This window comes from Anaeromyxobacter oryzisoli (assembly GCF_022690765.1).
In the GTDB taxonomy this organism is placed as follows: domain Bacteria; phylum Myxococcota; class Myxococcia; order Myxococcales; family Anaeromyxobacteraceae; genus Anaeromyxobacter; species Anaeromyxobacter oryzisoli.
Genome location: NZ_JALCZA010000002.1, coordinates 1 through 56,995, shown reverse-complemented (window position 1 = coordinate 56,995; position 56,995 = coordinate 1). Strand labels below are relative to the sequence as shown.

Genomic DNA, 56,995 nt, shown 5'->3' with positions numbered 1-56,995 from the left:
CTAGGGCTGGGGTCGGAGCTGCTCGGGTGGTTGTGAACGAACACCACGCCATGCGCCGAGGCGCGGAGCACCTCGCTGAATACGTCGCGCGGGGAAACCGGGCACTGTGTCAGCGAGCCCTCGGAGATCCTTGCGGTCTTGATGAGGGAGCCGCGGACGTCGAGCAGGACGACGTGGAACTCCTCGCGCGGCGCGTGGGCGACGTGGCGCATCAGCTCCCAGACGCGATCGGGGCTGAGGCAGCGTTCTCCGCGCTTCGGAGCGGCCCAGGCGCCGCGCCGTCCGAGCTCGAACGCGACGGCGATCGCGGCGGCCCGCGTGGGCCCGATTCCAGGCGTGGCCTGGAACTCCTGCGGTGTGCTCCAGGCGAGCTGAGCGAGGGAAGAGTTTGAAAGGAGGCGGTGGGCGGCGTCGCGGGTGCTGTTGGCACCAGCGGCAGGGCCGAGGAGCAAGGTGATGAGCTCCTGATCCGACAACGCGCGGACGCCGACGGTCTCGAGACGGTCGTAGGCGGAGAGGACGGCAGGATGGGTCACGTGTGGCTCCTTCCAGCGAAGTGACGACGCGCTGGCCCGAAGGCCGCAGCGCGTCGTCGCGACGCATGGAGATGAGCGGTGATGCGAGCCGGATGCCGCGCCGAACGTTCAGGAAGATGCGAGCCATGGAGCGTGCACCTCCGGCTGCGGAGCGCCCGGGCGTCCGAGGCACGGACTTTCTTCCGCGTCGGGGCTGCGACGATTTCGCAATGTCCGATTTCTTGAGCGGTACACCGTGAGTGTCACGCTTCACGGCCATGACCACCGCCGGCAGGTACTTCTCCCGTCGCGACGGCATGAGGGACTACATCGAGGAGGGACCGCTCCTCCCTGCGCTCGACGAGTTCGCGAACGAGCTGGACCGCGCGGGCTACAGCCCCCACACGACCGCAGGCTATCTGCGCGGTGCCCGGCACCTGACCTGGTGCATCGAGCACCGCCGGTTCCGCCGCTCCGACCTCACGCTCGAGAACCTGCGAGCCTTCGCGCGCGCACCCCACGCCCGCTGCGACTGCGCGTTTCCGGAGAAGCCGACGCACAGCGCGTTCAGCGCCATGAAGCCCTTCCTGCGCATCCTTCAGCGGCGAGGGATCGCGCCGGCGCCAAAGCCGCCGCCCTTCGCGAGCGAGCTCGCCAGATTCGGCGCCTACCTGGAGGAGGTGCGAGGCGTCGCCGACGAGACGCGGCTGACCCGGCTGAGAACGCTCGCGGGCGGCCTCGGCGTGCTCATGCCCGCCGGTCGCTTCGACGTGCGGAAGCTGACGGTGCCCGCGATCAACGCGCTCGTCGCGAGCTTCGCCGAGAAGCAGCAGATCCAGAAGGCGAGGTGGATGGCGGACACGCTCCGCGCGTTCTGCCGGTACCTCGACACGACGGGCGAGGGTCCCCGGATCGACGGGAAGTCGATCCGCGGCCCGAAGGCGCGGAAGTGCCAGCCGCTGGCGAAGGCGCTCACGCTCGAGCAGCTCAGGCTTCTGCTCCGGCCGCTCCGCGAGGACACGCCCCTCGCGGCGAGGGACTTAGCGGTCCTGCTGGTGCTCGCTCGCACGGGCCTTCGGCGCAGCGACGTCGCTCGGCTGGCCCTGAAGGACTTCGACGGACGGGCAGCCACCCTGAGCGTGCGCAGGAACAAGTCGCGCCGGGCGCACGAGGTCCCACTCCCGTCGGAGGCGCGGGATGCCCTCCTGACCTACGTCTGCAAGTACCGGCCGCGTCGAACCGGGGATGCCCTGTTCCACGCGGAGAACTACCCGTACGACAAGGGGCTCACCGCGAGCGCGGTCTCGGCGATCGTGGCGCGCGCCTTTCGCAGGTCGGGAATCGAGCACGTCTCGATGGGCGCGCACACGCTGCGCCATTCGCTCGCGACGCATCTCGTGGCGAGGAGAATGCCGCTCAAGAGCATCGCGGACGTCCTCATCCACAAGTCGATCGAGACGACCGCGCTCTACGCCCGGCTCGATCGCCAGCGCCTGGCCGCGATCGCGCGTCCATGGCCGATCCCAGCGAGAAGTCCCAACCCGAGGAGCCCCACGCCATGACGCGATACGTGTCCCTCGTCCAGCAGGCGGAGGATTACTTCGCCTGGAAGCGCAAGCTCGGCTTCCGCCCGCGGACCGAGCGCGAGGTGGTCCTGCACTTCGCTCGACGCGTCGACGCGACGAGGCCCCGCGAGATCAACGTCGACACGGTCGTGACGTGGGCGCGCGACTCGAGACAAGGCTCCGCGCGGTACATCGCGCAGCGGTACGAGGCGGTCCGGCGGTTCCTGGCTCGCATCGCCCAGTCGAGGCCCGGCGTGATCGTGCCGCCGCCGGGCTATCTCGGGGGCAGGTTCGTCCGGACGCAGGTGCACATCTACTCGGAGGCCGAGATCCGCGCGCTGATGGAGGTCGCCCTCACGTTACCTCCGGTCACGAAGCTCAGGCCTCACACATGGCACACGTTCTTCGGGCTGCTCGACGCGACCGGCATGCGCGTCGGGGAAGCCATCCAGCTCGACACCACGGCCGTGGACCTGCGGGAGGGAACCCTCCTCGTGCGCCGGGACAAGAGCGGCAACTCGAGGCTGCTGCCGCTCGCGCCGACCACCGTCGACGCGCTCGTGGCGTATTCCGAGCGCCGCGAGCACCGGCACAAGGACCCAAAGTCGCCGGCCTTCTTCGTGACCGAGACGCGCGGGACGCGGCTCCAGTACCAGTACGTGAACCGGGCGTTCTGCTTTCTCCGAAGGACGCTGGGATGGCGCGCGCGGCCTCTACCTCGGGTTCATGATCTCCGGCACACCTTCGCAGTTCGAACGCTCCTCGACTGGATCCGGGCGGGCAAGGACGTCGACGTGGAGATGCCGGCGCTCACCGCCTACCTCGGGCACGCGAAGCCGGAGAGCACGTACTGGTACCTATCGGCGGTGCCGGAGCTGAGCCACCTCATCACCGGCAACATGGAACGCCTTGCGGGCCTGCGAGCAGGGAGCACGGTGCTATGAGGCGGCACGAGCCCACGCTGGCGCTCCTCGTCGAGCGCTTCCTCGTCGAGCACCTTCCCATCGAGCGCGGCGCGAGCACGCGCACCGTCGAGAGCTACGCGACGACGCTGCGGCTCCTCGTCAACTACTGCGCCGGCGAGCGTGGGATGAACATCGGGGCGCTTCGCCTGGAGGACTGGAACGCGGCGACCATTCTCGAGTTCCTGAAGCACCTGGAGCAGCGAAGGGGGAACGAGCCCAGGACACGAAACCAGCGGCTCGCCGCGCTGAAGTCGTTCTTCAAGTACATCGGCGCGCGGCAGCCCTCGAGCCTCCAGGTCGTCGAGCAGGTGCTCAAGATCCCGCACAAGCGCCACGACGAGCCGCTCGTTGGGTTCCTCACGCGAGAGGAGCTGGAGGCGGTCCTCGAAGCCGCGAACACGCCCGAATGGTACGGCCAGCGGGACCACGCGATGCTGCTCACCGCGTACTTCTCGGCCGCGCGCGTCTCGGAGTTCACCGGGATGGACCGGAGGGATGCCGACCTCGCCGGCAGGGAGGGGCGCATCAGGATCCGCGGGAAGGGCCGCAAGGAGCGCACGGTGGTGCTGCCGGCGCGACCTACCGCGGTCCTGCGCGCGTGGGAAGCGCAGCTCGCGCCGGACGTCGTCCCGCTCTTCCCAGGGCGGGCGGGCGAGCGGCTCACCCGGTCCGGCGCCGCCGACCGGCTCCGGCGCGCCGTGCTGCGAGCGAGCGTGGACTGCCGGTCACTCCACGGGAGGCGCGTGTCTCCTCACGTCCTGCGGCATTCGATGGCCATGCACCTCCTCGAGAATGGGGTGAGCCTACCGGCGATCGCCCTGTTCCTCGGGCATGAGAGCATCGAGACGACGAACAAGTATCTCGTGGCGAGCTCGAGGCTGAAGCGACAGACGCTGGAGTCACTGCCGCCCCTCGGCCCTTGGCGCCGCCGGCCGTCCCGACAGGAAGAGGATCGGCTGATCCAGCTCCTGGAGTCGCTGCAGCGCTCGGGGGGCGCGCCGGCGAGGGTCCTGCAAGCGTCCTCGGCGCATCCGGTGCCGTCGGGTTCGGCCTCGCCTGGTGCTACGTGGCCATCCGATCGAGTCCGTCGTGACGTCGGCGGATCCGGCAGAGAGATGTCCCGGCTGCCTACGGGTCGCCAGCCACTTCACGAATGCCCGCCGCGTTGATGCGGCCACCACTTCAGGCTCCACCTGCCGCGGACCGGGATCACGGTCCGCGAAAGACCTGGACCTCGTCTCCGTACAGGTGGTTCCCGTAGTACTCACCCTGGCGCTGCTCGGGGTGACGCTCAAAGTCGATGTACGGAGCGCCACAGCCTGGACAGCGGAAGGGGTTCGCATAGCGGAAGCTCTTCCCGCACTGCTGGCACGGTGGGAGGCGGGCCTCAAGCCGCGCCACCGCCACGGGGTCCGCCGGGGCCAGCAGCGGCGGCGCGTCCTCGACGGTGTTCCTGGCAACCAGCGTGTGCGTACCGGTCTCACAGTAGAAGTAGACGAGGTTGGCAAAGCCCGCGTGGAATGATTGGAACCGGAAGCTGCGCCTGCACTGGTCGCAGATCGCGACGTGCGAGACGTTGCCCGGAGTCACACTCCCGGGAAAGTGGAACCCACGGAAGAACAGTCCTCGGCCGATCAGTTCGGCGGGAGCGGTCTCGCACTCCGGGAGGTAAAGCGGCTGGAACCGGATACCCTTCGCCTTCCCTTCGGCGAAGGCTTGCCTGAAGTCGCCAGGCCGTTCCACCACGACGCAGTCGGCCTGGACTGCGAACGTGGGGTGGACGCGAACGGAGAAGTAGACCATCCGTCCACCCTCATCGCGCGCCGACGCGATGTCGTAGCTCCATTCCTGCCCCCCGCTGCCGACCAGGACGAGGGTGCAGGCCTCCTGGTCAGGAACCCCGGCCTCGGGCGTGACCTCCACTGGGACCTGCTCCTTGGTTATCCGTGCGAGCTCTCGCCCTCCCCACATGGCGCGCAGGATCGGCTTCCCCTTGCGGTGGAACCAGGACATGGCGGGAGAGCCTAGCAGGCTCGTCGCCGGAGGGGGGAACTCGCCTAATTATGTTCTCCCAGAGTGGCACGAAAGACTCTCGAGACGTGCACTCCGCCGACTAACTGCGCGTAACAGAGACCTGCGCATAACCGAGCTTGGGTGATTATGGACGAACACGATGCCATGCGCCGCCTCGCGCACTGCCGTCCGGAAGACGTCGCGCGGGTTCACTGGGCACTGCGTGAGCGACCCCTGCGCGATGCGCTCCGTCCGCAGAAGCCGGCCCCGCACGTCGAGCAGGACCACGTGAAACTCCTCCACCGGCGCGTGCGCGAGCGGGCGCATCAGTTCGTAGACGCGACCCGGATCGAGCACCCGCTCCCCCCGCTTCGGCGGGCTCCAGGCCCCACGCCGCCCCAGCTCGAAGGCCGCCGCCAGCATCGCCGCGCGCTGCTTCGTGAGAGCAAGCCGCATCGCCAACTCGCCCGCCGACGACCAGGCCAGCTCGGCGATCTCCATCGAGGAGACCGCGGCGAGCGTGCTGCTCCCCAGTTCGCATCCCGTGACTGCGCGGAGGAGTTCTTCGTCGCTCATCGCCCGCGCGCCGCTCGTGAACATCCGCTCGTGCACCGCCAACATGTCGGCCTCCCCGGTTCGGGTTTAGGCTGCTGAAGCAGCAGCCCTCGCCCTCCCCCAGGCCAGCGGAGCGAGTGACGACCGCGGCGAGGACGCGAATGCGGACTGTCACGTGGGACTGCGGACACCGAAGAGCGTGGAAGGACGAGATCGGCCGGCGCGAGCTACGCATCAGAACATCCGGCGCGCCGACGGCCGGCGCGCCACCGCGCTTGCTGCGGCGATAGCCGCGATTCGGCTACGACCGCCGGCGCCGCGAAGCGGCGACACCACCGGCGGTCGGTATGAGCTCATGCCAGCCTGCGCGGCTTGGTCTCACCCCGCAGAGCCAAGGCTGACGCCCACGTGGGGCGGATGCACTCGTTGGAAGGCCCGCGGAGCGGGATCCTCTGATCCCCCCAACGGCGCTCTTCAGGCATGCTGGGGCTGCGGGCGCGCCCCTGGCGCTGCTCACGCGCTGGCAGCGACCAACGCGCGCTTCCGGACGATCGGCGCGCGGGCGGCGATCCCCAGCCGAGGCAGCGGGAGGCCGAGCGATGGCGGAACAGGCACCGGGGCTCCCTTCGGCCACCACCAGAGTCCCGCCGCAGGATCCCAGCGCCATCCGGCGTCCTTCAGGTCCCTGAGGATGTTCGCCGGCGGCTTGCGGTCGAAGCGGAGGGCGGGCTGGCGGCCGCGGTGGCGCGTCTTCTCGACGTGCAGCTCCGGCGCGCTCCGAGCTCGCTCGGCGTCACCGACGAGCCGCAGCTCGAGGAGCGAGACACCGCAGTACGTGCAGCACTCCTCCTGGACGGACGAATCGGCGGCGTAGAGCGGCAGGATCGGCCGGCCGTTGTAATCGACATCGGAAGGCGCGAGGCCGGTCGTCGCTCGCAGGCACCCGGGGCAGAAGACCTCGTCGTTCGCGCTGTACCCGAGGATGGTGAAGGGCTTCATCGTTGGCATCTCCCTGCTCATTGGGGGCGGCACCGCGCCGCCTCGCCCAGGCATGGGCGGGGCGGTGCCGGCCCTCGCGACGGCGGGCGGCGGCGTTGCCGAAGCGACGGGCCTGTCGGAGGACGTGACGGCGAGCGCGGCTGTTCGCGCTCGCTGGCGCGGCCGACGCACCCGGCGCCCGAGGCGCTTCTAGCCGCCGCCCGACGTCGTCCTGCAGGGAGAAGGCGACAGGCTGAAGCCACGGGCCCAGCAGACGCGCAGCTTCGTCAGCAGACCTTGCTGCCCGCCTGGCTCGCCTCCAAGGGAGGCTTTCGTGGCGAGAGCCAAGCGCTCGGGAATGGGGTCCCGGTGCTGAGCCTCTGATGCAGCTCGAGCGCGACGCTCGCGAGCCGCATCACGTCCTTCGCGAGGTCGTGACCGGGAGCCCGCTGTGGGCTCAGGATCCTGCGCGCGAGAACCAGCTGTTCCTCTAGCAACTTGCTTGCGATGCGTGCCACGGCCGTGGCCTCCTTGTGGTTGAAGCGACACCGCGCCGCTCGCCGACCGCGGCGCGTGTCGCGAATGAAGTCTGCCGGCTAAGCAGCGACATCCGCCAGGGGTGCTGGCGCTGCTTCCTCCTCGTTCGCGCCGCCGGGCTCCGCGGACTCCCCGCGCGCTCCACGACCCAGGAACGTCACCTGGTCGGCGACGATCTTCACGCGCGAGCGATTGTCGCCGCTCTGCTTGTCCTTCCAGAAGTCGGTCTTGATGCGGCCCTCGACGTACACGCGGCTCCCCTTCGCGAGGTGCTCGCCGCAGGCCTCGGCGCGCTTCCCCCAGACCTCCACGTCGTGCCACTCCGTCTCCGTCTTGCGCTGGCCCGAGTCCCGATCGGTCCAGCCGCGGGACGTGGCGAGGCGCAGCTTCACGACCGCCTGCCCACCCGGCGTGTACGAGACCTCCACATCGTTTCCGACGAATCCGACGAGGATCACCTTGTTCACCATGACGTTCTCCCATTCGCGTGGGCGGCACTGCGCCGCCTCGCCCGCTGGGCGGCGCGGCGCCGCCAAAGCGACAACGCGGTGACTCGCGAACGACGGAAGACCAGCGCTTTGGTGTTCCTTGGGGGCGCACTCGGAAGCGGGCTCACATGCTCACCGAGCCTGGAGGAGGGCGGGGCTCGGCCGGTCCCCCCCCGCAACCGGTCGCACCGCTCTCCACGGGCACTCCAATTTCGTCCGGGTGCCCAAGCCTCTCTGGCGCAGGCGCAGCAGAACAGGGCCGCGCACCGCGCGGCTCTCAAGCTCTGGGGTCGAGAGGCTCCAGCACTTGCAGCGCCGGCGCCCCCGCGACAGGGCCCCGGCCGCCGCGAACGGCCACCGCGGCGCAGGATCTCGGCGCGCTCAGGCCTCGGCGGGCTCCTCGTCGTCGTACGGCGTGAAGCGGGTCAGGTGCAAATCGGGCGGGTGATAATCGCCGCACAGCTCGCAGTGAACGATCTCGAGCTGCACGTGGCTGAACTCCTCTTCGACCTCGTGGTGGAGCATCGGCTGCGTCGGAACCAGGCTGGCCATCTTGCGACTCCCTGTGGTGGGCGGCACCGCGCCGCCTCGCCCGGCACGGGCGGCGCGGTGCCGGCCTCACAGCGCGCGAGGGTCCGCCGTTGCCGCCGCTCCGCCCTGCAGGCCCGTGCCACCGAGGCTGTTCGCGAGATGGCGCGGGCCTTGCCCCGGCGGAGCGGCGGCGCGCCGTTAGGCGGACCACTCGCGCGCGTCCAGGAGGCGCTGTGGCCAGCCGGCGGCGTCCCGGCTCCTACGCGGCGAAGAGCGCAGCGGCGCTCGAGTCGTCCACGGTCGACAGGTCGGCGACGGCGTGCACCTCGTCGCACCACGGCAGGAGCCACTCCCGTTCGACCCCGATCCCGAGCCCCAGGATGGTGACGCCGAGCGCCGCCGCATCTGTGCGGAGCGCCGGCGCCGAGCTCGGGTCCGAGCCTCCGTCGGTGACGAGCACGATGTCGGCCTTCCTGAGCGCACCGGGGTGGCCCCGGATGATCTCGAGCCCGCGCTTGAGCGCCACGCCAATTTCGGTCCCTCCCCCGCAGCTGACGAAGAGCCCCTCCTCCGGGATCGGCTCGCCCGGCCTGACGACCGCCTCGAACTTCACGCCGCCATCGAACCCCATCAGCGCGTACATCCGCCGCTCGCGCTGCGCGTGGTCGAGCAGCGCCAGCGCGAGCGCCGTCGCCCAGACGTCGCGCGGCCCGTCCATGGAGCCGCTCTTGTCGAGCAGCACGACGAGCGGGCCCTTGCCGAGCACTGCTGTGCCCGCGAGCTGGTACTGGAGCACCTGGCGCTCCAGCATGGCGCGCATGAAGTCGAGGCGGAGTAGGCGATGCGAGAGCTTCGAGAGCTCGGCCGGCAGCGCTCGCGCGAGGTCCGCCCCCTGTTCGACGTCCGTGATCTCGTCCGCGCCGTGCTTCACGCGGGAGCGGCGCTTGTTGGCGGCGATGCGCTTGAACCGTCCGGCGAGCGCCGCGATGCGGCGGAGCCGCTGATCATTCTTGAGCCTCGCCGCGAGGGGCCTCACCGCAGGGTTCTCGCCGGGAACGCCCTGCTCCGTCCCGACGCCAGGGGCGTGCCCGCCATTTAAGTCGACCTGCGCGAGTCCCTCGCTCGCGTCCCGCAGCTCCTCGACCGCGCGCGCCGCCTGCGCGCAGGCGGCTGCGAGCGGGCGCCGCAGTGGGTCTTTGCTCGACCCCGGCGCCTCCGGCGAAGGTGGCTGCTCGGGTGGCGGGACGTTCATCTCCCGGAGGAGCGTCTCAACCGCGGCGGCCGCGGCCGCCGAATCTCCCCGGCACTCTGCCGCGAGCCGCGCGAACGCAGGGAGCCGGTCACAGGTCGCGTGGATGCGCTCGGCCCAGGGCCGGAAGGCCGGATTCGTCTTCCCCGGAGGGAGCCGCTCCCCTTCCCCGGTGTAGAGGCGCTCGAACAGCTCATCCTCAAGCCGGAGCGAGGGGCCGTCTCGGTCGTTCGCGCGCGGCATCTGCCGGTGCTCGCGATGCAGCATGAGGTGCCATCTCGATACGTCGAAGAGGAGTCGTTTCATGTGAAGTCTCCGGTTGGCTACCGAACGCGGCGCGTGGCCCGCTCGCGGCCGCCCCAGCGAAAGCGGCGGCCGCAGGCGGGCTCGCACGAGGGCGCGCCTGGCGACTCTCACCGCCCCCCGCCCAGACCCAGGCCAGCGCTGAGAGCCCGCGCGAGGTCGTAGTGGAGCTGTCCGATCTCCTGGTCGGCATCGCCGAGCGCCTGCTTCGCGCGAGGTCCCGCTGCGCTCCGGAGCTCCTTCAGCTTGTCCTGCTGCGCCTTGAACTCCTCCAGCGCCTGAGCTGCCTGGGCGAGGTAGCTCTTGCGATCGGTACCGCGCAGAGCAGCGACGCGCGCCGCGGTCTCGCGCGCGGCGTCGAGCACCTCGGCCGCCTTGGCGCTCACCGGGTCCGCCAGCTGACCGACGAGGTGCGCGACCTTCGAGTACTCCTTCGGCTCGCGCCAGAGCGCGTGCGTGAGTCCGAGGAGGTCCTCCGGGGTGGTGCTGGCCTCGCCGGCGAGGTAGGCGCTGGCCTGCACGATCTTCAAGGTCTTCTTCCAGCGGCGGTCCGACGCGATGATCCCTTCGGCCTTGCAGCTATCGCGGATGCTGATGAGCGCCTGGAGGGTGTCGTCCGTCACGCGAACCTTCGCCACCTGCGCCTGCGCCTCGCGCAGCGTCGTCATTGAGAGCGCGACCGAGGCCGTCGGCTCCGGAGCGACGAGGACCGCGCGGAAGTTGCTCGGCCGCAGGAGGTACTGCACGTCGAAGCGGAGCAGGAACCGGTCGAACAGCGCCTCGAGCTCCTTCCCCTCCGGCAGCTCGTTCGAGGCGCCGAAGAGCGACACGAGCGGCATCTGCATGGGCGCGCAATCGTTGTGGAACAGGCGCTCGTTCATGGCTGTGAGCAGCGAGTTCAGGATGGCCGAGTTCGCCTTGAAGACCTCGTCGACGAACGCGAACTCCGCTTCCGGCAGCTTGGCCGTCGTGACCCGCTGGTACCGGTCCTGCTCGAGGGCCTTGAGGCTGATCGGGCCGAAGAGCTCCTCGGGTGTGGAGAACTTCGTGAGCAGGCGCTCGAAGTAGCTCCCGCCGAAGGCCTGCGCGATGGCGCGCACGAGCGCGCTCTTCGCGGTGCCAGGCGGCCCGAGGAAGAGCACGTGCTCGCCGGCGAGCACGGCCGCGAGGGCGCCCTCGATCGCCTCTCGGCGTTCGGGGAACCTCTTGGCGAGGTCGGTGCGAAGCTGCTGGAGCTGCGAGAGTGCAGTCGTAGTCATGGTCGATCCTCCCTTCCGATCAGGCGGCCTTGGTCTGGAGCAGCCCCTCCACCTGGAGGGTCAGCTTGTTGAGCGCGGTCTCGAGGTCCTGGACCTGGACCTGGAGGACGGTGTGGTAGAGGCGGGCCTTCGAGCGGAGGGCCTCGAACGTCTCGAGGCGCCGCGCGAGCGTGGAGGCTCGCTCCGGCGGAGCGATGAGGAAGCCCTCGATCTCGGCGCGCAGCACGCTGATCTCCTCGTCGATGGAGGTGCGCGCCGCGTGCCCGAGCGCCGCGGTGGCTTCTGCGCTCGCGTGGATCGGCACCACGTCGAGGCGCGAGGCGCCGATGTTCGAGACCGCCCGCTGGAGCTGGCGCAAGGTCTCGGCGTAGGGCGCCGGAACCCAGTACACGCCGCCGTTCTCGCGCAGCGTGACGGCGGCGCAGCAGTTGAGCGTCTTCACGAGCGCACGGCGGACGTCGTCCGCCGTGTGCGTCGTGAGGAGGCGGTCGTAGGCGGTCGAGATCGAAACGACGAGGTCGTGCCCCGGCCGATCCGAGTCGAGCTTCGCGGGGGCGTGCCGGTCGAGCCGGACCCGCGCCTCCTGGGTCAGCGAGACGTTCCCGGCGCTGTCGCGCGCCTCCACCATGACCGCGAAGACGATCTCGTCCTCGTCCTCCTTGCCGAGGCGCAGGAGGTGGTCATGCTGGCCGACCTGCGACTCACGGACGGCGGTCTTGAGCGCCTTCTCCGGAGTGGGCGGCTCGGGCAAGAGCCCCGCCGCGAGCCCTGCGTTCGCCCAGACGGATTCGAGGAGCGAGCGGGTGATCCGAGCGTCGGTGAGCGTCCACCAGAGAAGATCGCCGACGTGCCTCCCGGCATTGAGCGTGTACGAGCGAATGAGGTCCAGTGACATGCGGTTCTCCCTGTGCGAGTGGGGCGGCACCGCGCCGCCTCGCAGAGGCGGCGGCGCAGGTGCCGCCTACGCCAGGGGCTGCTGACACCGCGGCCAAGGACGCGGCTCATTGCAGATGAAGGGAGAGCAACTGCACGGTGGGCAGTTGAAAACCCCCGGGGCGTGAGCCCCGGGGGTGCGGTGTGCTCGACGCCACAGGGAGCGACGTCGAGCTCTGCGACACGTTCACACCGACTAGTTTCGTGGCCGCCGTCGGGCGAGGACAACGGCTGTCGCGCGGAAGCTTACGCGGCGACCTTCTTCGCCTTCCGCGCGGCACGCTCCGCGCGTCGCGCTGCGATCTGGTCGCCGCTCGCCTTCTCGATCGCGTCCAGATCGACGGCATACGCCGCAGCCGCTGCCGTCGTGCGCTCGGAGTACTTGGTCGACCAGGCGAAGTACGCGCCACGCGCGAGCGCCAGCTCGAGGATCAGCGCGCGCAGGCCTCTCCCATCGAGGGAACGAGCGTGAGCCGTGAGAGTGGTCTCGGGGGCTTCGCCCTTGCCTCGCTCGAGGCCGCGACGCTTCACCGTGTCCGCGATGGCGTCGTGATATCCCCCGTGCGCCATCGCCTCGAAGATGAGGCTCGCGAAGGTCGGATCGTCCGCCGGCCGCGCCTCCGCTGCGGCGACGATCGCGGCGAGGACGTTGCTGATCGTCACGCGGCGGACGAGCGCTGCAGCTCGCGCCGCAGCTGCGTCGACGGGCTCGCTGGGGTCCTGTCCCGCTTCGCCACTGGTATCCGCGGATAACCCGTCCGGAGTGCCTGGCGCGGAGGCCGGCGCCTTCAGCCGCCGACCGAACTCGACTCCGGCCTGCTCGAGCGCGGCGAGAGCGTCCGCCTTGAGGAGGAGCGCGTGGGGAACGCCCGTCGGATCCGTGGCGAGCGTCGGCTTGGGGCAGAGATCGCCAAGGAGCTTGCGCCAGGTGCGCCGCTCCGGGTCGTCGTAGCACGGCAAGTCGGCATCGACGTACTTGCTGTTCCAGGGGAGCTGTACCGTGCCCTTGTAGATCTCGTTCGACTGGTGCTCGGTCAGCACCGCGCCGCCCTTCGCGACCACGTCCTCCCCGAGCTTCTGCCGGTGCGCCCCGAGCTTGCTCCGGAAGCAGACCGCATCCGTGCAGGTGTCCTTGGGGGTGTCGTCGGGGAAGAGCGCGGGCTGGTTCCCGCTGCGCTTCGCGCAGGTGGTGCAGGCCCCAGCTTCCCGGACGAGCTTCGCGTCCTTGAGGCTGAACGGGGCACGGTCGAGCCGGGTGAGGTACTTCTGCTCGATGAGATGGGCGAGCTCCTCGGTCGGGAACGCCGCGCCCTCCTCCCCCTCCGCGAACGCCTCGCGGAACTCCGCGAGGGCCTCCTCCTGCAGTACCAGCGGGATGGCCCGGGCCACCAGGAACGCAGCGCCGGTGGTGAGCTCGCCGCCCCAGAACGCCTTGCGCATGGCCGGCCCGAGCGCGGTGAGCTTGAGGCGCGCGTACACGTACTGCGCGGAGCGGCCGACGAGCTCCGCGAGGGACTCAGCGGTGTGGAAGGGCTTCCCGCGGGCGCCCTTCATCGCGAGCAGGTCCTCGTAGGCTTCGGCCTCCTCCATCGGGTGTGGATTCTCGCGGCAGGCGTTCTCGACGATCCGGAGCTCGTGCGCCTCTTCGTCGGTCAGCTTCTCGACGGTGGCAGGAATCGCCTTCAGGCCGACCTTCTTCGCCGCGCGGAAGCGCCGCTCGCCGTAGACGATCTCGAAGCGCGACCCCTGCGGCCGCAGCTTGATCGGCTGCTGGACGCCGTGCTCTCGCACCGACGCGACGAGCTCGTCGATGTTGCGCGAGTCACGGTTCAGGGGCGACGGGTCGATGTCGTCGAGTGCGACGAGCTGGACCGGCAACGGCTGCGCGCTCTTCGAGGGGGCTCTCGTTGCAGACCGAGCCTTCTTCGCGCTGGTGGTACTCGTGCTCATGTGGAGTCTCCTTGATGGTTCGCGGCGGCACCGCGCCGCCTCGCCCGCAGGGCGGCGCGGTGCAGACGCTGACGTCAGCACGCATGGCGGGTGACACACCGACTCCGCCTACTCATCGGACGGCTGGCGTCAGGCGGACCGCGCGCCGCGCCGGCGTCACGGCGCGCTGGCGCGGTCCCGCCTCGGGGCCGCTCGCCGACGGGCGGCGGACCACCCTGCCCGGTCGTCAGGCGGACCGCACGCCAGCGCCAGCTTCACCGGCGCGCCGGCGCGGTCCTGCCTCGGCGCCGCTCGCCGACGGGCGAGCGGAACACTCTGCCCGGTCGTCAGGCGGACCGCGCGCCAGCGCCAGCTTCACCGGCGCGCGGGCGCGGTCCAGCCTCGGCCCCGCTCGCCGACGGGCGGCCGGACCACTCTGCCCGGTCCTCAGGCGGACCGCGCGCCGGCGCCAGCCTCATCGGCGTGCAGGCGCGGTCCCGCCTCGGTGCCATTCGCCGAGGAGCGCGCGCATCGCGGCACCGGTCGTCAGGCGGACCGCGCGCCGGCGCCAGCATCATCGGCGCGCGGGCGCGGTCCAGCCTCGGTGCCATTCGCCGAGGAGCGTGCGCTTCGCTGCACCGGTCGTCAGGCGGACCGCGCGCCGGCGCCAGCATCATCGGCGCGCGGGCGCGGTCCAGCCTTCGGGGCCGTTCGCCGAGGAGCGCGCGCATCGCGGCACCGGTCGTCAGGTGGACCGTGCGCCGGCGCCGGCTTCATCGGCGCGCGGGCGCGGTCCAGCCTTGGGCCGTTGGCCGACGGGCGGCCGGCATCGCGCTACCCGCTCCTCAGGCGGACCGCGCGCAGGCGCCGGCTTCATCGGCGCGCCTGCGCGGTCCTGCCTCGGGCCGCTCCCCAACGGGCGCCACGCATCGGTCGCGGCGGGGCGCCGCCTTGCCCGCAGTCGCCACGGGGGCTCGCGCTCAGCTCACTGCAGCGGTCAGCCGCTCTTCCGATTCCCCTCGTCGGACGGTGCGACTGTCGGGCGCGTCTGGCGTTTCTCTGCCCCCGACCACGTCTTGCTCGACCCTGCGGCGGCGCCTTCGACGAGCCAGACGATGAACTCGCGAGTCTTTCGAACAGTGCTTCTCACTTCGGCTCGGAGGTCCTTCGTACCCCCTCGCGACTTGAGCTCATCCAGAAGGACGTTGAACCCGTCCTTTAGGAGCTGCGCGTCGCCGACCCTGACCCGCGCCCTGGGCGCCGGCTTGAGCCCGGTCGCCGCGACCGACTTCTCTGCAGCCGGCCTCGCCTGCGCCCGCGGCCTTGCCACCGAGAAAGCCGGAGTCCAGCCAGCAGGGAGGGCCGACGTCAGGAGCTCCCGCGCTTTGTCGAAGGTCATGACGTGCACCGGGAAGTCTGGCGGATTCGCGTCCTTCGCGTGCTCGGCCTGGAGCGCCTCGAGCACGTGCACGCGGCGCCATTCCGAGTGGACAAGGAAGAGCAGCTCCGGACGGTACCCGTCCGGGAACGTCGATCGGTACGCAGTGGTCTGGGCTTCGGCGCCGATCGGCGCGGCGACGAAGAGCCCGTAGCGGCGCGCCTTCATGGTCGTCGCACCGGCGTTCATGGTGCTCATGGGCGAGATCGTGTGCGTCCCCCGCTCCGCCTCGATGAAAATGCGGCGTTGCGCGAACGGCAGCTCGACGATCGCGTCCGGGCGCAACAGGTTCGTCTTGAACGCCGCGTTGTCGTCGAGCGTCCGGAAAGCGATCGGCCGGTCGGTATCGCACAGCCACCGGAACGGCAGATCGCCGGGGCTGACCGGAGCCCCTCGCGCGGTCGCCATCGCGACGAACAGATCATTCAGCCAGAGGTCGTGCTGGAGGTTCGCCACGACCGCGGGTGTCGTCGAGTACGCCCGCAGGTACGGGAGGAGCGGTGCGACGGCGTTGTACCCGTCGTTGGTCACCGCCCAGGCGGCCACCTTCGCTCGTTCCTGCCGCGCACCAAAGAAGAAGTCCTGCCGGACATACCCACCCCCGCCTGGACGCGCAGCGGCGAGCATCGCCAGACGCCGGTAGGCGATCGTGATGTGCCGACCAGGGAACGAAAGCGCGATGAGCTGATCCGCCGTAAGGCGCCGCGCGATGGCGAGGAAGCCGAGCACGTCGTAGTCGCGCGCCGTCAAGGTGACCGCTTCGACCCGCTCGCAGACTTGGACGCGGCTCGTCCCTTCCGCGCAGCGCTCGACGTCGATCGAGTAACGGACGGCGGGCCCCTCGGCCTTGAGCCGCTGCCGCACGGCCGCGACGAGATCTTTCTCCTCCATCGGTGCAGCGTCGGGCCCGAGCACTAGCGAGACCGTGAATCGAGCGCTCGCGCCTGCCGATTTCGGGACCGTATCGACTGCAGCCCGAACGGCGAGCCCTGCGACCTCATTCGCCCCAAGCATCGACTCTTCCCCTCCGGTTCTTTCAGCCCGCTTATTCGTCGCCTCGGCCTCCACGAGACAGCACCCCGCCCTTTCTCGATTCCGAACCATCGAGCCTTCACCGATGTGTCAGCGATGTCTTGACTCGTTGCCCTGGTTCCCCCTGCTCTGCTCGCTTCGCCCCGAACCACGCCACTCCCACCAACCCCGCCACCTCGGCCCACCAATTACGTCACCACCACAATTGTTTCTTTCTTCTTCTTAACTCTTTCCTTTACTCCTATTCCCCACCTCACCATCACCCACCAACTTCACCTCTCACTCTTTCCTTCTTTCTTTCTCTTCCTCCTCTCTCCGTTAACTATCTTCCCCCTGTCCTTGCCCCACCCTCTTCTTCTCCTCTCCAAGTCTGGTCCCAGTTTCCCGACCCCTCTCCCCAGTCGTTGGGGGAGAGGGGTCGGGAAACTGGGACCCGCACCGTTACCTCGGATCGCGCTCGCCTGCTGGGTGGGGCAAGGACAACCATTTCCGCGACTTAGACCTGCTCAGGGTGCCTAATAGGGTGCCGAATCAGGTGCCAATGTAGGTGCCTAACCGACATGGCACCCTACTCGGCACCCGCTGTCAAGGTGCCTACAGGGTGCCTAATAGGTGCCTACTGGCATCGCGATTCAACCACTTGTCGCTGGTCAAGCCTGACGTCACCGGTGACGTCCACCGATCGTGAATGGCCGGGTTTGGCTGAAGGCCCACCGTGCACAGCTCCGGTCAGGACGCATCCGCTGCTCGATCGACGTCACCGGTGACGTCAACTGGCCAGCTCTCGTGAGAATGCCCTGCCGAACAACAAACGCGGCGCGACGTCACCGGTGACGTCGACGCCGGCGCGGCAGAAGGCACCGGGTACCGCATCGACGGACGGGAACACGAAGGTGTCGGCGCAACGCGAGGCCACAGGGCGACGAGACACGCGAATCTTTCCTACTCGTCCCGGTCCCCTCAGAGATCCTCACTGGTCCGCGCCCGTCCTCGGAATCCGTGAAGAAAGGGTGGCTGCGGACGAGGGCGGATCCAGGGCTCTCCTACCCTTCGCGGCCCGGTCCTTCAAAGGTCCCCGTTCCGACCCTTAGGAACAGATGCCTAAAGGACGTTGCCCTGCCACCTGCTAGCCGCGTTGGAGGGAGCCTAGAGCGCCGATCAGTTCAAGATCTCCCTGAATCCGCTCGCTCCCGCGCGAGGATCCACGGCGCTGGGCTCAGCGGCCAATTCGCTGGGGCGCGAAGTGACCCACCAGCGCGGAGGCCAGATTCCTCGCGCGATTGGGCTCTACCCATTGCGCGCAGCGCTCTGCGATGCGCTCCGCGATCTGCGGCCACGCCTCGAAGAAACGCCCAGCTGAGGCAAGGCCGGCGTAGATCCGCTCCACGTGCGAGAACATCTCCTCGCGCACGGCCTCGGCGAGTCGCTCCCGCTCCTCGGCGGTGAGGCCGACCTCCGGAGCGACCGCCGCCGACACGCGGACGCCGAGCATGCGGCCTTCGATGAAGGACAGAGCCCGCGCGTCCGCGGCCGTCACCCAAGGCTCGCCGCGTCGGCGGGCTTCGTGCTGGGCGTTAGCCTCTTCGGCTGTGACGAGCCGGGCGCCGCGCCCCAGGATGTCGAGCGCCCGCGCGCCGATGCCATCGGTGGCGCCGTCGACCAACTCGACGAGGAAGTAGTGCCCAGAGCACTCGGCCTGGCTCCGGCTCACGCCGGGAATCTCATCGAGGCGCGCCAGCACGGGCGCGAGTTCGGCACCTCAAGCGAGGCCCGGGACTGGGCCTCAGCTGAAGCCCCTCGTGCGGATGACGATGGCGCGCGTCACGACCCCAGTGTACCGGTGAGCGTTCGGCGAGGTCGAGGGCGACCTCGCTCGTCGTCACCGATGACGCCGTAGGCACGGAGCTTCCGCCAGAGCGTGTTCGCTCCGATCCCGAGCGTCTTCGCCGTCTCCTTCCGGCTCCCACCGTGATGCGCGAGGACCCGCAGCACGTGGCGCCGCTCGAGCTCTGCGAGCGGCAAGAGGGTCTCGTCCACTAGCGGGACTTCGCCGCCGGCCAGGATCTCTGGCGGGAGGTCGCCCTCCTCGATCCGTGGCTTCCCCTCTGCCAGCACGACCGCCCGCTCCATTGCGTGCTCCAGTTCACGCACGTTGCCTGGCCACGGGTACTCGAGGAGTCGGTCGAGCGCGCGCGCCGAGAGTGAGCACGGGCCGCAGTGGTACCTGGTGCAGTTCCGGCGCACGAACGCGTGCGCGAGCGGCAGCACGTCCTCACGCCGCTCGCGGAGCGGGGGCACCTCGATGCTCACCACCTTGAGCCGGTAGTACAGATCCTTCCGGAACTCTCGCGCTCGGACCATCTCGCCGAGATCGCGGTTCGTGGCCGCGATGATCCGGACGTCGACCCTGCGGCTCTTCGCCGAGCCCACGCGCCGTACCTCGCGATCCTGCAGGACGCGCAGGAGCTTCACTTGGACGGAGAGAGGGATCTCTCCGACTTCGTCGAGGAGCAGTGTGCCGCCCGTTGCCGCTTCGAAGAGCCCCTGATGATCACGGTCGGCGCCGGTGAAGGCGCCCTTCACGTGCCCGAACAGCTCGCTCTCGAGCAGGGTCTCAGGAAGCGCTCCGCAGTTCACGGGGATGGACGGCCCGGCGGATCGCGGCGAGAGGGCGTGGATGTGGCGCGCGATGCGCTCCTTGCCGGATCCGCTCTCGCCGGTGAGCAGCACGGGTGCGTCTACCGTCGCGACCCGCTCGGCGAGGCCGAGGACGCGCCGCATGGCAGTGCTCCTCGCCACGATCTCGTCCGCCCTGGGGAGGTTCTCGGGAGCCATGGCTCATTCGTATTCCAGAATGGCGTCTCGTGCATTCCATTCTGGCATTTGCGAGCACGCGGCGTCTTCTCGGTGGTCGCCCAACCTCCTGTCGCGGCACAGGAATGCCCGCATCGCGAACTGGCCCGGTCCTTGGAGTGGGCAGGGCCTGGATCGGAATCGGGGAACCTCATGGAACGAGCAGCGTCACGGCCGGCCGAGCCCACTAGGAGGCTCACCGCAGCATCGATCGGAGCAGCGATCGCCGCGGCGTTCGCTGCTTCGCTCTGCTGCATTGGGCCGCTCGTGCTTGCGGCACTCGGCCTCGGCGGAGCAGGCCTGCTCGTCAAGCTGGAGGCCTACCGCCCCTACCTCGCGGTCTTGACGGTCGGCCTGCTCGGCGCGGGCTTCTACCTCACGTATCGACACCCCAGGCCGGCCGGCGCCGGTGCATCCGGGAGCCCGGCCTGCGACTGCACGGTCCCGACGGCGCATCGCTTCGGGCGCGTGGCGTTGTGGGTAGCGACGGTCGTGATCGCCGTGTTCCTCGCCTTTCCGTACCTCGCCGGGATCCTCTTCGGCTGATTCACGGATGGAGCATGTCATGACCCTCAGGGCTTCCATCGGCGCGGCAGTGATCGCAGCGGCTGCGCTGGTGATGGCAGCGTTTCCCTTCGAGTATACGAGCGCCGAAGGCGTCGCGGTCGCGGGCTCCACCACTGTATCGCTCCATGTGGAGGGCATGACCTGCGCCTCCTGCAAGATCGCCGTGCGGACTGCTCTCTCGAAGCTGGACGGCGTGAGAAACACGAGCGTCGACGTCGCGAACAAGAGTGCCACCATCGAATACGACCCGAGGAAGGTGACGCTGCAGCAGCTGGTCGATGCCGTGAACCGGCTCGGCTACCAAGCCAGCCTTCCCGCGCAGAGCGGTTCTTAGGAGAACGCGATGAGCTCATGCTGCTCAGGTGGGAGCTGCGAGAAGTCCGACGCGCATGCGAGCGCGGAGACCGCTTGCCCGCGCTGCGGTGCGGTCGGCAAGGTCGTCGGGGACGAGACGATCCGGTCGATCCTGAGGCCGGGGCACGCCGAAGGACTGCTCGCGGTCGAGCGCCGTTTCTGCAGGACTCCGAGCTGCGCGGTTCTCTACTACGGCGCCGACGGGCGCGTGGTCGAGAAGGACGCGGCGTCGGTGCGCGTGGGCCTGAAGGAGACCGAGGACCCGATCCCGCTCTGCTACTGCTTCGAGTTCACGCGCGCGCACGTCCGGCAGGAGGTCGCGGAGACGGGTGACAGCACGATCCCGGACCGGGTCGACGCGGAGATTCGGGCCGGGCGCTGCGCCTGCGAGCGGAAGAACCCGTCCGGCGCGTGTTGTCTCGGCGACGTGCGGAGGGCCGTGAAGGAGGCGAAGGCTGCGCTCGCGGTCGAGGGGCGGTCGTGACGCAGCTGACGACGCGCTGCACATCGTTCGGAGGGGGCCGAGCCGCGGCGCGCCTGGCGCACTGACGGAGCGAGGTGGTCGTGATGGCCTCCACGAGGCAATGTGATTTGGTCATCCTCGGGTCCGGGTCGACGGCGTTCGCCGCGGCTCTCCGAGCGCAGGAGCTCGGCAAGACGGCGGTGATGACCGAGGAGCGCGTCCTCGGCGGCACCTGCGTGAACCGGGGCTGCCTGCCGTCGAAGAACCTCATCGAGGCGGCGCGATTGGTTCACGACGCAAGCCATCCGCGCTACCCGGGATTGTCGCCGGTCGCGCTCGGCATCGACTTCGGCGCGCTCGTCACGCAGAAGGACGAGGTGATCGGCGATTATCGCGAGAAGAAGTACAGGACCCTGCTCGGCGGCCAGTTCGACGTGGTGGAGGGGCACGCAGAGTTCGTCGATCCGCACACCGTCCAGGTCGGCCGCGAGCGGCTCGCCGGCGACAAGCTCCTAATCGCCACCGGGTCACGGCCGGTCGTCCCTGACATCGACGGACTCGCTGAGGTGCCGTACCTGACGAGCGATCTGCTGTCGAGCGGCGAGGCGGTGGAGCTGAGGGAGCTGCCGCGGTCGCTGCTTGTCGTGGGCGGCGGCTATGTCGCGCTCGAACTGGGGCAGATGTTCCGACGCTTCGGAAGCGAGGTCACCCTGGTCGAACGAAGCGAGGGGATCCTGGCGCGCGGGTACGAGCGGGAGGTCGGTCCGACGCTGGCCGCCGCGCTTGAGGCAGAGGGAGTCCGTATCGTGACGCGCGCTCGCGTCCGCTCGGTGCGGGTGGACGGTAGCGAGGTCGTCGCCGCAGTCGACGTCGGCGGCCACCCTCGCGAAATCCGCGCGGAGAGGCTCCTCGTGGCCGCTGGGCGGAGGCCCAACACCGACCGCATCGCGATCGAGCGGTCGGGCGTGAGGATCGGGGCCGCCGACGAGATCCAGGTGGACGAGCGACTGCGGACCAACGTGCCGCACATCTTCGCGGCGGGCGACGTGATCGGGCGCGAGGTCGAGAGCCAGATGGCGACGCCCGTCGGAAGCCAGGACGGTGGGATCGCCGCTCACAACGCGCTCTCGAACGAGGAGCCGCGGACCGTGAGCCACCGAGTCATCCCTCGCGCCATCTTCACCGACCCGCAGGTTGCGGTCGTGGGGATGACCGAGCAGCAGGCCGTCGCCGCTGGCTATCCCTGCTGGTGCCGTGCGCTGCCGCTGTCGCTCGTGCCCCGCGCCGGCGCGATCCGCGACACGAGGGGCGTGGTGAAGATGGTCGCGAACGCGAGGACGGACGAGGTGCTCGGCGTCTCGATGGTCGGGCCGAGCGCCGCCGAGGTTATCCACGAGGCGGCCATGGCGCTTCGCTTCCGCGCGAAGCTCCGGGACTTCATCGACCTCCTGCACGTCTACCCGACGATGGCGGAGGCCCTGAAGATCGTGGCGATCTCGAGGTTCAAGGACCCCGCGAAGCTCTCGTGCTGCGCGGAGTAGGTGGGAGCAGGTAGGCGTCGCGGCCACTCTTGGCGATGTCTCGGCGCAGGCACATCAGACTCGCAGAATCCTCGGGCTGCCGGGCGGCTCTAACTTCCGAACCTCGCGCAAGGAAACGCCAGAATGACCATCGGTCGCTACGTTCGGCTCTTCGTGGGCTCGTTCACGCTGCTGGCGCTCGCGCTCGGCGCGCCGGCGAGCCCGATCTTCCAGAGCCAGAGCTGGCTCTGGTTCGCTGCCTTCGTCGGCGTGATGATGACCCAGAGCGCCCTCACGGGCTTTTGCCCCATGGCCATCGGCCTCAAGGCGCTCGGCGTGAAGCCTTCGGCCGCGGGGGAGTAACCGCTGCGTAGGGTCTTGGTCTGCCGAGTGGTCGATCGCGGCTCGAACGTCGAAGCGTCCGACGCTCGGGCCGTCGTGTAGCCGTTCTCGATCTGAAGGCTGGCCGGCTGCTGCCATCCAGGTAGCCCCGCGGACCCTATCGCTTACACCCAGAGATCGACAGGGCCCATCCGCCCGTGATCCTTTTCGCCTTCGAGCGAGCCTGCGCTCGCGCGGAGGCGGCGATGGAGCGGTGGCGGCCGAGCCAGACGGTCACGAAGCAAGAGCAGTTCATCCTCAAGCGGCTTGAGAAGAAGCGGAAGCTCTTCGGCTTCCTGCGCAAGCACCGCCACGAGATCTTCGACGACGAGTTCCAGGCGGAGCTCGAGGCGATGTACCGGGACACCGGCGCCGGGAAGAAGCCGGTGCCGCCGGCGCTGCTCGCGATGGCGCTCGTGCTGCAGGGCTACCTCGGGATGTCGGACTCCGACGCTGTGGAGGCGACGGTCCTCGACTTGCGGTGGCAGCTGGTGCTCGATTGCCTGGGAGCCCCCTTCTCGCAGGGGGCGCTGCAAGCGTTCCGCGAGCGGCTCATCGCGCACGACATGGATCGGCGGCTGCTCGAGCAGACCATCGATCTGGCGCGTGCAACGAATGAGTTCGACTGGAAGAAGCTGCCGAAGACGCTGCGCGTGGCGATTGACTCGAGCCCGCTCGAGGGCGCCGGGCGCGTCCAGGACACCATCAATCTGCTCGCGCACGCGGGCCGCAAGGTGGTCGAGTGCGCGGCGGAGCTGCTCGGGTGATCGGTGGAGCGCGTGTGCCGCGACGCGCGGGCCCCATCGCTCGGCGAGTCGAGCGTGAAGAAGTCGCTCGATCTCGACTGGAGCGACCCAGCGCAGAAGGCGGCGGCGGTGAAGTCGCTGGCTATCCAGCTCGAGAACCTGAAGGACTGGATCGGCTCGGAGCTCGCGGCGGAGATGAAGAAGCCGCCGCTCAAGGACGAGATCGAGACTCTCGCGCAGCTGATGAGCCAGGATCTTGAGCCCGACCCGGGCGGAGGCGGCGTGAAGATCCGCGAGGGCGTGGCCGCGGACCGCCGCGTCTCCGTCGAGGATCGCGAGATGCGCCACGGGCGCAAGAGCAAGTCGAAGCGCTTCAACGGCTGCAAGCGCCACATCGCGACCGACCTCGACAGCGACCTCATCCTTGGCCGGCGCGATCACGCCGGCGAACCGGCCGGAGGACGAGGCCGCGCCGGAGCTGAAGCGAGACATCGCGCTGCAGGGGCGTGGGATCGGCGAGCTGAAACATTGACCGCGGCTACATCGCAAGCTCGCTCGTGGACGAGATCCTCGGCGCGGGCGGCCAGGTCATCTGCAAGCCCTGGGTGGCGCGCAACGGGAAGTCCTTCGCGAAGGGCGACTTCAAGCTCAACCTGCGCGACTTCACCATCACCTGCCCGGCCGGCGAGACCGAGCGCATCAAGTTCGGCTCGGTCGTCGAATTCGATCCCGAGGCCTGCGATCACTGTCGCCTGCGCGCCAACTGCACAGTCGCCGGGATCGGCAGCGGCCGTACCGTCGCCATCGCTGAGAACGAGCGGCTCCAGCACAAGCTGCGCAAGCTGCAGAAGACGCGGGTTGGCCGGGCGAAGCTACGCGAGCGCGTCGGCGTCGAGCACCGGCTTGCCCATCTCGCCCGGCGCCAGGGCCGCCGCGCTCGCTACCGCGGCGTACGCAAGAACCTCTTCGACCTCCGCCGCGCCTGCGCCATCCAGAACCTCGAAACGATCCAGCGGAAGGCCGCGTGATGAGATCGCTTTCAAACCGGTCGGTGTTCTAGGTCAGGGTTGAGCCGCCTCACTTCTTAACGCGCGGCTTTCCGGTCGCCGGGTCGATCTGCTTCATCAATTCGTCGAGCAGCTTGTAGAGCCACTCCACTTCGCTGATGTACTGGCCGCTCTTGAAGTAGGCCCGCACGTCCTGACTTCCCGCACCGGCCGCCGCCTGCTCGTAGTTGCCGTGCATGAGCGTGTTGCGAACCTCCGCGATCGCCTTGATGGCTTGCTCCCGTGTCCCGGTCCCCGGGATCGTCAGCAGGTTCCGCTTTGCCGACGTAGCCATCTCCAACAGGTTTTGCAGTGTGTGCCTCTCATTTGCGTCAGAGCCGAGCACCGCCCGCAAGAAACGCTCGAGGGCAAGCAGTACAAGGAGCCCTTCCGCGAAGTGGAGTAGCTTGTCCTGCGGGTCGCCTGCCTTGAACTTGAGGTTGTGATCCCTGACGAGGACAAGCTCTCTGACGATGTGCTGCAACTCCTGGTGTTGTTCCTTGAAAGTTGCCATCGCACCCTTCCGTGCTCGCGGGTAGCGCCTCCGTCGAGTACTACTCGTGATCGCCATTCGCGAGGCGGCCGAGGGGCTCTGGGCGCGCCACGGGTTCAAGCAGGCGGGGGGCACACTACAAGCAGGGGTTCCAACGCTATCGCGTCGAGTTCCTCACGCGACTTTCCGAAGTAGCAGTCGGTGGCTGGGCTTGATCCGGCGTTCTCAAGCCGGATCAAGCTCGCGCCTACGCTGCCTTCGGCAGCGGCTTGCCCTTCTCGAAAGTCGCGTTCGCGCCGTACTTCCCGACGATCTTCTTCTTCGTGTCCAGGCCGGTTGCCTCGATGACGAACGTCGGAACGCGACGCGCCCGACGATCGGCCGTCCACTTCCTGATCTCGGTTCGCCCGGTACGACGGCTCTTGACCAGGCGCTTCGGGGCGCGAACAGCGCGCCCGGCTGAACGGACTTCGATCTCGACCTGCTCCGCAACGAGCTTGGCGATCAAGTTAGCGATCGCGGTCACCGCGGGTCGGATGGCTGTCAGGATATCGGAATTGATGGAGCTTGCAGCAGCGGCGCGTGGCATTCGAGATCTCCGATGCGTCTGTGGAACCGAGGGGTTTTGTCCCTCATATTCCAGGCGTCTTCGCGAGTCCACAATGATGACGCCTGAACGTTTGCGGCCCCGGCGGTGCTCGCCGAGGCCGCAACACGACGTCGCGCGGGTGCTGGCTACGCCGCGACCTCGAACTCCGCGAGCAGGCGCCGCAGGTGCGCGACCAGCTCCGCCCGCTCCGTAGGCCCCAGCGTGTCCCGCCGAGCTCGAGCGAGGTCGATCACGAAAGTTTCGTCCGATATCTCGAACACCGGCGGCAAAGGGTGCCTGTCGCCGGTGGTGGCGTCGACCGCCGCCGCATCTGCAGCCGGCGGCGCCGCGTCGTCGTCCGGCCGCCCGAGAGCACCCACGTACGCCTGAAGCTTCTTCGCAGACCACTCCTCTGCGAGGACGCGCGCGATGAGCTTCTCGAGCTTCGCGAGCGCCTTCTCCTTGTCGTCGGTCTTGTCGCCGCGGGCGTAGTGCCGGTACGCCCGGATGACGTCCAGCGCGTGCCGGCTCGAGAGAACGCGCCGTTCTCCGTCCACGTTCGCCCCCTTGACCATCGCGGTCTTCACGACGAGCGGCGCTTCGTGGATCTCAATGAGGCGCTGCACCTTGCGGAGGGGCCAGCGCAGCTGCTCCGCCATGCCCTTGCTGTCGAGGCCGTCCTCTTCCATGGTCTGTGCGACGACGCGAGCGAGCTCGACGGCGTTAAGGTCTTCCCGCATCACGTTCTCATAGAGCTGCCGACGTCGGACGTGCTTCGGCTCGCGGTTGATGACGGCGGGCACAGTGGCGAGGCCCGCGAGCTGGGCCGCGCGCCAGCGCCGTTCGCCCCAGATGATGACGAAGTGCCCGTCCTGGCTGGCGTCGGGTCGAAGCTCCAGCGGCTCGATGATGCCCTCCCGGCGGATGCTGGCCGCGAGCTCCTCGAGACGCCCTTTGTCGAACTCCTCGCGGGCCTGCGACTCGTCTCGGTTAACGAGGTCTATCGGGACCTCGACGATCTCCTTCCCTGATCCGGTGAAGATCTGGTTCAGGGATAGCCGGGGCCTCGGCGTTCCGGTCGCGGCGTCGGCCTGCGGACCGCGATCAGTGAGCTGCGCCGCCGACACTCGAGCGCCCTCAGACATGGGCCGCCTCCGTCCGCGCGAGGAACTCCTGCACGAAGACTCGGTACGCGTCGGGCCCCTTCGAGTCCTTGAACCTCGCGTCGAAGAGGGACGCGGCCTCCGCCATCGAGCGGGCGATTGCGACGGCGCGCGGGATCCGCGCCTCGTAAAGCGCTTCGCGACACTTCTCCTCCACGAACGCGAGCGCTTCCTCCGACTCCTTATCGCTCGTCCAGAACGTCGGCAGGTACCGGATGAGCGGTCGAGCCTGTCCTTCGAATACCTCCTCCAGGATGGTACTGAGCTCGACGATGCAGCTCGCCGCAAATCGCGTGAGTTGGACCGGCGCGATGATATGCCCGCACGCGACGAGCGTATTCGCCATGACCGCCCCGCCACCCGGCCGACAGTCGCAGAGGACGAAGTCGTAGCGGTCCTCCACCTTGTCGAGCGCGCGGCGCAGCTTCACCGGGCCGCTGACCATCGTCTCCTTCCCGAGCCGCATCTCGGTGAGGACCGGGTCCGGGTCGGCGGGCACGAGGTCGAGGTACTCATCCAACTTCACCGGCGCGAACTCTCGCTCAGGGTGCAGCATCAACTCTCGCGACGTGTAGCTCACGCGGAGCTTGTCGATCCCGAGCACCAAGCTCAGATCGGCCATCTGCGGATCGAGGTCCACCACCAACGTGCGCTTCTTGTGCTCGCGGAGCCCCCACGCGAGCGCTGCCGCGGTCGCAGTCTTCCCGACGCCTCCCTTCGGCATCACGACCGCGGCCCGCACTGCCCTTCGCTGCTCAGTCATTCCGCACCTCCATGTAGGATACGCACCTACCTTGGCAGCGTATAGGATGCTATGTAGTTGTCAACTGGCATCTTCTAGCTTTCCCGCCCATCCGCAGGTTCCGAGCCATGGCTAACGCTGTGGCGCGCTCTAAGTGACCGACGGCCCTACGTCACCGGTGACGTACGCCGCGCGCAACATCACGACCTTCGCCGTCACGAGCCTAGTGTCCGGCCCCCCCGGCGGCTTTGGCCCCGCATCGAGGCGGGCGTCTGGCGCACGCGCTCAGTTCCCACGACGTGGGCGCCGACCCCGTGAGGAGCCGATGACCTGCTCCGCCCTCGCACTCGCTGCACTGCTCGCAGCCGAGTCAGTGACTCCGTTCGAGGTAGTGGAGCCCACTACGCGGCCAGGACGCCGGGCTACTTCCCGTATTTCCCCAGCCGCGCTCAGCACTCCGCGCCCCTACGCCTCTTCATCGAGGCCGCGAAAGAGCTCGGGGTGCGCGCACCGTGACCCTACGGTCGGCCGCTGATTCAGCGCGTGTCCCCCCCTCGGTGTAGACATCGCGCCATGCGCGAGGCCATCGACGTCGCCCGCGGCGGCAGCACCGAGCCAGCCGAGGTTGAGACGCCTTCAGGCGTGGATGAGAAGGACGACGGCGGCTTCGCTGCGTTGCCGCTCGGGTTTCTCGGAACGCCTGCCGGGCAGGCACTCAACACCAAGATCGCAGACTGGATCGGAGCCCAGAACGATGGGAGCCGGGCGCGCCACCATCGGGAATCGACGGAGCTGCACTGGCGCTACGGGCTCATGGTGCTCGTGATCGGAACCGCCGCGGTCCTGGACAGCACGATCGTCGGGTTCCTCGGTCTGGCGCTCGGGTACCTGTTCGGTCGTTCGCAGAAACAGGAGTAGCTACCGGCGGGTAAGCAGCCGCTCCATGTCAGCCCCGCCTGATAGTATGGGTGCGCATGCAGACCACAACCGGCATCGCGTCGCCCCAGGTCGCCTCGAACCCCGATCTCGACTACCTCCTTGCGCAGGTCGCCGAGGCGGTCCAGCTCACGAACGACCAGTACAACCGAGCGACGGGCCACTACGAGGCCGTCGGAGACTGGCTGGCCGCCCCGGGTGGTCCGCTGGCGGCCTTCGCCCCGACGATCTACCCGCAGGGCTCGATGCGCCTGGGGACGACGGTGAAGCCGCGCGGCGAAGTCGAGTACGACCTCGACTTCGTGTGCGAGGTGCGGGGAGGTGCCTGGACGGCGATGAAGCTGTACGACGCCGTCCACGATCGCCTGCACGCCCACGAGACCTACCGGGCGAAGCTGAAGAAGAAGAAGCGCTGCCTCTCCCTGGAGTACGCGGGCGATTTCCATATGGACATCATCCCGGCGATCGCAGACCTGTCGCGAGGCGGGACGTGCGTCAAGATCCCGGACACTGCGCTCGCGAGCTGGACGCCGAGCAACCCTCGCGGATACGCAGACTGGTTCAAGCAGCGTTCCACCGTGCTCGTAGAGAGGCTCATGAAGGCCGCGGCAACCGAGCCCCTGCCTATCCAGAGCGACGCCTCCGAGAAGCTCCCGCTGGCGCTCGCTGTTCAGCTCATGAAGCGCGCGCGCGATGTTGCGTTCAACGGAGCGGACGATGCTCCACGTTCCATTATCCTGACGACGCTGTCCGGGAATTACTACTCCGGGGGAACGTGCGTCGTGAGCGCGATCATCGAGGTCGCCCGCGCGATCCAGCGGCTCGTCCGGACTGCGGCACCTGGACCCATTTCAGTGGTCAACCCCAGCAACCCCGACGAGGACTTCACCGACGGGATCACCGGCGAGCGCCAGAGGGCGCTCGGGAGCTTCGCATCCATGCTCGAGGCCCGGGTCGTCGAGCTGACGCAGCTCCGCGGAGAGCGCCTCCGTCTTGCCCTGGAGAAGCTCTTCGATGGCGGCCCCGGTGCGAAGGTCCACCCTGTCGCGGCCGCGTTCCAGAAGTACGCCGAGTTGCAGAAGACCCGTCGCGACGCCGGCACGCTTACCTCATCCGCGAAGGGCCTCGGAGTGGTCGCGCCTCTCGCTGGCGGCTTCCGAGTTCCCAGCAACACGTATTTCGGCGACTGATGTACCGCGCTCGTCCGCTTTCCATATCGCAGCAGGCTATCGCGCTCCGAGCACTCTGGCCCGGGTGCCACGTGGCCGTGCAACGCGAGACGCGCATCCGCCGCGGTCGGAAGCGCACCACGGAGTTCCTGATCGCGAGCGGCACGCTATCGGCGACTCCGATTACCGAGGAGTACGAGGTTCGGATCGAGTATCGCGAACGCGAGAACCCGAAGGTCTTCGTGGACCGGCCAGCGCTCGCGCGCCGCGTCGAGGCGCCCGACGTTCCGATTCCCCACATGTATGAAGCGAACACCCCGGGGGCAGAGCGGCCCTGCATCTTCCTTCCAGGAACAGACTGGGACTCCACCATGGCGATCGCGCGGACGATCCTGCCGTGGTTCCGATGCTGGCTGCTCGACTACGAGGTGTGGCGCGCCACGGGAGTCTGGAGCGGCGGCGGAGCGACGCACTCGGGCCCGAAGGCCGAGGCGACATCCCCATAGACCGGCGAGCGGTCCGAGGAAGAACACGCATGGCCAAAGCTCCTCCGAAGCATCCAGGCAGCCCGTCGTCACCGGTCACACCCGTCGGACGCAAGATTAAGGAGAGCACGCGGATTGTGCTCGCTGTAGCTGCCGGAGGACGGTGCGAGTTCCGCGGGTGCAACCAGTTCCTTTTCGAGCACCCGCTGACGCTCAAGGCCGGCAACTACTCGGAGAACGCGCACATCGTAGCGTTCAGCCAGGAGGGCCCACGCGGAGAATCGTCGGCACGCCCCAGGGACATCAACGCTCTCTCGAACCTGATGCTGCTCTGCAAGACCGATCACACGCACATCGACAAGAACCCATCAGATTTTCCGGTCGACGCGCTCAAGTCCTACAAGGCTGAGCACGAGAACCGGATACGTCATGTGACGGGGCTAGCGCCGAACATGAGAACCACCTTCGTGCAGCTCAAGGCCAAGATCGGCGGTGACGCCGTGGGCATCCCGATCCACAACGTGACAGAGGCCGTGGCGCCCCGGTACCCGTCGGATACGACCGGGTATGTCATCAACCTGACGGACTTGGAGCACGACGACGACGCTTTCGTCGCATCGGCCGAGAAGACGATCGCGACCAAGGTCCGCCGTCTTTACGAAGGCGGTTCCGACGTTCAGGAGACTCGCCACATCTCGCTGTTCGCGCTCGCCCCGATACACCTGCTCGTTTATCTCGGCACGCGACTCAGCAACAAGATGACGGTCGATTTCTTCCAGCTCCACCGTGACGGAGAGAATCCTTGGGCATGGAAGAAGACCGCTGGTCCCGCGGTGAAATACACATCCCGCGTTCTCCAGCGCGGGACGAACAATTTACAAGCAGCTCTCGTCCTCTCACTGAGCGGCGCGATCGACCTGTCTCAACTCCCTGCCCAAGTCACCCGCCAGCACACGGTGTACGAGATCACGCTCGCCAGAAGAACGCCTTCTACGGACTTTCTCCGTCGTCGAAAGGACTTGCAGGCATTCCGACGCGCTTACCGCGACACGCTGGCGAAGATCAGGAAGAACCACCCACGCGTTCGCGAGATCGAACTGTTCCCGGCCGTTCCCGCCCCGGCCGCGATCGTCTGCGGGTACGACCTCCTGCCAAAGATCGACCCTCTCCTCCGCGTCTACGACAACGACCGCAACCGCGGAGGCTTTACTCTCCGCACGACGATCAACCCGAATGACAAGCAGTACGACTGAGCACGTGTCGTGAACAGGTCCAGGCGAGCACGCGCTGTACGGGGGCCCAGATGACTCCCCACTCGTACCTGCAAGGACTCCTGTCGCAGTACGCATTGCAGCAAGCAGAACTGAACGTCCTTCAGCGCATCCGAGGCGATATCGAGACCTGCCTTCGGCGAGCGTACGGAAGCTCGCCGCGCATCTACTACGGTGGGTCCTACGGGAAGGACACGATGATCCGCCCGTCATACGACCTCGACCTCGTCGTCTACTTTCCGAGCACCGAGCTGGCGTCATTGAAGGACATCTTCTGGCACGTCCACAACGTTCTCACGGGCTCCCGGTACGTCGTAAAGCCGAAGACCGTTGCTCTGCACCTGCCGTACGACAACGGGTTTCACGTTGACGTCGTTCCCGGCCGTGCACAGGACGCCACATTTCGCTACGCGACGCTGTTCAAGAACGTCGGCAACGGGAGCACCCTCCAGACGAGCCTCAAGGTTCACATCGACGCGGTACGCAGGCCCGGGATCCGCGAGATCGTCAAGCTGATGAAGCTCTGGCGCGTTCGGCGGCAGTTCTCCAGCAGCACCTTCGCGCTGGAGATCCTCATCAACCGCGCCTTAGCGGGAACGCCCGTGTCGGACTTCGCGCGGAGCATGCAGCAGGTGTTCTCCTTTATCGTTTCTGACGTTCAGTCGATGCGGTTCGTCGATCCTGCGAACTCGAACAACGAGCTGGACATCAGCCTCTCGGAACGAAGCGCGCTCTACTCTCAAGCCGTTCAGGCGCTGAACGCTCCGTACTGGGGTGATATCGTCTGGTAGACGGGTGCGCTTTCGCTCTCGACCTGTCGGAGCAGGTCTCGCCCACATGCCGCGGAGTACACAGTGGCCGCCGACCCGATTCTGTATTGCCTCGAACACGCGACCGACTACCGCCAGTTCGAGAGATTCTGCTGCGACCTCATGGTCCGTGCAGGATGGACGGGAATCGAACCACTCGGCGGGTCGGCTGACGGCGGCCGAGATGCGCTGTTCACCGGCTCGCGCAGCAGCGCGCCGGTGATCTTCGCGTTCAGCTGCCGGAAGGATTGGCGCAACAAGCTCGAGGAGGACTTGGACAGAATGGTCGAGTGCGGGCACCCGTGCTCGTCTGTGGTGTTCGTTACGAGTCGGTCTGTCACGGCTGCGGAGCGCGATGAAGCAGTTTCGTTCACTCACACAACCCACGGCTGGGATTTGGAGCTCTTCCCCGCGGAGCGGATTCGCACGCTGCTCTCAGCAGGTGCTCGAACTCTCATTGAACTCCACCCCGCGATCTTCAACCCAGCCTTCTTCCCGAAGAAGGTGCATGCTGAGACGCCTCGCCACAACGAGCCGTATTCGGTTGGCAACGGAGCGTTGGCTGCGTTCGAACTCGGCCTCGCGTCGCAGAACCTCGAGTACCGAGTATCGTTGGCAGCTTTCCTGATCGGCCCCGTCCCCGAACCCGACCTTCACATTCCCCTTGACGATCTCGCGGCGCGCCTGACTGCAGCCAGCCGCGTCATCCTGCCCAAGTCCGAGGCAGACAGCATTCGCAACGGATGTGCTTCGCTTCGTTCGGCCGCTAGTTCCGCTGAGACGACCGAAGAAGCACTGTGTGGAATCGCGAGAGCGCTTCAGGCGCAGATCGCCTCGTCCAAACTCTTCCTGTCCGAAGATCGCGCTCAGGCGGCATTCGCAGTTGGCGAGCACCTCGGCCTATGGGACCGTACTTCGATCGAAGAACGACATGCGAGTATCGCGCCGATTGCTCCAAGCCTCACGACTCTCGGACTCGCGCATCTTCTTCCACAGATCGAGGCGCGACTCGTCCGGTTTCGGGAGGCGAAATCCGTCGACGACGTCCACGTGCCTTCTGAGGTTTCCGATTTGGTTCGGCGCGCTCTATCGCTGCCCCGAAGCGTGCCCGACGCGTCAACTGCGCCTGACTGGAGTGGAATCGAGGAGCTGCTTCGGGACCAGCACCGGCGATTCCGAATGGAAGGACGTCAGCGTTGGGCTTCAGCGCAAGCCCACGGTGTACCTGCCCCACCGTCCATCCTGGAACTGGCTGAGAAGACCGTGCTCGCCGGTGATGACGAGGATGCGTACGCAACGCTGGACCTGCTACGACGCGAGAAGGCGGTCCCGCCGGAAGTCTGGCGCCGACTTGCCGTTGCGATCGCGCGTGGCGAGTTCTCAAACCGCGAACGGACGCAGCAGCCGCTCGCATACGAGCTCGTGAAGGACCCGGATTCGATCGCAACGGTGTTCCGCGCGCTTATCGCTAGCCAACTCCCGGGCACTACAACGGACGCGCTTCTGTCCGCGATCTACTTCCTGGTTGATGGCAACTTGCCGCTTCTGCGCCCCAACGCTGAGAACGTCACCGAGGTATGCGAGGTCCACTCCTCGAATACGTGGTCTGCGAAGATCCGTTCGGCTCTTGGCTAACGCGACGTTCCGAACCCTCCTGATCTACGAATCCAGGAAGACCAGAGTCGTCGTTCGAGCCATCGGAGGAGGGGAAGCGTTCGCAGTCTCCTCCGGAGTCAGCGAAGAGGTGCCGATGAGCCTTTCGTGGGGCTGGAGACGCTTCACGACTTGGCGTTCCGGTTTCAGCCGACGGCGACGTCCTTGAACTGGTGCACCGGGCGGCACTCGACCCTGCCCTGATCACATCCGGAGCGGCAACGAGCGCGAACACGCGCACGTCGAGCGGCTGAGCCGGTTCCGAAACTCGGGGGGGAACTTCATGACTTCGACGCTCTCGAAGAGTCGTGGACTCCGCGGTTCCGCCGCTGAAACGAGCGGCGCCCCTCCGGCTGAGAACGGCCGCGCGAACGCCGGTGCTGGACGTTCGAGCGAAGGCGATCAACGTGGTCGCCCTCCTTGCGCCTCGCCCGGGCACCTTCTGCTTACGGTGTGTCAGCCGTCTCCAGCATGGCCGCGTCCGCCTTGTTCTGCAGGTTGACGTCGCCCGTGACGAGCACCACCCGCGCGGCCGGGTGCTCCGCCGCGACAGCGAGGACAGCCGCGATGATGCGATCGTCCGCCACGGAGGCGTCGAGCCAGGAAAGGGAGCCCTTCACGTCGGGCTCGATGTGTAGCGACTGGACGGTGATGGAACCGTCGACGACCGTGCCGTCGTTGAGCGTACGTCCGGCGCGTCGCGCCTGGTCCCGCCAGCCCTTGATCCTGGTGATCGCGCGCATCGCGCCGTCGCGAACGTCCGGATTCTTGTGTGCGATCTTGAGGTCGTCGATCTCGTCAAGAACGGGCGGCAGCAGCACGAGCGTGAAATCGTCGCGCCCCGCGATCGGCCGGTACATGACCGGATCGGGTTGGTCGACGAGGCTGTTCGTATCGGGCACGAGCAGCACGCCCGTGGTGCCGATGCCCTCGAGGACCGAGAGGACCTGGGCCAGCGCGTCCGCGTCCTTCCGGAGCGCGGCTTCGTTTCGCGCCTCGTCGGCCGACAGGGTGTAGTTCGTGCCGAGCTCGATCCACGCGCTCTTGAACTTCTTGTCCGCCTTCCTCCAATCCGACACGAGCCTTTCCGGAGCCGCGCGCAGGAGCACGCGGACGACTTCCGAGAAGGGTTCGTACCGCCGCTTCAGCTCAAGCTGGGCATCCTGCTGCGCGGCGCTCGGCTTCTCGAAGTGGAAGTCGGCGCCCGACATGACGACGGCCGTCCCGAGGTCCCGCTCGAGGCGACGCACCCCGAGGCCTCGGGCCAGCTCCGACGCCTGCTCAACGATGCGCTCGAGCGAGCTGCGAAGCCGGGCAGCGATCGTGTTCGGCACGTGCATGTCTCCTCCCTCGACTGGCGCGGCAACCCTGGGCGCCGCGTCCTCGAGCAACTCCGGCGCGCCGCCCGACGCCGCACTGCCCGCACCGTCCGCACCGAGCGTCACGGATTTTGGTGCGCCGGTGGTGCGCAGCGCACCATCCGGAAAAGAAGAAGGCCGCGTTCCGTCGGTTTCCCGAGAGGAATCGCGGCCTTCTGAGTCGGGGAGACAGGATTTGAACCTGCGACCCCTTGGTCCCGAACCAAGTGCTCTACCAGGCTGAGCCACTCCCCGGTGCTTCGATCGGCGGTACTGCACCGCGCCTCGGGAGGGCGTCGGTCCGTCGCAAGGCGGCGTAGATACTGGACCTCCGGAAAGCTGTCAAGGGTGAAGAGCGAGCGGGCGTGAGGCGGGGGATCGAGCGGGCTGCACGCCGGCGGTTGCGTGCGCCGGAGCGCTCTGGAAGGCGCTCCAGCACGTGCTCCGGCGACCTCCGGGCGCCCCTCCTCCCGCCCTCCCCCGGCTCCCTCCGCGGCCGGGCAGCAGGCGCGCGAGAGGGCCCCAGGCGCGGCGCTGCACGGCGCCCGGGCCCTCCCGACGCATCCATCCCTCCCGGTCAGAAGCCGGTCACCATCGCGTCCGCGGCGAGCCCGTCGAGGCGGCACTCCACCCGCGTCGTCCCGGCGGCGAGGGCGCGGACGAGGCCGGGGGTGCCGGAGTCGAACGCGGCGGCCGTGGGCGCGGCGCTCCACCAGGTGACGTCGCGGGTCACGTCGACGCGCACGCCGTCCGAGTACCTCGCGTACGCGCGGAGGGAGTCGGCCGTCCCGACGGGCAGCGGCACGGCCGGGGTGCTCGGGTACAGCTCGACGAGCTGGGCGCTCGAGACGGTGAACCCGGTGGACTCCTGCCACGCCGGACCGGACGCGGTGATGAAGGCGTGTCCGGGCTTGAGCGCCTGGATCGCGCCGGGGCCGATGACCTTCAGCACCGTCGGATCGCTCGACGTCCAGGTGACCGCCTCGTCCGCCTGGGAGTCCACCCCGATGTTGCGCACCCAGTCGAAGACCGTGACGGACGTCCGCTCGTGGACGTGCAGCACCGTGGAATCGTGCAGGCTGGAGAAGTCGCCCGGCAGGTCGAAGACGTTCACGGCGATCCGCGTGTCCACCCCTCCGTACGAGGCCGTGACGAGCGCCTCGCCGGGCGAATGCGCCGCGATGGAGACGTAGGCCCCGGAGGTCTGCACGGACGCGACCGTCGGGTTGGACGACGCGACGGTCAAACCCTCGATGGTGCTGGAAACGGACTGTCCCCGCGCCTCCACCCGGATGCTGGTCCACCCTCCGGGCGCGAGGGTGAGCCGGCGCTTGTCGGGCACCAGCGCCGTGTACGAACCCGCCGTGGCGTACACCCACGCCGTTCCCGTCGCGCCGCCGAACGCGGCGCTGACCGTGCCGGTGCCGGCCGAGAGCACCTTCGCGATCGGCGGCGAGCCCGAGACGCCGACCACCACCCCGTCCGCGGACCAGGTCGCGAGGCTCGTCACGTCCACCTCCGCCGCGTTCGGGACGAGGACCGCGGTCGCGGTCGGCGCGAACGAGAGGCCGACGACGTCGGGCGAGTGCGTCGCGATCGTCACGCTCGCGACGGACGGCGGCAGCCCGGTCACGGGGACGTCCACGATGGACCCGCCGAGGGTCCCGGTGAGCACCGCCGACCCGGGCGACACGCCCAGGATCCCGAACGTCATGGCGGCGTTGTTCGCCGTCAGGACCGACGTGGGCCGGGCGACGTCGGTCGCGCTCGAGGTCCAGGTGACCCACGGCGTCACGTCCGCCGTGAAGGTGCCGCCGGCGCCGTCATCGAACGTACCCGCGACGGCGACCCGCACCGTACCCGCCGGCACGACGCTCACGCTGGCCGGGGAGGCCGCGAGCGAGCGGAGCGGCGCCACGTAGACGGTCGCCGACGCGGTGACCGCCGTGCCACCGGACACGGCGTACGTCGCCGTGATCGTCGTCGTCCCGGGCCCGACCGCGGTGAGCTCGCCCGGCTTCGCGGGGTCGGTCGAGAACGTCGCGACCGCCTGGTTGGAGCTGCTCCAGGCGACGGCGACGTCTGGATTCCACCCGCTGTGATAGGAATACCCATCCGCCGAGAACTTCGCCGTCGTCCCCTGCGGGAGAGTGTACGGTCCGACCGCGCCGTTCGCGAGGGCGGGCTCGAGCGAGAGCGCGTACAGCGACTCCTGGACCACGACCTCGGCGCGGCCGGCCACGCCCGCGACCGTCGCGATGACCGCCGAGGTCCCGGGACGCGTCGCGGTGAATCCGCCGTAGCCGAAGTAGCCGACGGGCGGATCGTCCATCACCCACTCCACCGCGTCCCCGACCGGCACGGCCTCCCCGCTCGCGAGGTGGGCGGTCGCGGTGAACACCTGGTTCTGCGTCACCGCGAGCAGCGCGGACGAGGGCGTCACCTCGATCGAAGCGGGCACGGGGATCACCGTCACGGTCGCGGTGGTGCTCACGCCGCCGAACGACAGGGTGAGCTTCGCCGTCCCGGGCGCGTGCGCCACGAGCCGAGGTTGGCCTCGCAGGCCGTAGACGACCTCGACGATCGAAGGCGCGTCGGACGACCAGCTCGCGAGCTCGCCCACCGACGCCGTCGCCGTCCCCGCGGACGCGGTCGCGTAGACGTTGGTCGTGAGCCCGGCGACCAGGGGCAAGGAGGACTCGAGCCACAGCGCGGTCGGCGCCAAGACCTGGACCGTCACGGTCTGCGTGAGCCCACCCGCCCGCACCGCGACGGTGGTCGAGCCCGCGGCGAGCGCGCGGTAGCGAAGATAGCCGTCGGGCTCTCGCTCGACCGCCACGACGGCGGGGTCCGCCACGGTCGCCTGGACGACCTGATCCGCCTGGGCCGACGTCGCGTCGGGGAACGAGAGCGTCCCGGACAGCCAGGACGTCCCGCCGACCACCAGCGTCTCGGTGGTGCGATCGATCGAGAGCTGGCTTGCCGTCGAGCCGGTGACCTGCAGGATCGACGCGGCGGAGACGCCGGCGTAGCTCGCGCGGACGACCGCGCTCCCGGCGCTCATCGCGGTCGCGACGCCGGTCGTCGGCTCCACGGCCGCGACCTGCGGCGCGTCCGTCGTCCAGACGGCGCTCGCGGTCACGTCCTCCGTCGTGCCGCTCTTGTGGACGGCGGTCGCGCGGAGCGGCAGCACGTCGCCGGCCGGGACCAGCTGCGGCGCGGGGTCGATCACGAGCGCCGCGATGCCGTCCGGTCCCACCGTGACCGTCGCGCTGGCGGTCATCCCGGACCAGGAGCCGGTCACCGTCGCGCTCCCCTGCGCGAGCGCCTCGTACCATCCGGATCGCCCGGCGAACGCGAGGACGCTCGGGGCGCTCGACGCGAAGACCGCGAACGGGGTGACGGTCTTCCGGCTCCCGTCGGCGTAGACCGCCCTGGCGTCCACCCTTCGGGCGCTCCCGACCGCGATCGTGGCGCCCGCGGGCAGCGTCAGCTCGAGCCCCACGAGCGCGGGCGGCTGGTTCGCCACCGTCGCCGTGGCCTGCGCGGTGAACCCGCCGAAGGTCGCGGTGAGCTGCGCGGTGCCGAGCTTCACGCCGGTGAGCGCACCGACCGTCACCGTCGCGACGTCCACGCGGTCGCTCGCCCAGGTCGAGAGCCCGGTCACGTCCACCTCCGGCCCGGCGGCCGTCGCCCCGAGGCAGCGGAGCGCGACGGTCTCCCCGACGCCGACCACGGGCGCGGCGGGGTCGATCCGGACGGCGGTCACGGTGGCGTCGATGACCGAGAGCGCGGTCTCTCCCCGGATCCCGCCGAGCGTCGCCCCAACGACGGTCGTGCCGATGGCCAGCGCCGTCGCGACCCCGCGCGTCCCCGCGGTGTTCGACACCGTCGCGGTCGCCGAGGTGGACGAGGACCAGGTGGCCTCCGCCGTGACGTCCCGGGTGGTGTGATCCTCGTAGGCGCCCGTGGCGTGGAACGCGACCGTCCCGCCGACGATCGTCGAGGGGTTCGCCGGCGTGACGACGATGGCGGTGAGCTTCGCCGCGGGTTGCGATCCGCCACCGCCCCCCGAGCACCCCACCACCGCGAGCGCCACGAGCCCGAGCACCGAGATCCGCCGCATGGTCCCCCTCCGCGGGAAGCGGCGCGAGAACGCCGCGTTCACCAATGGATGACGGACGCAGAGCGTACACGGGCGCAGCGTGGCCCGGCAAGCGCGGGGCGCGCGAGGGATCTCCCTATGTCGGAAGGTGAAAGGACGGCGCCACCGCGGTCACCGCACGCAGACGGCCTCCAGGTCCGCGAGCTCCTTCGGCACGCCCTCGGTGAGATTCACCTGGCCGCCCTCGGTCACGAGGACGTCGTCCTCGATCCGGATCCCGACGCCGCGCAGCTCCGCCGGCGCGTCCTGGTCGTCCTCGGGGACGTAGATCCCGGGCTCGATGGTGAGCACCATCCCGGGCACGAGCGGCCTGGGCTTGCCGTCCACGAGGTAGTCGCCGACGTCGTGCACGTCCATGCCGAGCCAGTGGCTGGTCCGGTGCATGTAGTACTTGCGGTACGACTTGTCGGCGATCCGCTCGTCCACGCTCCCCTTCAGCAGCCCGAGCCCGACGAGCCCCTCGGTGATCCGCCGCACCACGCCGTCGTGGATCGCGTCGAGCGTCGTGCCGGGGCGGACGGCGAGGATCGCGTCCTTCTGGAGTGCGAGGCAGAGCGCGTAGAGCTCGCGCTGCGCCGGGGTGAACTCGCCGGACACCGGGAACGTGCGGCTCACGTCGGCGGTGTACCACTCGTACTCGCCGCCGGCGTCCACGAGGCACACGTCGCCGTCCCTCAGCACGGTGTCGCCGGCGCGGTAGTGCAGGATGGTCGAGTTCACGCCGGCGGCGACGATCGTCGAGTAGCCGGGGCCGGTCCCGCCGCGGCGCCGGAACGCGTACTCGATCTCGGCCTGGACCTGGGACTCGCGCCGGCCGGGCTGGCCGTCGCGCATCGCCGCCATGTGGGCCTCGGCCGTGAGGTCCGCGGCGCGGCGGAGCTTCGCGAGCTCGTCCGGCCCCTTCACGAGCCGCAGCTCGTGGAGGATCCGCCCGGAGTCCGCCACCGCCTCGGGCGCGCGCTTCCCGGTCCGCGCGGCCGCACGGAGCGCGACCAGCACCCGCGTCAGCCGCGCGTCCCACGCGGCGTCGAAGCCGAGCCGGTACCAGAGCGTCGGCGCGCCCTCGACGAGCGCGGGGAGGAGGTCGTCCATCTCCGAGACCGTGAACGCCTCGTCGGCGCCGTAGAGCTCCTTCGCGCCCTCGACCCCGGCGCGCCGGCCGGTCCAGATCTCCTTCTCCCGGTCGCGCGGCCGGACGAACAGCACGAGGCGCCGCTCGCCGCCGCGCGCCGCGAACACGGCGCACCCGTCGGGCTCGTCGAGGCCGACCGCCCACGCGTGATCCGAGTCCTGCCGGAACAGGTACTCGTTCTCGCCGTTCCGGAGCTTCTCGCCGGCGGCGGGCAGCACCATCACGCCGCCGCCGCGCCGCTCCAGCTCCTCGAAGATCCGGGCGCGGCGGGTCGCGTACACGTTCGGGTCGAAGGTCATGTGCGTCGAGATATAGACAATCAGCGCGCCCCCGGCCAGCGGGCCCCGCACCACGCCTCGAACGCCGCGTGGGCCTCGGCGGGCGCGCCCGGCGCGGCCTCGAGCCACACCGTGTCCTCCGGCGCCTTCTCGAGCGGCACCTCCACCTCGACCAGCTCGTCGCGCCGGAACACGGTGAGCCGCACGAGCCCGCCCGGTCCCCGCTCGCACAGCCGGTCCCACAGCGCCGCGCGGTCGATCCGGAACCCGTCCTCGGCGACGAGCTCGTCCTCGGCGTAGAGCCCCGCCCGCCAAGCGGGGCTCCCCTCCCGCACGGTCTGGACCGCGAGCTTCGGCCCGGGGGCGAGGTCGATCCCGAGCCACCCCGCCGGCGGCCGGCGGTCGTCCTCCTTCGGCGGCGTGCCGCCCTTGTCGTCGAACCCCTCCGCCGCGCGCCGGTGCAGCGCCACGCCGAGGAGCCCGAGGTCGAGCTCGAGCGGCCCGACGCCGTGCACGTGTCGCTCGAAGAACTCCCGGGCGGCGTCCGCGCCGAGCAGCTCGGCGGCGACCTGCTCGACGCCGTCCTCGGGGACCCCCGACTCGCCCCACCGCGCGACGAGGGTCCGCAGCAGCACGTCGAGCGACGACCCGGCGCGGCGGAGCGCGAGGTCGAGGGCGAAGGCCACGAGCTCGCCCTTCAGGTAATAGGAGATGGTGCTGTTCGGGGTGTTCTCGTCGGGCCGGTACAGCTTCACCCACGCGAGGAAGCTCGCCTCCTCGACGCTCGTCTTGCGCGCCCCCGGCGCGCGTTCGAGGAGGGTGAGCGCCTCGCCGAGCTTCCTCAGATGGCGCTTCGGCTCCACCAGCCCGGCGCGCACGAGCGAGAGCCCCTCGTAGTACGAGGTCGCCCCCTCGAACCACCAGAGCAGGCGCGTGTACTGCTCCCGCCCGTAGTCGCAGGGCAGGAGCGCCGCGGGCCGGAGCCGCTTCACGTTCCAGAGGTGGAAGAACTCGTGGGCGACGAGCCCGAGGGTGTCCTCGTAGGCGTCGCGAGGGAAGAACTGCATCCGTCCCACGCTCAGGGTGCTCGAGCGGGCGTGCTCGAGCCCGCCGCGCCGCTTCTCGGTGAGGTGCAGGATGAAGAGGTAGCGGTCGTAGGGGAGCCCGCCCATCCGCGCCGCGAACGCCTCCACGATCTTCCGGGTGTCATCCACGAGCCGCGCCTCGTCGAGGTTCCCGCGCCCCCAGATCGCGAAGGCGTGCGGCTTCCCGCCCGCCGTGAACCGCACCAGCCGGTGCCGGCCGAGCTCCACCGGCGAGTCCACCAGCTCGTCGTAGTCACGCGCTGTGAACACGTCCGGCCCGCCCTCCAGCGCCGTCGCGACCTGCCAGGCCTCGGGCGCGTCGATCTCGAGGACGTGCGCCTCCCGCTCGCGGCCGGGCACGTACGGGAAGACCGCCGCGCCGTTCAGGTACCCGTGCGTGCCGTCGAGGTGCGCCGTCCGGACGGTGAGCTCGTTCGCGTAGACCCGGTACCGGAGCACGAGCCGCCGCGCGCCGCCGGTCGCCACGCGCACCCGGTGCTTGTCGAGCCGCTGCACGGCGAGCGAGCGCCCCGCGCCGTCCTCGGCGTGCAGCCCCTCGACGTGCCGCGCGAACTCCCGGACGAGGTAGCTGCCCGGCGTCCAGACGGGGAAGCGAAGCTCGACCTGATCGCCCGGCTCCTCGATGGCCACCTCCACGTGGAAGAGGTGCGAGTGAGGCTCGGGCATGGCGAGGCGGTAGCGCATACCGGTCGAGTGTAGCCCGGGATCAAGTCCGCCTCCCGGCCTTGCTGCTATCTTCACGCCCGGACCGGGGAGGTCGGGTGGCTGCTTCTTCACAGCGCGGCGGTGCCCTGGCGAGCCGCCGGGAGCCGCTCCTCAGGCTGTACCTCCTCGGCCGCTTCGAGGTCGTCCGCGAGGACGTCCCGATCCCGCCGCAGGCGTGGCGCCGCCGCCGCCCCGCCGACCTCCTCAAGCTCGTCGCGCTCGCCCCGGGCCGCACCCTCACCCGGGAGAAGGCCATCGAGGCGCTCTGGCCGGACAAGGATCCGGCGAGCGGCGCGAACAACCTGCACCGCGCGCTGTACGATCTCCGCCAGATCCTCGGCGGACGATGGGTGGACATCGAGCGCGGACGGCTGCGGCTCCGCGAGGACGTCTGGCTCGACGTGGACGCCTTCGAGCACGCCGTCCAGGCGGGTGGGCGCGAGCGCTGGGCGGAGGCGGTGGCGCTCTACCACGGCGAGCTCTCGCCGGAGGATCGCGAGTCGCCCTGGCTCGCGTCGCGCCGCGCCCTCCTCCGCGCCCGCTTCGCGGAGGCGATCGAGCCCCTCGCACGCGCCGCGGCCGACGAGGGCAACGGGAGCGAGGCCATCCCCCTCCTTCGACGGCTCCTCGAGGTCGAGCCGGCCGCGGAGGACGCGCACCAGCTCCTCATGAAGCTCCTCGCCGGCTCGGGCCGCCGCGCGGAGGCGCTCCGCCAGTACGACGCGTGCGAGTCGGCCCTGCACGCCGCAGGCCTCGCCCCCTCGGAGCAGACGCGCGGCCTGCGCCAGGCGATCCAGCGGGGCGAGCTCGGGCCCGCCCCCGCGGCGCTCGGCGCGGACGGTGCCTGGCGCGCGGCACGGCGCCTCCTCGGCGCGGCGGAGCCCGCGCCGGTGCGTGGCCGCTCGGCGATCCTGCTCCTCCTCGAGTCGCTCGCGGAGCGCGGCTACGGCGCGCTCGTCCTGCTGGGCGAGCGCGGCGTCGGGAAGACCCGCCTCGCCGTCGAGGGGGCGCGCATCGCGCAGGCGCGCGGGGCGAGGGTGTTCACCGGCATCGCGTGCGCGCCGGCCGCGGCGGGGGCCAGCGCGCCCTACGCGCTGTTCGCGGATCTGTTCCGGGAGGAGGCGCGGGTCCACCCCGGCGCGCCCGACCCGTTCGCGGAGATCGCGGCCGGCGGGTCGGCCGAGGCGATCCGGCTCCGGGTCCTCGACGCGGTCGTCGCCGCGCTCGTCGCCCTCGCGGAGGGCCACCCGCTCTGCCTCGTGCTCCAGGATCTGCACGACGCGGACGAGTCCTCGCTGAACCTGCTCCACTTCCTCGCGCGCCGCGCCCCCGAGCTGCGCCTCTCCATCATCGGCACCTGCCGGGAGGACGCGATCCACGCCGGGACGCCCATCCAGATGGCGCTCGCGCACCTCGACGGCGGCCGGCTCGCGCGCGGCGTGCGCGTGCCGCGCCTCGGCCTCGCCGGCACGCGGGAGCTGGTGGAGGACCTGCTCGGCGGCCCTGCGCCGGAGGGCGTCGTCTCGAGCGTGTACCACGCCACCGACGGCCTCCCGGCGCTCGTCGAGGAGGCGGTCCGGAGCCAGGCGGTGCCCGGCCAGCAGATCCCCGCGGATCCCGCCGCCGCGCTCCGCGCGCGCGTGGCGCGGCTCGGGGCGCGGGCCGAGGCGCTCCTCGCCGCCGCCGCCGTCGCGGGGAGGCGGTTCGACTTCGAGCTCGTCCGGCCGGCCACCGGGCTGAACGCGCACGAGGCCGTCACCGCGCTCGAGGCCTGCCTCGAGGCGCGCCTCCTCGACGAGGACGGCGCGGGCTACCACTTCCACGACACCGTGGTGCGGGACGTGATCTACGACGGCCTCGCCCCCGAGCGGCGGGCCGCGCTGCACGCGGCCGTGGCCGACGCGATCGAGGCCGCCGCCGGCCACGCCGCCCCGGCCGAGGCCCTCGCGTACCACCGCCGGCTGGCGGGCCAGCGCGAGCGCGCGGTCCGGCACCTCGTCGCCGCCGGTCACCGCGCCGCCGACCGGGCCGGCCTCTCCGAGGCGCTGACCTTCTTCGCCGAGGCGCTCGCGCTCCTCGATCCCGACGACGTCTCCGCCCGGCTCGAGCTGCTCGACGCCGCGGGGCGGGTGCAGCTCCAGCTCGGCGAGCTCGGCGACGCGGCCCGCTCGTTCGGGGACGCGGCCCGGCTCGAGGCGAGGGCGGGGGCCGGACCGGCGCCCGAGCAGCGGGCGCGCGCCCACCGGCTCGCGGCGGTGGCGCTCGCGGCGGGCGGCGATCTGACCGGCGCGCAGGAGGCGATCGACGACGGCCTCGTCGCCGCCACCGCGCAGGCGCCGGAGGAGGTCGCGCCGCTCCTCCACCTGCGCGCGCAGCTCCTCTGGCACGCCGGACGCCACGAGGCGGCCCTGGCCACCGCGAGGGCGTGCGTCGAGACCGCCGCGGCGGCCGGGGACGCGGATCTCGTCGCCCGCGGCCAGGACCTCGCGGCGATCGCCGGCGGCATGCTCGGCCTCACGGAGCTCCCGCCCGACGAGCCGCTCCCGGCGCGCGCGCGGCTCCACCAGGACACCGCGCCGGAGCACCTCCTCGACGTGCACGCCACGCTGTGGGAGCGCGACCTGCTCGGCGACGCCTCGGCGGCGGAGGTCGCGCGCGCCGCGGCCCTCATCGTGGAGCGCGCGCGGCAGCGGAACGCGCCGGAGGCCGTCTCCTCGGGGCGGCTCGGCGAGGCGACCTGCGCCCTCGCCGGCGGGCAGCTCGAGGCGGCCGAGCTGGCGCTGCGGGCCGCGCTCGAGGGCTTCCGCGGCGGCAGGTCGGCGTTCGGCGAGGCGCTCGCGATGGAGCGGCTCGGGACGCTGCTCACGATCCGGGGGCGGATCGACGAGGCGCGCGAGCTCCTCGGCGACGGCGTCGTGATCGCCGAGCGGGCGGCGCTCCGCCGTCACGTGCTCGTGCGCCTCCACGCGGCCGAGGCGCGCAACCGGCTCGCCGCGGGCCTGTTCACCGCCGCGGAGGACGCGGTGAAGGAGGCGAGCGAGTCCGCGGCGCGCCACGGTGAGTGCGCGTCGTGCGACGCGATGCTCCGGGCGGAGGCGGTCCGGGTCGCCATCGCCCGGGGGCGGATCGCGGACGCCGACGTGGAGGCGAGGCAGCTCGAGGAGCTCGCGAGCGCCCGCGGCGGCCGGGTGCTCGGGGCGATCGCGCGCCTCGCCCGCGCCCGCGTCCTCGTCGCGCAGCAGCGGAGCGAGGACGCCCTGGTCGCCCTCGCCGAGGCGCGCGCGGCGTTCCTCGCCGCGGGCCACCGGTACGAGGCGGCGCGGTGCGTGCGCCTCGAGAAGTCGCTGCGCGGCCCCGCCGGGCTCGCGCCCGCCCTGCTCGAGCTGGATGCGCTCGTGGTCGTGGACGGGGACGCGTAGCGGTCATCACGCCCTCAAGGGCGGCCTCGCGCGTTCACCCGACCCCGCACCCGGACGCGAACCCGTCATCCCGACCCGTGTCCCTGTCCCGCCTGCCCCGTGGCCCGACCCCCGGTGATCCGTCGGGGGACGGCCCTCGACGCCCGCCGGCCGCGCTCCTAGATTCGCGCGGTGGATCCCTACGGCCTCCGGCGCGTCGTCTCCCCGCCCGGCGCCCTCCCCCAGCGCGCCGAGGTGCTCGACCCCACCCTGCCCCTCGGCGAGGACGAGCTCGCCATCGCGGTGGAGGCGCTCCAGGTGGACGCCGCGAGCTTCCGCCAGCTCGAGGGCGCGGTCGGGGGGGATCCCGCGCGGCTCGCGGCCGAGGTGCTCCGGATCGTCCGCGCCCGCGGGAAGCTCCACAACCCGGTCACCGGCTCGGGTGGGATGCTGGTCGGGCGCGTGTCCGCGGTGGGCGCCGCCCACCCCGCCGCGGCGAACGTCCGGCCCGGCGACCGGATCGCGACGCTCGTCTCGCTCACGCTGACGCCGCTCCGGCTCGACCGGATCCGCGCCGTGCACCCCGAGCTCGACCGCGTCGAGTGCGACGGCGAGGCGATCCTCTTCGCGACGGGGCTGTGGTCCCTCCTCCCCGACGATCTCCCCGAGCCGGTCGCCCTCGCCGCCCTCGACGTGTGCGGCGCGCCGGCGCTCGTCGCCCGCCACCTGCGGCCGGGCCTGCGCGTGCTCGTGCTCGGCGCCGGGAAGTCCGGGGCGCTCGTCGCGGTCCAGGCGCGCGAGAGCGTGGGCGCGACCGGCGGAGTGGTGATCGCCGACCGCTCCGAGGAGGCCCTCGCCGCGGTGCACGCGCTCGGCGCCACGGACGCGGCGCTCCGCGTGGACGTCACCGATCCGCTCGCGGTGCTCGCCGCGGCGGAGGCGGCGGGCGGGCGGTTCGACCTCGTCGTGAGCTGCTCGACGGCGACCGGCGCCGAGCTCCCCGCGATCCTCGCGGTGAAGGACCGCGGCACGGTGATCTTCTTCTCGATGGCGACGAGCTTCACCGCCGCCGCGCTGGGGGCCGAGGGGGTCGGGAAGGACGCGACCCTCCTCGTCGGGAACGGCTACGTGCCCGGCCACGCCCGCCTCGCGCTCGATCTCCTCCGCCGGCACCCGCCGCTCCGGAGCCTCTTCGAGGCGCGAGCTGCGCGCTTCGCGGGCGTTCCCCATCCGTGAACGAGCCTGGAGGTCGTGCAGGCGGAGGTCGCGCGGCGGACCTTCCGGGCGGCGCCGGTCCGGCTCGCGGACGCCTCGCCGCGGCGACGCGCCGCCCCTGACGCGCGAAGCGCCGGCGTGACCGGGAGAGCGAATTACTCTCGGTCAGGAAAATCGCGTGACCGTTCGCCACGAACCCTGGGTCACCGTGCCGGGCCCGCAACCGTCCGAAGTTCGCGGCGGCAGCGCGGACCCGATCTTGCAGTGCCAGAGTCCGCACCCGCGCGTCGGCGCGGGGCGGAGCGGGCGCCGGGAGCGGCGCCCTACCGAGAGGGGCGCTGGCCGTGGCGTCCGATTCCACGTATGGCGATCCGGCGATCGGCTCGGACGAGCGGCCGATCCGGGTACTGCTGGTGGAGGACGACCGCGACCTCCGCGGCGCGCTCTCCGACCTGCTGCGGCTCGAGCACCTCGACGTCGTGGAGGCGAGGGACGGGCTCGAGGCGCTGCACCTCCTCCGCTCGGGCGAGCCCGCCCCCGACGTGATCCTCCTCGACCTCGTGCTGCCGATCCTGTCCGGCCGGGAGCTCCGCCAGGTGCAGCTCGAGGACCCAGCCCTCGCGGGGATCCCGGTCGTGCTCCTCTCGTCGTGGCCCCTCGACGTGCTCGCTGACGTGCCCGCGGCGGCGGCGCTCACCAAGCCGTGCCGACCGGCGCGGCTGCTCGAGACCCTCGCCCGGGTCGCGCGCCCTCGGCGGTGACGTCACCGCTCGAGCGCCGCCCGATCCCACTTCCCGAGCGTCGCCGCGCGGGCGTAGGTGCTCGCGAAGAACGCCAGGAGGTCGTCGTCCGGCTGCCCGCCGGTGCGCACGGCCTCGTAGTCGAGGAGGTACTCGTGGAACCGCGGGTCGTATCGCGCGGCGGCGGGGCTCACGGTCCCGTTCGCGAAGCCGGCCGGCTCGGGGGCCGCGTACGCGTAGAACGCCGCGTCCTGGTCCCCGGTGCCGGGCCACCACCCGAAGCTCGCCACCTCGTGCGAGTACGCCTCGCGCGTGATGGGGCCGGCGTTCGGCCGCGGCGGCGCGCGCCGGCCGGAGAAGAAGGTGAGCGCGAGGTCGAAGCTCCCCCAGTAGAACTGGATCGGGCTCGCCTTGCCGACGAAGCCGCCGCGGAACACCTGGAGGACGGCGCGCGTGGCGAGCAGGATGCGCCAGAAGCGGTGCACGGCGCCGGCGTCGTACGCCGCGTGAACCGTGTCCTGCTCGAAGCGGATCTTGTCGGCCTCCGGGATCTCGCACGGCTTGGAGTCGATCCGGACCGGGCAGCCGAGCTCGTCGAGGGCCGCCATCAGCTCGCGGTGGAACGCGGCGACCGTCATGGGGCGGAGCGGGACGCGCCGTTCGCGGCCGTCGCTCAGGTCGAGGCGCAGCGCGTGCTCCACGAAGTCGAAGGCGATCTCCAGCACGTCGTCGCCGACCGGCATGGGCGAGGTGGTGAGGCCGCGGGCGGTGAGGTAGAGCGGGACGTTCCACCAATGGTTCTCGAGCGGGGTGAGGGCGAGCCGGACCTTCCCCACCACCTGCGTCCAGAGGTGGAGCGTGTCGCAGGTGTCCCGCCAGCCCGCCAGCGGGAGAGGCGGCCAGCGCGCCTCCGCCCCCGCCGCCTGCACCTCGGTCCGCCTCGGCTCCGCCCCGGTCTCGCCGCTCGCCGTCGGGTCCATGCGCCCGACGATAAGCACCCGGCCCGCGAGGCGCCGGCCCGCGTTACACTGCGCGCCACGGGGCCGTGGCGAAACGGCAGACGCAGGGGACTTAAAATCCTCCGCCGGGCGACCGGCGTCTCGGTTCGAGTCCGAGCGGCCCTACTCTCCCGGGGAGCGTCGCGCCCAGGTGGGCGCGCCCCGGGCCGTCACGCGGTCGGCTGCTCGGGCCCGGCGACGTCCAGGATGCTCCAGTCCTGCTCGCGCGCCCAGTGCCGGAAGTCGTGCCAGCCGACCTCGGGGTACGTGCGGACGAGCCGCTCGACGTCCACGCCGTAGCCGACCTGGTCGAACCACTCCCACATGCGCGCGAGATCGGTGCTCCGCCGGCGCACGGGGTCGAGCGAGGCCTGGACGAAGTCGACGTCGCGCCCGCTGACCTCCGCGAGGATCCTCGCCATCTCGGGCCCGGTGAGGCTGTCCGAGGCGATGTCGACGCGCCGGTCGCGGAACTCGTCCGGACGCTCGAGGACGACGCCGACGAACCGCGCGATGTCCTCGACGGCGATCATCTGGAGCGGCCGGCTCGGAGGCAGCGGCAGGGCGAGCGTGCCGGCGCGCAGCTCCGCGACGAACCACGGGCCGATCAAGTTCTCCATGAAGAAGACGGGGCCGACGATGGTGTACGGGACGCCGAGCTCGCGGACGTGCGCCTCGATCTCGGCCTTGCTGTCGAAGTGCGGGATGCCGGTCTCCTGGTCCGCGCTCGCGACCGAGGAGTAGACGAGGTGCTTCACCCCCGCCTCCCGGGCGGCGTCCGCCGCGCGGCGGCCCTGGCGGATCTCGGCGTCCACCCCGGCCTCGTAGGGGGTCGCCATCGCGAAGAAGGCGTCGGCGCCCGCGAGGGCTCGCCGCACCGCCTCGACGTCGTCGAGGTCGGCCTGGCGCACGTCCGCGCCGAGCGCGCGGAGCTCCGCGGCGGCCGCCGAGCCCGGCCGCCGGGTGAGGGCGCGCACGGCGTGGCCTCGCTGGAGGAGCAGGCGTGCGACCGCGCCCCCCTGCGTCCCCGTGCCACCCGCGACCGCGACGGTGATGGGCTTCGGCATGGCGACCTCCTTCCCGGAGCCAACAGAGCCAATAGCCGTCGCCGGCGCGGCGCGCCGCGTGCCTCGAAGGTCGCGCGTTCGAGGGGGGCCGGCGGCGCCGCGCGTGGATCCGGGATCGCCGGCCTCCCGCGTCGCCTCGGGGACGAGCTGGTGGAAGAGGCTCGACTCGCGCTTGAAGAAGCCCTCGGTGTGGAAGGACGCCTCGAGCCCGAGCACCTCGAGGTCGAGGTGGTGGAGCACCTCGTGGAGCAGCGTGCGGAGGAACGTGCGGAACGCCACCACGCGCGCGTGCCGGGCGGTCCGCATCCAGACGCGGATCACGGGCGGCCCGTCCACCGCCGGCGCGTACAGCCCGTGGAGCTCGTGCGTCGCGCCGCGCGGGCGCACCGCGTGGATCTCGAGGCGCGGCGGCGCGGCGCCGAGCGCCCGGCACACGCCGGCGCAGATCGCGAACGACGCCCGGGCGATGGCCGCGCCGTCGCCGGCGTCGAGCGCGGCGCGGAGCGCGGCGACGTGGGGGTGGAGCGCCGCGACGCCCGGGACGGCGACCGAGGTGATGGCGTCGCTCCGGCGGTAGACGGCCTGCGCGCGGCGGGAGAGGCGCTGGTAGTAGGCGAACGGCACGCGCGACCCCGGGCGGCCCGCCCCCGTCAGCTCGGGAAGGGAGGCGGGCGCACGGCCACGCCCTCGATCGGCCGGCGCCCCGCGAACCCCTCCTCGACCCCGTGCCAGTGCGTCACCGCCGGCTCGCCGAACTGCCAGCACAGGAGCACCGTCTCCCCGTCCAGCGTCGCGTAGAAGTCCACCAGCCCCAGGTCCACGTCCTTCACCAGGCAGCCGAGGCCGTTCACGCGCTCGATGGCGCCGGTGATCTCGCCGGCGAGCTCCCGCAGCCGCGCCGTCTCGCGCGCCAGCCCCGGCGGCGGCGCGCGGTCCTCGGGCAGCAGCGCGACGGCCGCCTCGGCGCCGCCCACCGCCTCGACGAGCGGGCCGAGCGCCGCCCGGGCGCGCGCCACCCGGCCGAACTCGACCTCGAGGCTGGACACCAGCCCGTTCGCCTCCTCGACCGTGAAGAACCGGGGGCCCGTGTCCATGGGCGGAAACGACGTCATGGCCGTGTTATAAGCGCGGGTTCAGGCCCGCCGAGGGCGGAAAAGGATCCTTCCGACGTGCTCGAGACCGTATCCAAAGGGTTCAAGGCTGCCCGCAACAAGCTGAAGGGTCGCACCGAGATCACCCCGGAGGTGGTCGACGACGCCCTCCGCGACATCCGGGTCTCCCTCCTCGAGGCCGACGTCTCCTTCGACGTGGTGAAGCGCTTCGTCGCCCGCGTCCGTGAGAAGGCGATCGGCGAGGTGGTCGAGACGAAGGTGAAGACGGAGAAGGGCGTCCTGAAGGTCTCGCCCCAGGATCACTTCGTCAAGATCTGCCACGACGAGCTCGAGGGGCTCATGGGGCCGGTCGACACCTCGCTCCGCTTCGCGGAGAAGGGGCGCCCGAGCGGCATCATGATGGTCGGCCTCCAGGGCTCCGGCAAGACGACCACCGCCGGCAAGCTCGCCAGCCGGCTCCTCAAGGACGGCAAGAAGCCGCTCCTCGTCGCGGCCGACGTCTACCGCCCGGCCGCCGTCGATCAGCTCAAGGTGCTCGGCGAGAAGCTCGGCGTCCCGGTGTTCCACGAGCCGGGCGTCGCGCCGCCGGACATGTGCCGCCACGCGTTCGAGGCGGCCCAGCGCGACCACGCGAGCGTCGTCATCTACGACACCGCCGGCCGCCTCGCCATCGACGACGCCCTCATGGCGGAGCTCGAGCAGATCAAGGCGCAGGTCCTCCCGGAGAACATCCTGCTCGTGGCCGACGCGATGATCGGCCAGGACGCGGTGAAGACCGCGGCGGAGTTCGACCGCCGCCTCTCCATCGACGGCTTCATCCTCACGAAGCTCGACGGCGACGCCCGCGGCGGCGCGGCGCTCTCCATCAAGGAGGTCACCGGCAAGCCCATCAAGTTCCTCGGCATGGGCGAGTCGATGGACCGGCTCGAGGAGTTCCGTCCGGAGGGGCTCGCCTCCCGCATCCTCGGGTTCGGCGACATCGTCGGCCTGGTCCAGGACTTCCAGGAGCACGTCGACCAGGAGACCGCCGAGGCCGACGCGCAGAAGATCCTCTCGGGCGAGTTCACGCTCGAGGACTTCGTGAACCAGATCCGGCTCGTCCGGAAGATGGGGCCGCTCGGCGAGCTGATGGAGAAGTTCCCGCTGTTCGGGGATCTCCCGGAGAACTTCCAGTTCGACGACCAGGCGCTCACGAAGATCGTGGCGATGGTCGACTCGATGACGAAGGCGGAGCGGCTCCGCCCCGACTCGATCACCGACGCGCGCGTGAAGCGGGTGGCGAAGGGCTCCGGCCGCACCGAGAAGGAGGTCCGCGACCTCCTCAAGCAGTACAACGCCATGCGCGGGGTGATGAAGCAGATCGGCTCCGCCCCCGGCCTCCTCGCGCGCCTCCCCGGCGTGAAGCAGCTCATGCAGCTGCGCAAGCTGCAGGGCAAGGGGATGGAGGACGTCCTCGGCGAGGACGCCGGCGCGGTCGAGCGCGCGATGCAGGGCGGGCTCGATCCGCGGATGGCGGCGCAGATGGCCGGCCTGCCGAAGGGCTACACCCCGCCCATGCCCGCCGGCGCCATGGCCCGCGCGCGGCTCATGGGCTACGCGCCCGAGCCGATCACGGCCGAGAGCGCGAAGGAGCGCGAGACCCGCCGCAAGAAGCGGAAGGCGGAGCGGCAGGCGAAGAAGAAGGCGCGGAAGGGGAAGAAGCGGTAGCCGGCCGCTCCGCGCGCCGGAGGTAGGGCCCCGTCTTCCGTGACCGTGACCGTCCCCGTGACCGTGACCGTCCCCGGGCCCCGTGCCCGCGACCCGGTTCCCGGTTCCCGTGGCCCCTGAACCGTGCCCGTGACTCGCCGCGCTCTCCGCCCCTGCGGATACACGGGCCACGGGCCACAGGACTCGGCCCACGGTGACGGGCACGACCACAGGGTCTCGGTGGCTGCTGCACCGTCCCCCTCCCGCGCTTACCCTCCCTCCGTGCCCGGCAGCCTCACCCTTCCGCTCCTGATCCCGGTCGAGCCGCGCAGCGTCACGGTGGAGGACGGCTCCGAGGCCGTCGCGCTGCACGACCCGAGCGGCGTCGTCCCGGATGTGGATGCGGTCGCGCTCTCCCCGGCCGCCTGGTGGCTCGCGGCCCATTTCGACGGACGCCGCACCCCCGACGAGATCGCGGCGCGAGCGCGGGCCGAGGGGCTGGAGGTCACCGGGGCGGAGGTCGCCGAGCTCGCCGACGCCCTCGCGCGAGCAGGCTTCCTCGAGGGGCCGGTCCACGACGGGCTCCGCGCCCGCGCCCTGGCCAAGTACCGCAGGGCGGCGGCCCGGGCCCCCTCCTGCGCCGGGGGCGTCTACCCGAGCGACCCGGCCGCGCTCCGCGCCGCGCTCGACGGCTGGCTCGCGCACGCCGACGGCGTCCCGCGCGTGCGGGCCCCGACGCTCCTCGTCGCCCCCCACATCGACTACCGCCGGGGCGCCGTGGGCTACGCCCACGCCTACCGCGCCCTCGCCGAGGCCGACGCGGACCTCTTCGTCGTGTTCGGCACGGCGCACGCGTCCCCGGCGAGCCTGTTCACGCTGACGCGCCTCGACTACGGGACGCCGCTCGGCCCGGTCCGGACCGATCGCGCGGTGGTGGACGCGCTCGTCGCCGACCTCGGCGAGGACGCGCTCCTCGCGGACGAGCTGCACCACCGGGACGAGCACTCGGTGGAGCTGCAGCTCGTCGTGCTCGCGCACGTCCTCCGCCGGCCGTTCGCCGCGCTCCCGGTGCTCTGCTCGTCGATCTCGCACCTCTTGGATCCCGCCGCGGCGACCGCGCCCTTCCTCGCCGCGCTCGCCCGCGCCCTCGCGGGGCGCCGGGTCTGCTACGTCGCGGGCGCGGACCTCGCCCACGTCGGGCCGATGTACGGCGACGCCCGCGCGCCCACGCCGGCGGAGCTCGCCGCCCTCGCGGCGCAGGACCGGCGCACGCTCTCGTTCCTCGCGGCCGGCGATCCGGAGGGGTTCCACCGCGACGCCGTGCTCGACGACGACCGGCGACGCCTCTGCGGGATCGCCCCCATCTACGCGGCGATGAAGGCGAGCGGCGCCCGCGCGCGGGTCCTGCACTACGCGCAGTGGACCGACGGGACCGACAGCGTGAGCTACGCCGCCGCCGCCGGGTGACGCGGCACGGGGGATCCCGCTCGCCCCGAGCGTGGCGCGCTGGCGGGATCACCCTCTACGCCGGCGGAACACCACCCCCGCTCGCCCTGAGCGTAGCGCCGCGTTCTTCCGCGGCGCGGAGTCGAAGGGCGAACCCGGGCCCGAGGCCCGGCGCCCGTCCTCACTCCTCCCCCTCGTCCTCGACCGCGTTCTCGCCGTACTCGATGGCGCACGCCGGGCAGAACGCGTTCGGCGGCTCGGCGCCCGGGACCTCGATGGTCGGCCCCTCCGCCCCGCAGACCTGGCACACCCCCGGCACGAGGACCTCGCCGCGATCGATCGGGCTCTCCTTCGTCGGCTCCTTCACGATCCACCTCGCTTCCGTCGCTTCGGGACCACCAGCCCGCGCGAGAGCCGGCGCAGCACGCGCTTGAGCTGACGCCGCTTGTAGCGCTCGTGCGAGGAGTCGCCCGCCTCGTTGACGCGCGCGGTCGCGCGATCGACGACCTGGAACTCGACGAGGGAGAAGACCACGCGCCCGAGATCGTCCGCGGTCGAGCCGACGGGCCGCAGCAGGTCGTCGATCCGGACCGGCAGATCCACCACGAAGTTGAGGGTCCGGTACCCCTTGCCGCTGAACTCGTTCCGCGGCGCGGCCGGGTCCTTGCGCTCGAGGTCGGGCGGGAGCTGGAGCTGCGCGGCGAGGGCGGCGCCGTCCGGGTGACGGGCGAGGAGCTCCCCGAACGGCACCAGGTTGTTCTGCGTCTGGTTCGGGACCGCGTAGTTGAACGGGAACAGGTGGCGCGCGAGGTGGTGGACCACCGGGGCGATCTGGTCGGTCGTCTCGGTCACGATCCGGTACCGGACCCGGTCGAACACCTGCGCGGCGACGGATTCCTTCTTGGCGAGGAGCTTCGTCACCAGGGACGGGCGGCTCTTCACGCTCCCCGCGAACTCGACGACGGGCATCCCCTCCGCCCGGAGCCGGGCCGCCTCCGCCATGACCCGCCGGTTCACGCGATCGGCCAGGTCGGCCTCGCGGATGGGGGTCCGGAAGAGCAGCTCCCGCGCCTCGAGGTGGTGGATGACGTGCATCACCTTGAGGACCACGCACGCGATCCGGCGGTACTTCCGCGGCTCGACGGCGCCCGACGCCAGGAGGAACGGCGTGCGGAGGTCCTCCGGCTCCGCGACGGGCGCCGCGACGCGGTAGCCGAACGCCGTCCGGAGGTAGTCCACGGCCTGGCCGAGGATGGCGCGGAGCCGCCGCTCGTCGCGCGGGTCGTCCAGATCGAACAGGTTGAGGCGGAGGAACGCGTCCACCTCGGCGGGCTCCTTGAAGTCGAGCCGCTTCCAGTCCACGACCGAGCCGCCACGCAACAGGAGGCGCAGCTCCTCGAGCTCCGCGGTGCCCATCTGCTCCAGCGGGCGGTACGAGGAGGACGGACCAGGCGCGCGCTTGAGCTCGATCGTCAAACGAAGGGCCTCGGGCGGTGGAGGAGCGCCCGCCGGGAACCGGCGGCGCAAGGGGGAACATGGCAGCGGGCGCCGGCGCGGTCAAGCGAACCGCCGTGACGGCCCGGCGGAGCGGCCCCTCTCGACCCGGCCGCCCGGTCCCCTGTAACCTCGCCCCATGAGCCCCCTCGCCCCGCTCGCCGCGCTCCTCCTCGGCGCGCTGCCGTACCCCGCGCCCCGCCTCGCCACGCCGACCGAGGCCACGAAGTGCGACACCGGCACCGTCCTCTCGGTGGAACCGCAGCGGTCCGAGCTGCGCATGACCACGCCCGCCGGGACGGTGCTCTACCGGGCCGGGGTGGACGTGCAGGTGTTCGGGGCGGACGGCAAGCCGCTCGGCCCGGTCGCGAAGGTCGCCGCCGGGCAGCGCGCCCGCGTCTACTACGTCATCGACGGCGGCGCGCGGGTGGTCGAGATCGATTTATTGTAACGAGGGCTGCGCCCTCGCCCCGCCGAGCACAGCTCGTCGGGGCCCCACTCCTGCTGCGCGGGGCCCGTGACCGCTCGCGCCCCCGCTTCGCGGGGGTTCCGCTCGCGGTCCCCGCGCGGAGGGGCTGCGCCCCTCCCCCCGCCTGCGGCGGGGTCCCTCCACCCTGCGTGACGGCTTGAACTGCGGTCCACTCCGCACGACGCGGCGCGCGATTCCCCCGTGATCCGTGCGCGTCACCGTCACCGGCCTCTACCGTGACCCGTGAACCGGATCCCGTGGCCCGTGGCCCGCTCCCGTGATCCGACGCCATCGGGTCATGGGCAACGGGCCACGGGAGGCGGACACGGGGAACGGTGACGGTCACGGTCACGGGCACGGTGACGGTGACGGTGACGGTGACGGTGACGGGATGGACGGAGGGCGCCACCCCGGGCTACGCGGGACGGCGCGGGCTTCGCCGCGCCGTCCCTGATCGACACCGCCCGTTCAGAACTTGATCGGGAACGTCACGTCGGGACGGCCGCTCACCGAGCGCGGGAACCGCATCCCGCGCAGCACCCCGGTGAGGCACTGCGCGACTGGGCTCGACGCGTACTGGGGCGTCGCGCACGAGACCCCCTGCACGCCTCCGTCCGGCGCGATCGACCAGCGCATCTTCACGACCCCGGTGGCCGCGGGATCGCGCTTCTTCTGCTCCTGCACGCAGCGCTGGAGCGCGGACACCCGGCCGAGGATCGTCTCGTTCACCTGCGCGTCGGTGAGCCGCTGCGGGACACCGCCGCCGCCGGGCGCGGGCGGCACGTAGACCTTCCGGCCGCTGCCGCCGAGCGCCTCGTCCAGCGCGGCGTCCCCACCGCCGTCGAAGTCGAGGAGCGAGTCCTTCTTCGACGCGGGGCGCGCGGCCGGCTGCGGCGCGGGGGCAGGCGCCTGCGCGGCACGGGCGGGCTCCTTCTCCTTGCGCGAGGCGGGCGGCTCCTTCTCCTTCTTGCCCTTGGTCGCCTCGTGACGCGCGGTGGCGGGCGGCGGCTCGGCCTTCGCGGGCGCCGGCGCGGGCGGCGGCTTCGGTGCCTCGGCGACGGGGGCCGGGGCCGGCGCGGGCGCCGGGGCCGGGGCT

The 56,995-nt window shown here is 70.7% G+C and carries 47 protein-coding genes, 2 tRNA genes and 1 pseudogene (1 of these 50 cut by a window edge); 22 read left to right on the top strand and 28 right to left on the bottom strand.

The features are described from left to right. Positions 1–536, bottom strand: partial view of a RadC family protein gene (gene radC, locus MNZ27_RS00970; protein WP_242392146.1) — the 5' portion only. It extends 133 nt beyond the left edge of the window; the window shows 536 of its 669 coding nt (coding positions 1–536); it begins with the start codon at positions 534–536; its stop codon lies beyond the left edge, outside the window. A gap of 257 nt (positions 537–793) precedes the next feature. Between radC and MNZ27_RS00965 the strand changes: the two genes are divergently transcribed. The 3 genes from MNZ27_RS00965 to MNZ27_RS00955 are packed head-to-tail and all read left to right on the top strand — an operon-like array spanning position 794 to position 4,214. Beyond that, positions 794–2,077 carry a tyrosine-type recombinase/integrase gene (locus MNZ27_RS00965; protein ID WP_242392145.1) on the top strand — a complete coding sequence of 428 codons (1,284 nt, stop codon included), beginning with the start codon at positions 794–796 and terminating at the stop codon, positions 2,075–2,077. Next, entirely contained in the window at positions 2,074–3,024 is a 951-nt protein-coding gene (locus MNZ27_RS00960; protein ID WP_242392144.1) for a tyrosine-type recombinase/integrase, read from the top strand. The genes MNZ27_RS00965 and MNZ27_RS00960 overlap by 4 nt, the downstream gene beginning before the upstream one ends. After that, entirely contained in the window at positions 3,021–4,214 is a 1,194-nt protein-coding gene (locus MNZ27_RS00955; protein WP_242392143.1) for a tyrosine-type recombinase/integrase, read from the top strand. The genes MNZ27_RS00960 and MNZ27_RS00955 overlap by 4 nt, the downstream gene beginning before the upstream one ends. Positions 4,215–4,254: 40 nt before the next feature. On the opposite strand, the gene MNZ27_RS00950 is transcribed toward MNZ27_RS00955, so the two are convergent. The 12 genes from MNZ27_RS00950 to MNZ27_RS00895 form a co-directional block, all read right to left on the bottom strand. After that, complete coding sequence (locus tag MNZ27_RS00950; protein WP_242392142.1) at positions 4,255–5,058, bottom strand: hypothetical protein; 804 nt, start codon at positions 5,056–5,058, stop codon at positions 4,255–4,257. Positions 5,059–5,106: 48 nt separating this feature from the next. Then, complete coding sequence (locus MNZ27_RS00945; RefSeq protein ID WP_242392141.1) at positions 5,107–5,679, bottom strand: JAB domain-containing protein; 573 nt, start codon at positions 5,677–5,679, stop codon at positions 5,107–5,109. Positions 5,680–6,126: 447 nt separating this feature from the next. Continuing rightward, positions 6,127–6,612 (bottom strand): hypothetical protein, encoded by a 486-nt coding sequence (locus MNZ27_RS00940; RefSeq protein WP_242392140.1) that lies wholly within the window; start codon positions 6,610–6,612, stop codon positions 6,127–6,129. A gap of 575 nt (positions 6,613–7,187) precedes the next feature. Continuing rightward, on the bottom strand, positions 7,188–7,598 hold the full coding sequence (locus tag MNZ27_RS00935; protein WP_242392139.1) for a single-stranded DNA-binding protein: 411 nt from the start codon (positions 7,596–7,598) through the stop codon (positions 7,188–7,190). A 399-nt stretch (positions 7,599–7,997) separates the two neighbouring features. After that, on the bottom strand, positions 7,998–8,168 hold the full coding sequence (locus MNZ27_RS00930; protein WP_242392138.1) for a hypothetical protein: 171 nt from the start codon (positions 8,166–8,168) through the stop codon (positions 7,998–8,000). 238 nt (positions 8,169–8,406) lie between these two features. Next, positions 8,407–9,663: a vWA domain-containing protein gene (locus tag MNZ27_RS00925; RefSeq protein ID WP_242392137.1), complete on the bottom strand. Its 1,257-nt coding sequence runs from the start codon at positions 9,661–9,663 to the stop codon at positions 8,407–8,409. A gap of 146 nt (positions 9,664–9,809) precedes the next feature. Continuing rightward, a complete protein-coding gene (locus MNZ27_RS00920) occupies positions 9,810–10,958 on the bottom strand; it encodes an AAA family ATPase (RefSeq protein ID WP_242392136.1) in 1,149 nt (382 codons plus the stop codon). A 19-nt stretch (positions 10,959–10,977) separates the two neighbouring features. Beyond that, positions 10,978–11,853 (bottom strand): DUF6744 family protein, encoded by an 876-nt coding sequence (locus tag MNZ27_RS00915; RefSeq protein ID WP_242392135.1) that lies wholly within the window; start codon positions 11,851–11,853, stop codon positions 10,978–10,980. Positions 11,854–12,137: 284 nt separating this feature from the next. Beyond that, positions 12,138–13,841, bottom strand: coding sequence for a ParB/RepB/Spo0J family partition protein (locus MNZ27_RS00910; RefSeq protein WP_242392134.1), 1,704 nt, complete (start codon positions 13,839–13,841; stop codon positions 12,138–12,140). 976 nt (positions 13,842–14,817) lie between these two features. Further along, positions 14,818–16,149 (bottom strand): replication-relaxation family protein, encoded by a 1,332-nt coding sequence (locus tag MNZ27_RS00905; protein WP_242392133.1) that lies wholly within the window; start codon positions 16,147–16,149, stop codon positions 14,818–14,820. 1,357 nt (positions 16,150–17,506) lie between these two features. Then, the gene (locus MNZ27_RS00900; protein WP_242392132.1) at positions 17,507–18,031 is read right to left on the bottom strand and encodes a hypothetical protein; all 525 of its coding nucleotides are present in this window, start codon (positions 18,029–18,031) and stop codon (positions 17,507–17,509) included. Positions 18,032–18,111: 80 nt separating this feature from the next. Next, complete coding sequence (locus tag MNZ27_RS00895) at positions 18,112–19,071, bottom strand: sigma-54 interaction domain-containing protein (protein ID WP_242392220.1); 960 nt, start codon at positions 19,069–19,071, stop codon at positions 18,112–18,114. A gap of 225 nt (positions 19,072–19,296) precedes the next feature. Between MNZ27_RS00895 and MNZ27_RS00890 the strand changes: the two genes are divergently transcribed. From MNZ27_RS00890 to MNZ27_RS00865, 6 genes and pseudogenes are all read left to right on the top strand, one after another. Beyond that, entirely contained in the window at positions 19,297–19,689 is a 393-nt protein-coding gene (locus MNZ27_RS00890) for a mercuric transporter MerT family protein (protein ID WP_242392131.1), read from the top strand. A 19-nt stretch (positions 19,690–19,708) separates the two neighbouring features. Then, positions 19,709–20,044: a heavy-metal-associated domain-containing protein gene (locus MNZ27_RS00885; protein WP_242392130.1), complete on the top strand. Its 336-nt coding sequence runs from the start codon at positions 19,709–19,711 to the stop codon at positions 20,042–20,044. Between the two features lie 9 nt (positions 20,045–20,053). Next, positions 20,054–20,548, top strand: a complete 495-nt coding sequence (locus MNZ27_RS00880; protein WP_242392129.1) for a putative iron-sulfur cluster-binding metallochaperone — start codon at positions 20,054–20,056, stop codon at positions 20,546–20,548. Between the two features lie 83 nt (positions 20,549–20,631). Next, complete coding sequence (gene merA / locus MNZ27_RS00875) at positions 20,632–22,068, top strand: mercury(II) reductase (protein ID WP_242392128.1); 1,437 nt, start codon at positions 20,632–20,634, stop codon at positions 22,066–22,068. Positions 22,069–22,191: 123 nt separating this feature from the next. Next, positions 22,192–22,410, top strand: coding sequence for a YgaP family membrane protein (locus MNZ27_RS00870; RefSeq protein ID WP_242392127.1), 219 nt, complete (start codon positions 22,192–22,194; stop codon positions 22,408–22,410). A gap of 224 nt (positions 22,411–22,634) precedes the next feature. Further along, positions 22,635–24,202, top strand: a pseudogene (locus MNZ27_RS00865) (IS1182 family transposase). A 49-nt stretch (positions 24,203–24,251) separates the two neighbouring features. Here MNZ27_RS00865 and MNZ27_RS00860 read toward each other — a convergent pair. The 4 genes from MNZ27_RS00860 to MNZ27_RS00845 form a co-directional block, all read right to left on the bottom strand. Then, complete coding sequence (locus MNZ27_RS00860; protein WP_242392126.1) at positions 24,252–24,734, bottom strand: hypothetical protein; 483 nt, start codon at positions 24,732–24,734, stop codon at positions 24,252–24,254. 226 nt (positions 24,735–24,960) lie between these two features. Next, positions 24,961–25,302, bottom strand: coding sequence for a hypothetical protein (locus tag MNZ27_RS00855; RefSeq protein WP_242392125.1), 342 nt, complete (start codon positions 25,300–25,302; stop codon positions 24,961–24,963). A 146-nt stretch (positions 25,303–25,448) separates the two neighbouring features. Then, on the bottom strand, positions 25,449–26,447 hold the full coding sequence (locus tag MNZ27_RS00850) for a ParB/RepB/Spo0J family partition protein (protein WP_242392124.1): 999 nt from the start codon (positions 26,445–26,447) through the stop codon (positions 25,449–25,451). Further along, positions 26,440–27,228 (bottom strand): ParA family protein, encoded by a 789-nt coding sequence (locus tag MNZ27_RS00845; RefSeq protein ID WP_242392123.1) that lies wholly within the window; start codon positions 27,226–27,228, stop codon positions 26,440–26,442. Before MNZ27_RS00845 ends, MNZ27_RS00850 begins: the two co-directional genes overlap by 8 nt. A 552-nt stretch (positions 27,229–27,780) precedes the next feature. On the opposite strand from MNZ27_RS00845, the gene MNZ27_RS00835 reads away from it, so the two are divergent. The 6 genes from MNZ27_RS00835 to MNZ27_RS00810 all read left to right on the top strand — a co-directional run bounded on the left by MNZ27_RS00835 (position 27,781) and on the right by MNZ27_RS00810 (position 33,512). Continuing rightward, positions 27,781–28,125, top strand: a complete 345-nt coding sequence (locus tag MNZ27_RS00835; protein ID WP_242392122.1) for a hypothetical protein — start codon at positions 27,781–27,783, stop codon at positions 28,123–28,125. A 56-nt stretch (positions 28,126–28,181) separates the two neighbouring features. Beyond that, positions 28,182–29,333, top strand: coding sequence for a nucleotidyltransferase domain-containing protein (locus MNZ27_RS00830; protein ID WP_242392121.1), 1,152 nt, complete (start codon positions 28,182–28,184; stop codon positions 29,331–29,333). A gap of 77 nt (positions 29,334–29,410) precedes the next feature. Then, a complete protein-coding gene (locus tag MNZ27_RS00825; protein WP_242392120.1) occupies positions 29,411–29,818 on the top strand; it encodes a hypothetical protein in 408 nt (135 codons plus the stop codon). 29 nt (positions 29,819–29,847) lie between these two features. Next, positions 29,848–31,050, top strand: a complete 1,203-nt coding sequence (locus tag MNZ27_RS00820; protein ID WP_242392119.1) for an SAVED domain-containing protein — start codon at positions 29,848–29,850, stop codon at positions 31,048–31,050. 50 nt (positions 31,051–31,100) lie between these two features. Continuing rightward, positions 31,101–31,859 carry a nucleotidyltransferase domain-containing protein gene (locus MNZ27_RS00815; protein WP_242392118.1) on the top strand — a complete coding sequence of 253 codons (759 nt, stop codon included), beginning with the start codon at positions 31,101–31,103 and terminating at the stop codon, positions 31,857–31,859. 63 nt (positions 31,860–31,922) lie between these two features. After that, positions 31,923–33,512 (top strand): restriction endonuclease, encoded by a 1,590-nt coding sequence (locus MNZ27_RS00810; RefSeq protein ID WP_242392117.1) that lies wholly within the window; start codon positions 31,923–31,925, stop codon positions 33,510–33,512. Between the two features lie 464 nt (positions 33,513–33,976). Here the strand turns inward: MNZ27_RS00810 and MNZ27_RS00805 are convergent, their stop codons facing one another. The 5 genes from MNZ27_RS00805 to MNZ27_RS00785 form a co-directional block, all read right to left on the bottom strand. Further along, positions 33,977–34,975: a PIN domain-containing protein gene (locus MNZ27_RS00805; RefSeq protein ID WP_242392116.1), complete on the bottom strand. Its 999-nt coding sequence runs from the start codon at positions 34,973–34,975 to the stop codon at positions 33,977–33,979. Between the two features lie 94 nt (positions 34,976–35,069). Beyond that, a tRNA-Pro gene (locus tag MNZ27_RS00800) sits at positions 35,070–35,143 on the bottom strand. A gap of 322 nt (positions 35,144–35,465) precedes the next feature. Continuing rightward, positions 35,466–39,014, bottom strand: a complete 3,549-nt coding sequence (locus MNZ27_RS00795) for an Ig-like domain-containing protein (protein ID WP_242392115.1) — start codon at positions 39,012–39,014, stop codon at positions 35,466–35,468. 150 nt (positions 39,015–39,164) lie between these two features. Further along, positions 39,165–40,484 (bottom strand): aminopeptidase P N-terminal domain-containing protein, encoded by a 1,320-nt coding sequence (locus MNZ27_RS00790; RefSeq protein WP_242392114.1) that lies wholly within the window; start codon positions 40,482–40,484, stop codon positions 39,165–39,167. Positions 40,485–40,504: 20 nt separating this feature from the next. Continuing rightward, entirely contained in the window at positions 40,505–42,253 is a 1,749-nt protein-coding gene (locus MNZ27_RS00785; RefSeq protein WP_277957436.1) for a M61 family metallopeptidase, read from the bottom strand. Between the two features lie 77 nt (positions 42,254–42,330). On the opposite strand from MNZ27_RS00785, the gene MNZ27_RS00780 reads away from it, so the two are divergent. The 3 genes from MNZ27_RS00780 (at position 42,331) to MNZ27_RS00770 (ending at position 47,648) form a co-directional block, all read left to right on the top strand. Beyond that, positions 42,331–45,693, top strand: coding sequence for a BTAD domain-containing putative transcriptional regulator (locus MNZ27_RS00780; protein ID WP_242392112.1), 3,363 nt, complete (start codon positions 42,331–42,333; stop codon positions 45,691–45,693). Between the two features lie 171 nt (positions 45,694–45,864). Next, positions 45,865–46,908 carry an L-erythro-3,5-diaminohexanoate dehydrogenase gene (kdd, locus tag MNZ27_RS00775; protein WP_242392111.1) on the top strand — a complete coding sequence of 348 codons (1,044 nt, stop codon included), beginning with the start codon at positions 45,865–45,867 and terminating at the stop codon, positions 46,906–46,908. Between the two features lie 323 nt (positions 46,909–47,231). Then, entirely contained in the window at positions 47,232–47,648 is a 417-nt protein-coding gene (locus MNZ27_RS00770; protein WP_242392110.1) for a response regulator, read from the top strand. A gap of 2 nt (positions 47,649–47,650) precedes the next feature. On the opposite strand, the gene MNZ27_RS00765 is transcribed toward MNZ27_RS00770, so the two are convergent. Then, entirely contained in the window at positions 47,651–48,607 is a 957-nt protein-coding gene (locus tag MNZ27_RS00765) for a DUF5996 family protein (protein ID WP_242392109.1), read from the bottom strand. A 59-nt stretch (positions 48,608–48,666) separates the two neighbouring features. On the opposite strand from MNZ27_RS00765, the gene MNZ27_RS00760 reads away from it, so the two are divergent. Beyond that, positions 48,667–48,751, top strand: a tRNA-Leu gene (locus tag MNZ27_RS00760). 44 nt (positions 48,752–48,795) lie between these two features. Here the strand turns inward: MNZ27_RS00760 and MNZ27_RS23835 are convergent. Together MNZ27_RS23835 and MNZ27_RS00750 are read right to left on the bottom strand one after the other, a co-directional pair. Then, positions 48,796–50,316, bottom strand: a complete 1,521-nt coding sequence (locus MNZ27_RS23835; RefSeq protein WP_242392108.1) for an NmrA/HSCARG family protein — start codon at positions 50,314–50,316, stop codon at positions 48,796–48,798. Between the two features lie 26 nt (positions 50,317–50,342). After that, positions 50,343–50,804 (bottom strand): DUF2203 domain-containing protein, encoded by a 462-nt coding sequence (locus MNZ27_RS00750; RefSeq protein ID WP_242392107.1) that lies wholly within the window; start codon positions 50,802–50,804, stop codon positions 50,343–50,345. 57 nt (positions 50,805–50,861) lie between these two features. On the opposite strand from MNZ27_RS00750, the gene ffh reads away from it, so the two are divergent. Both ffh and amrB read left to right on the top strand, forming a co-directional pair. Further along, positions 50,862–52,511, top strand: coding sequence for a signal recognition particle protein (gene ffh / locus MNZ27_RS00745; RefSeq protein WP_242392106.1), 1,650 nt, complete (start codon positions 50,862–50,864; stop codon positions 52,509–52,511). 261 nt (positions 52,512–52,772) lie between these two features. Next, entirely contained in the window at positions 52,773–53,957 is a 1,185-nt protein-coding gene (amrB, locus tag MNZ27_RS00740) for an AmmeMemoRadiSam system protein B (protein WP_242392105.1), read from the top strand. 160 nt (positions 53,958–54,117) lie between these two features. Here the strand turns inward: amrB and MNZ27_RS00735 are convergent, their stop codons facing one another. Beyond that, positions 54,118–54,303 carry a hypothetical protein gene (locus MNZ27_RS00735; protein ID WP_242392104.1) on the bottom strand — a complete coding sequence of 62 codons (186 nt, stop codon included), beginning with the start codon at positions 54,301–54,303 and terminating at the stop codon, positions 54,118–54,120. Beyond that, the gene (locus MNZ27_RS00730) at positions 54,300–55,412 is read right to left on the bottom strand and encodes a TIGR04552 family protein (protein ID WP_242392103.1); all 1,113 of its coding nucleotides are present in this window, start codon (positions 55,410–55,412) and stop codon (positions 54,300–54,302) included. The genes MNZ27_RS00735 and MNZ27_RS00730 overlap by 4 nt, the downstream gene beginning before the upstream one ends. A gap of 157 nt (positions 55,413–55,569) precedes the next feature. Between MNZ27_RS00730 and MNZ27_RS00725 the strand changes: the two genes are divergently transcribed. After that, entirely contained in the window at positions 55,570–55,881 is a 312-nt protein-coding gene (locus MNZ27_RS00725) for a hypothetical protein (protein ID WP_242392102.1), read from the top strand. Positions 55,882–56,367: 486 nt separating this feature from the next. Here MNZ27_RS00725 and MNZ27_RS00720 read toward each other — a convergent pair. Next, the coding region (locus tag MNZ27_RS00720) for an AgmX/PglI C-terminal domain-containing protein (protein WP_242392101.1) at positions 56,368–56,995 on the bottom strand (628 nt) is incomplete at its 5' end.

What these genes read in the sequence shown, in the direction of transcription:
- MNZ27_RS00905 (WP_242392133.1), bottom strand. Translation starts at nt 16,149, where the DNA reads ATGGAGGAGAAAGATCTCGTCGCGGCCGTGCGGCAGCGGCTCAAGGCC.
- MNZ27_RS00940 (WP_242392140.1), bottom strand. Translation starts at nt 6,612, where the DNA reads ATGAAGCCCTTCACCATCCTCGGGTACAGCGCGAACGACGAGGTCTTC.
- MNZ27_RS00790 (WP_242392114.1), bottom strand. Translation starts at nt 40,484, where the DNA reads ATGACCTTCGACCCGAACGTGTACGCGACCCGCCGCGCCCGGATCTTC.
- MNZ27_RS00915 (WP_242392135.1), bottom strand. Translation starts at nt 11,853, where the DNA reads ATGTCACTGGACCTCATTCGCTCGTACACGCTCAATGCCGGGAGGCAC.
- MNZ27_RS00820 (WP_242392119.1), top strand. Translation starts at nt 29,848, where the DNA reads ATGGCCAAAGCTCCTCCGAAGCATCCAGGCAGCCCGTCGTCACCGGTC.
- MNZ27_RS00910 (WP_242392134.1), bottom strand. Translation starts at nt 13,841, where the DNA reads ATGAGCACGAGTACCACCAGCGCGAAGAAGGCTCGGTCTGCAACGAGA.
- MNZ27_RS00845 (WP_242392123.1), bottom strand. Translation starts at nt 27,228, where the DNA reads ATGACTGAGCAGCGAAGGGCAGTGCGGGCCGCGGTCGTGATGCCGAAG.
- MNZ27_RS00895 (WP_242392220.1), bottom strand. Translation starts at nt 19,071, where the DNA reads ATGCGGCGCGTCCTCGGCCTCGCCGAGCGGGTCGCGACGGTAGACGCA.
- MNZ27_RS00920 (WP_242392136.1), bottom strand. Translation starts at nt 10,958, where the DNA reads ATGACTACGACTGCACTCTCGCAGCTCCAGCAGCTTCGCACCGACCTC.
- MNZ27_RS00855 (WP_242392125.1), bottom strand. Translation starts at nt 25,302, where the DNA reads ATGCCACGCGCCGCTGCTGCAAGCTCCATCAATTCCGATATCCTGACA.
- MNZ27_RS00765 (WP_242392109.1), bottom strand. Translation starts at nt 48,607, where the DNA reads ATGGACCCGACGGCGAGCGGCGAGACCGGGGCGGAGCCGAGGCGGACC.
- MNZ27_RS00795 (WP_242392115.1), bottom strand. Translation starts at nt 39,014, where the DNA reads ATGCGGCGGATCTCGGTGCTCGGGCTCGTGGCGCTCGCGGTGGTGGGG.
- MNZ27_RS00785 (WP_277957436.1), bottom strand. Translation starts at nt 42,253, where the DNA reads ATGCGCTACCGCCTCGCCATGCCCGAGCCTCACTCGCACCTCTTCCAC.
- MNZ27_RS00960 (WP_242392144.1), top strand. Translation starts at nt 2,074, where the DNA reads ATGACGCGATACGTGTCCCTCGTCCAGCAGGCGGAGGATTACTTCGCC.
- MNZ27_RS00890 (WP_242392131.1), top strand. Translation starts at nt 19,297, where the DNA reads ATGGAACGAGCAGCGTCACGGCCGGCCGAGCCCACTAGGAGGCTCACC.
- merA (WP_242392128.1), top strand. Translation starts at nt 20,632, where the DNA reads ATGGCCTCCACGAGGCAATGTGATTTGGTCATCCTCGGGTCCGGGTCG.
- MNZ27_RS00815 (WP_242392118.1), top strand. Translation starts at nt 31,101, where the DNA reads ATGACTCCCCACTCGTACCTGCAAGGACTCCTGTCGCAGTACGCATTG.
- MNZ27_RS00870 (WP_242392127.1), top strand. Translation starts at nt 22,192, where the DNA reads ATGACCATCGGTCGCTACGTTCGGCTCTTCGTGGGCTCGTTCACGCTG.
- MNZ27_RS00830 (WP_242392121.1), top strand. Translation starts at nt 28,182, where the DNA reads ATGCAGACCACAACCGGCATCGCGTCGCCCCAGGTCGCCTCGAACCCC.
- MNZ27_RS00965 (WP_242392145.1), top strand. Translation starts at nt 794, where the DNA reads ATGACCACCGCCGGCAGGTACTTCTCCCGTCGCGACGGCATGAGGGAC.
- MNZ27_RS00945 (WP_242392141.1), bottom strand. Translation starts at nt 5,679, where the DNA reads ATGTTGGCGGTGCACGAGCGGATGTTCACGAGCGGCGCGCGGGCGATG.
- MNZ27_RS00860 (WP_242392126.1), bottom strand. Translation starts at nt 24,734, where the DNA reads ATGGCAACTTTCAAGGAACAACACCAGGAGTTGCAGCACATCGTCAGA.
- MNZ27_RS00750 (WP_242392107.1), bottom strand. Translation starts at nt 50,804, where the DNA reads ATGACGTCGTTTCCGCCCATGGACACGGGCCCCCGGTTCTTCACGGTC.
- MNZ27_RS00880 (WP_242392129.1), top strand. Translation starts at nt 20,054, where the DNA reads ATGAGCTCATGCTGCTCAGGTGGGAGCTGCGAGAAGTCCGACGCGCAT.
- MNZ27_RS00950 (WP_242392142.1), bottom strand. Translation starts at nt 5,058, where the DNA reads ATGTCCTGGTTCCACCGCAAGGGGAAGCCGATCCTGCGCGCCATGTGG.
- MNZ27_RS00885 (WP_242392130.1), top strand. Translation starts at nt 19,709, where the DNA reads ATGACCCTCAGGGCTTCCATCGGCGCGGCAGTGATCGCAGCGGCTGCG.
- MNZ27_RS00930 (WP_242392138.1), bottom strand. Translation starts at nt 8,168, where the DNA reads ATGGCCAGCCTGGTTCCGACGCAGCCGATGCTCCACCACGAGGTCGAA.
- MNZ27_RS00955 (WP_242392143.1), top strand. Translation starts at nt 3,021, where the DNA reads ATGAGGCGGCACGAGCCCACGCTGGCGCTCCTCGTCGAGCGCTTCCTC.
- MNZ27_RS00935 (WP_242392139.1), bottom strand. Translation starts at nt 7,598, where the DNA reads ATGGTGAACAAGGTGATCCTCGTCGGATTCGTCGGAAACGATGTGGAG.
- MNZ27_RS00925 (WP_242392137.1), bottom strand. Translation starts at nt 9,663, where the DNA reads ATGCTGCATCGCGAGCACCGGCAGATGCCGCGCGCGAACGACCGAGAC.
- MNZ27_RS00850 (WP_242392124.1), bottom strand. Translation starts at nt 26,447, where the DNA reads ATGTCTGAGGGCGCTCGAGTGTCGGCGGCGCAGCTCACTGATCGCGGT.
- MNZ27_RS00725 (WP_242392102.1), top strand. Translation starts at nt 55,570, where the DNA reads ATGAGCCCCCTCGCCCCGCTCGCCGCGCTCCTCCTCGGCGCGCTGCCG.
- MNZ27_RS00835 (WP_242392122.1), top strand. Translation starts at nt 27,781, where the DNA reads ATGCGCGAGGCCATCGACGTCGCCCGCGGCGGCAGCACCGAGCCAGCC.